This window comes from Catenovulum maritimum (genome assembly GCF_001050375.1).
In the GTDB taxonomy this organism is placed as follows: domain Bacteria; phylum Pseudomonadota; class Gammaproteobacteria; order Enterobacterales; family Alteromonadaceae; genus Catenovulum; species Catenovulum maritimum.
Genome location: NZ_KQ130482.1, coordinates 140,954 through 198,624 on the forward strand (window position 1 = coordinate 140,954; position 57,671 = coordinate 198,624).

Here is a 57,671-nt window from a genome sequence, read left to right on the forward strand (position 1 = left end):
TATGTTGTTTTTCATGCTTGTTTTTTCGACACTTTTGAGAGCAATAGATAATGTCATTCCACTTTCTTTCCCACTTTTTTCTCCAACTAAAGCTGAGTTGGCAAATAGGGCAAATTTTTGAGTCAAGGTGAAGTTTTTTGTGCGGCATTTTCTATTTAATCCAGCTCAATTGGTTCAGCATACTTGGGCCAAGCATTCATATCTTCAAAGTCACTATAGATATTTTGTTTACCTTGCCACTTATTGATAAAAGTATCGTCAGGATCGTATAAGTCTTTCTGCTTGTCTAAGTTAAAGTGTCTGCCACCTCTTGGATCGGCTCCAACACCAGCAATGTATTGCCAATTACCCCAGTTTGAAGCAGGATCGTAATCTATAAGTTGTTGTTCAAACCATGCAGCGCCATAGCGCCAATCTAATCTCATTTCGTTAACACAGCAACTTGCGACAATCTGTCGGCCTCTATTCGATAAATAACCTGTACTATTTAGCTGATGCATGCAAGCATTAACAATCGGGTAAGGCGTCAGCCCCTGACGCCATTTCAAAAATACGACGGGGTAAAATGAATTTAGTAGAGGCTTGTTGGTATTGGCTTTAAATAGATATAAAAATTTGCCTTGTTTGTGTGCATTCCATTGAAAATATTCTCGCCAAAGTAGTTCGAAAAACAGCCAGTAAGTCGATTCATTTTTTTCAAATTTTTGCTCATACAGCTTTAAGTCTTTGTAAATAGATCTTGCAGATACAGAGCCATTGGCTAGCCAAGGTGACCATTTTGATGAATTTCCCCAGCCTTCGAGCGCGTTTCTGGTTTCTTTGTATGTGAGTGGGGCTGGTGAAGAAAAGAACTGATTTAAGTGCTTGATCGCCGCTGATTCGCCACCTGAAAAAATAAATTTATTGTCGTTTGGTGATTTACTGGAAAGTGAATCGATTGTATCTACCTCATTCAATAATAAATTAGATGGCAGCGGTGGATAATAATCAACTCTTTGCTTGGCGTCTGGTATTGTTAGCTTTTCAGCTATTTTTCTAAAAGCAGTGAAGTGCTGAGGTAAATCAGTTAATTCAAATGGTAAATCTTCGGCGTCGAATAGAGTGTGAGAGTGCTTTTGTATGAATTTAATTTTGTTGTAATGCTTTTCAAGTTTTTGCCAGCATAGTGTCTCGAAATAGCCCGCGTTGACACTACTAAATATTTGATCTGGCTTAATTAACTCAATCCATTTACTTAAACCTTGGGTAACTGATAGTTGCTCGATGAATAATATTTGACCGGTTAATTTTATTTGCTGTTGTAAATCTTTGAGGCTTTGCGTTAAAAAGTTAGATCTAGCATGTCCAATTGATTTGGTTTGTAATTTGGTTGATCTCTTTGATGCAGGATCAAGGCAATAAAGCAGGACTAATTCATCACTTTGCTCTATCGCTGTCAAAAGTGCAGGATTGTCATTAAGCCGTAAATCGTTGGTAAAAAGAAAAATTGAGCGCATTTAGCTAACCATAATATTTACATTATTAATCATCTAAACGCTCATTAGCCCATGTTAGATCAATTACAACTCAATCAATATTAATAACTTAACTCGGGGTAGCAACTTGCCTTCTTGAAGGCCTTGTTCTAATAAAAAATACTTCTCAATAAATAAAAATAAATTATATCAATAACTTAATAGAGAAAAATGAGTGAGTAAAGATCCCACTAAAAACTAATTTTTATTTTCATATGCGTATCTGGTTTTTCTGCTAAACCACACATTTCATCATATGCAGTTTCTGCTTCAAGCCAAATATTGTTGCAGTCAATTTTCGTCAATATAGATTTCACTTGGGTTAGACTTTTGCATTTTAGTATGTGCCCTGAATTGCCTATAACATAGCCTGAATTTTCATTACCTGAGGAATCAATCCGCATAGCTTCTAATAAGTAAATTCCAGATTCAAAGCTGTGAACAGATATTGAATCAGCGCCATTTAAAGTGAGTGATTTTAGTGCATGCTGCATAGCCGCGTCCTCTTTTTTGGTGGAATAGTAAAGTTAGGCTTGAACTTATTTCAATTTACACTGATTTGATTCACAAGGTTTTTTTCCTGTAAGCCAATAGGATATCTGGTATCTATTTCTGGCAAACCATAAATAAACTTTATCAGCAAAAAAACGAATAATAGGCCACCTCAGGGGAGCAATTAAGTATCCTCGACCAACTATTTTCCACGCTTTGTGAGTCACATCTAAACCATATAAGAAGTACGTGTTGCCATCACCGTCATCACACTCAGCGTGTAGTATAAGGTTCGCCTCTTCAATATTTATGCTCGGATAGATTTGAGTAAAGTTTTCGGCATGAATGTCTGCAAATGCTAAAGTATTGTTCTTGTCCAGTTTAGCTAAATGCTGCATCTCATTGATACACAGGGGGCAATAACTATCGTAAAAAATGGTTAGCTTAGGAGTCATGTTAAACCTGATACGGACACTGAATCGTTTAATTAATTTTTATTTTACGTGGCTATTTTAAATATCGATCAATCTGTAGAGTGTTAGCCGCTATATAAACTACTGAACAAAAATATTCGAATGTTGTCTTGTTTGAACTAGTCTCCGCTTGTCTTTGAAAACGAGTCAAAGAAGGATGCGATAATAAAATTTACATAATGAAGCTTGAGGTATCTAATAACTCTGGTTCGGTTTCTACATTTTTTCAGTAAAATGCTAATTTAACCAAGTTTTATTGGTTCCATATGACAGCAGTCATAGAGTTCAAAAGGAGTATCACACTATGCAATTTGAAAAGGATTTAACATCACCCTATAAAGATCTTTTTATTTATGTCAGAGATTACCTGCTCAGTTTTGATGGCGTGACAGAAATTAAAAAAGATAAAATCACAACTTATTCTTTTAGTGGTTCGGCATTATGTCACCTAAGAACTATGCCACATGGTGTAGATATAGGGTTTCTTAAAGGTGCCTTTATTGAAGATTCACTTGGACAATTACACGGAAAAACTAAAAGAATGCGAGTATTGTCTATAGAGACAATTGAAGCAGATTCTATCGACTTTTATATTAAAGCTGCTCTTAAATTAAATGCCTAACACAGATGAGTTATTTTATTTGTTTGCAGGGATGAGACTGACTCGTCCCTGCATCAGTTTGTCTTTTATCTTGTCCTTATTTAATTAACGTGCATTTAGTGCGGCTGCTTTCGCTAACATTGCAGTTAAATCCGCTTGGTTATGCCATTGGTCCTTAACAAACACTCCTGTAACTTGCTGAGCATTTTCAATATTTTCTAAAGGATTATTTCTGACCATAAAAAAATCAGCTAATTTTCCTTGCTCAATGCTTCCACGCTCGTCATCTTCTCCTAAATATCGAGCAACGTTAATGGTACCTGTTTCTAGCGCTTGGAAAGGGCTTAAACCAGCCTTAACCATAATGCCTAATTCTTTGTGTACAGAAAACCCAGGTATAACTGTACCAAAAGCATCGACTCCTAAAATTAATTGCACGCCTTGTTGTTGAAATTGTGCCATTAAGGTTTGTATCAAATTATTATTATGTTTAATCGCTTCTAGTGTAAATGGCCAGTTCGGATCACGATAAGGGTTTTGTGAATCACTTAAATACTGCTCTTTAATCCATTTTGGCAAATACTTATTGTGCTCGCGTGTTGCAAGTGCTGAAAAACGTTCATCGTCTAACCAATCAGTAATGGCATCAAATATTGTTAAGGTGGTTACTATAGCTGTATCTGATTCGATAAACGCTTTTGCCATCTCTAAGCGGTATTCGGGTTTTTCAAAATCAGCTAATTTTTTAGCGTGATCCCTAAAAAATATTTTTGCGTCCACTTCTTCAGTGTGGGGTTCATGCATAGAGATATACAACAACTCCTCAACATGCTCTACAGAGTCCATCCTCAAAGTGTCTGCTAATGGCATTTTATGCTGGGTGTGGCCAGTGACCATGATGTTATTCTGCTTTGAGACAGTTAACACTAAGTCATAAATATCTTGTGGTAAATCTGCATGAATTTTTACCACATCAAAACCATTTTCAACGTAAAAACGCATCATTTTTTCTGCCGCGGCCATATCTGGCAAATTTTCTGGTTTTAATTGTGGGCCACTCACTAAATATCGTGGGCCTGTCATCTGCCTGTTTTTTAATTTATCTCGTAATGCAAGGTGGTCTTGATCACCATCTTTTAATGACATATTGCGGACGGTAGTTACTCCGTTCGCTATATATTGATTAAACATTGCTTGGGGATTCATACGTAAATGACTGTGCATATCTGCTAAACCTGGTAATACATATTGGTCTTTGCCATCAATAGTCGTAACTGCTTGGTAATCGAGTGTTTCATCATCAGATAAAATCGCAACAATGCGCTCATCTTTAACTAACACAGTACGGTTTCTGAGTACTTGTTCTTGATTCATAGGGACAAGGTTGACATGCGTAAAAGCAAAATCAACAGCCATAGGAGGTTGCACAGTATCTTGTGGTAAAACGGTTTGTTTAAAATCAGAGCAAGCAATACTCACTATAGATAAAAGAAAAGTGAGCGTGATTTTGATTAAATAATTCATTGTTATCTGCCTATATTAAATATGCTTTAACTCTACAAAAATATCGCGGCGTCATCGTCTAAAATTAAAAAACTGCACCAATAATATGATTTCGTACGGGTGCAGAATAATATAGTTAATTGTTATTTAAGGATTTAATATATTCTGACGGAGTGAGATTAGTTTGCTTTTTAAAAACGGCATTAAAGGTAGATTTAGAACTAAAGCCAGCATCAAACGCAATTGCTAAGATATTAGCCGCTTGTTTTTGTTCTTGTAGTTTCGCTTTTACAACGTTAATTCGTTTGCCATTGATATAATCAGAAAAATTAATGTCGCCACCTTTATTAATCGTCCAAGAAACTAATTGCTCACTTAAACCTAAACTTTGAGATAGATCTCGCAATGAATACTTCGCCTGCAAAAAGCTCTGGCTGTTTGTTAGGTAGTTTTCAATATCGGCAAAAATAACCTTTGCTTGTTGGTGCTCTTTATCTGCTTGCTCTAATTTCTCTTTTTTTAGCGAGATAGATTCCATATCTTCAAAGCTATTATAGAGTTCGGGCTGTCGTATTGCGTTAATGATTAAATAGCTTGTTAACGACAAAGCAATAAACGTACTAATAAAATACCAATGTACTAACACTTCAATATCAAGCACTAATTGTAAGTTCAAGCGTGTAAAATCGACAATTTCAATCACACTGACCACTGTTAAAGTATTGAATAACCAGCCTAAAGCATAACCATCGTAATCAACAGTTGTTTCCTTTAAATAAACACGATAGCGCCATAATAGGCGGAAACTCATCACTAAATAAATGGCCAAACTAATATAAGCAATAGCGAGCACCTGAGGCCACCAAGGGGTAAAAGCTATTGCGATAACGGCAGGCATTAAATGAATTAAATGAGCTTTTACTCTGAAATCGCGATAAATCATATTTTTAACTAAGAGATAATATAGCGGCCCTAACGCTACTTGCATGGCGGGTGTGACTAACCAGTATTGGCGGGTAATGTTTAATTCTTCAATAATATTAATAAATTCTAAACTATGCAAAGCTAAGAGCATAACTAAGCCTTTATATTGTGGCTTACCCATGACCATAAAAATGCCGAGTACTGCAATCGTGGTAAAAATAATGTGAAGAATATTAACGGGGTAAATGGAAATTAGCGTCATTATTATTGTTTTAGCCAATTGATTTTTATAATTAAATAAAATATATCACAAAGCAATAACAACATAAATGTAGCATCGATTTTTGCTATACCACTGAAGTGGTTTGCGCGGCTGTGCAGCTATTATTTGTATCTAGGGTAGATATGTCCGTACTCGTTTTGTATGTTCTCAAGCATATAGCACTTTATATGATCGAAATTGTTATAAGTGGTATTAACTATGACATGTTGGTCATTTTATTTAAGTAAGTAAGTACTTGCGAACTTAGGTTGTTGTTTTAATTTTTACCTTTATTGCAATGGCAACAATAACAGCGAACTCCAACTGTTTCAGGTCAGTTTTTAAGTAGATGGATCACATCTAGATTATACATATGATGAAAATCATAGTGATATCTTTATAAAATTAAACAATGTTATGTATTTTGTTTAGTTTATTCTATATTCTTAGTATTCCAATATAGTTTGTGTGATGATTTTTGATGAAAAATTTGGTCGGTAAGGTTTTTATTTTATTTAGTTCTATTTTTTTGATATTGGGTTGCGACGCCACTAAGGTGCAGCTTTCCGATGAACAGGTGACGGGAAACAATCAGGCTCAGCCAGCTAAACGTCCGAATATCTTGTTAGTTTTATTAGATGACCTAGGTTATGCAGATTTGGGTTATATGCCACATAGCGAACCTGATATTTATACTCCTTCTATTGATGCTTTGGCACAGCAAGGTACACGTTTTTCTCAAGCGTATGTATCTCACGCATATTGTGGACCCAGTCGAGCAGGCATTATGACTGGGCGCTATCAGCATGAGTTTGGTTCTCAATTTAATTTGGCTGATTACTCGGTGCATGGTGTTCCAACCAGCGAAACTTTTTTCAGTACGGTTTTAAAAAGTGCTGACTATTCGACAGGGTTGGTTGGTAAATGGCATTTGGGTGAGGAGCCTGAATATCGCCCAAATGTTCGAGGTTTTGACTATTTTTATGGCATGCTAGGGGGTGGGCATGTTTACCACACTAAAGATTTTGTACGCGTAAAAGATTATGACCCCGCCGCCAAATCGGTTTGGCTGTACAAAGCGCCGTTAATGGAAAATGACCGCTACGCGAGCGAAGCGGGATACGACAATAATCTATATATAACAGATATGTTGACTGATGTTGCGATTGGTTATATTGAGCGTGAAAGTGCTAAGCCTAATCCGTTTTTCTTATTTATGAGCTACAACGCGCCGCATACACCAGAGGAGGCGAAAGAGGAAGACATCGCTGCCTTAAAACAAATTTTAGGGGATAAAGCAGCACAAGATCAGAAACGACTAACCTACACTGCTATGGTATATGCGGTTGACCGCGGGATGAAGCGCATTGTTGAAAAGCTTAAACAAACTGGCGTATATGAAGATACGCTAATTGTGTTTTTAAGTGATAATGGTGGCCGAATTAATAACGCTAGTGCACGCAATACGCCACTTAAAATGGGCAAAACCTCAGTTTATGAAGGTGGAGTAAGAGTACCTATGTTTTGGCATTGGCCAAATGGTAACTTACCTAAAACGACCTATGATCACCCTGTTTCAGCATTAGATTTTTACCCAACGTTTACCGCGTTAGCGCAAGGGAAAATCCCGCAGAATAAACAATTAGATGGTAAAAATATCTTAAGTGCCGTACGAGCCAATGAAAATGCTCGTGTAAACGAGGCACTGTATTTTATGATGCATTTACCTACGACGGATGGTGGTTTAAATCAAACAGCTATCGTTTTAAATGATAATAAATGGTTTACAGATGGCAAGGGAGATTGGCAATTTTATGATTTAGCCAATGATATTTCAGAACAGCATGGTCAGCCTTTTGGGCCGGATAAACAAGCTATGTTGTCTGAGTTAGAGCAGTGGGCATGTGGCCATATTAGACCGCAATGGTTTGACTCATCAAGGTATGGGTTTGAAGCCGCTTGGGATAAAAATAATATGCCGAATTTCCCTAAAACCTTTTCTCAAATCTCTACTCAGGGCAAATGTAAATAACCTCAAATGTTGCACCCAATATCGAGTTGGGTGCTTCCACAGCTATAAACTTTTCCTAGTTCGTTCGAGAGAAACTAATTAAGAAATGATCGAGCAGGTACTATGAATAATTAGGTATGCTTGGCTATGAAAAGCGGATTGTCATTTATAGCGTTATGCTTATCCAATAGAACTATCTTTGCAAAAAGCTCCTGATACGGGCACCTAATTTAAAAATGCCCGCTAGACCTAGATTTCCGCTGCCAGTGAGCCTTTTAAACGATTAATCAAACATTCTTTGCCCTTAGCTAACGTATCAAGTTTCTTAAATACTTTTCCCAATTTTTTACCTTGCGATTGATATTTTTTTTAAAAGTTTTGCATGGAAGTTAACGCAACTCATCACTTTAAAGCCTCTTGAATCTATTGGACAGCCTTGTAAATTAGCGTTTGACTCTACTTGTTTTGATATCAGAGCTTGCTGCTGAGAAGAGTTCTTTTTTATCTGGGATCTGATTAGTAACAAGTCTTCTTCTAATTGTGCCAAATTGACATCCTTGCTAGGCGTTTCAATTAACGAGCAGTCTACAATGTGGTCTTTGACTTTTTTGCTGCTAGAGCAAGAGGCTAAAAAGATCACAATTAATATCAATGCAGTTTTAGTGTAACGCATAATTATCCTTATTAATTTTGTTATCCGGGTGGAGCGCTAAATAAATTTATTTTTGGACGACTATTTTATAATAGATAATTAATATTGTTAACAGTTGACTTCAATCTAAAGCCCCCCTTTAATTTAATGCAAATCCACGATTAACTAGCAAGATGGGTAAACAACTTTCTGGTTACGCATTTTTAGCCATTGCTTTTGCCTGACTAAGAATTTTCTCGAAAGTGGCTAAGTAAGGCTTAGCTTCTTTTATACGCTTGATCGCGCGGAAATCTCTTGATGCATCACTTAATTTATTGAGCTTTATATTAGCAATAAACCGCTCTTTTAAAACAGAAAGCTTAAACATTGGCTCGGTTATTTTAGAGTGAAATTTAATCGTATTGAGGTGCGATAATTGTTGCTCAATATTACCTGTTTTTTGCGCATAAGAAGCCGATAAATTATGATAAAAGTTTTGCTCGGTTAAATTATAAAGATGGTTAATATCAATGTCAGCTAACATTGCTTTTGCTTCATCTAACTCATTATTTTCTAGTCGCTTGTTTATTTTTAGAAAGCGTTTTTTTAGATTTAAATCGAGTATTTTTTTACCTTCGAATAAAAACGTTAATTCAACCGTCATTTTTTTAGACTTAACCGTGACACCATTTTTGAGCGCCGGCTTATATTTCCATTCACGAAGTGCCAATTCAGCTTCAGTTTTGAATTCTTCAACCCCAAAAAATTTCAACGGTTTTATGTCCACCACATTACCTTGTTCATTAACAAAAAAGCTCAAGCGAACCCAACCTTCTTGTTTTTTACGAAGCGCAGATGAAGGATATTTAGGCTCTATTCGTTCAATGGGTTTAGGGTGAATATAATCATCTTGCGATAAAGGTTTAGCCTGTGCATTAGTCATCAGCAAAGCAGAAAAAGTTAAATAAAGCGCCAAAGTTAAAAGTTGTGCTATGTGTGTAGCTACTCTTTTTGTGAAAAGCATTAAAGTGATTCCTTATCATTATTTTTATTCAAAAAAAAAAGCAGTGTGACAGGCATTGCTAATATATTTAAATTACAATGGCTTAACGGTTTGTGTGTATTTCGTGTTCGATGTTTATGTGTCAAGATTCTAATAAATCAGCTGATTAAACGTAAAAGAGCATCACTAGGATGCTCTTTTGTTTACAAGTGCTATAAATTGCTAGCGATATCGTCTACCCAATGCCACTAATGTTAAGAACAGCATAACAAGAGGTGATGTACTACCACCAGATGACTCATTACCCGCAGAGTCATTTGAATCTGGTGGTGTGGTTTCTGCTGGCTTAGCTTCAACAGTAAGTGTCGCTGTTGTTTGTGCTGTGGCGTCACCGCTGTCAGTTACGACTGCTTTTACCGTATAAGTACCGGCAGATAATGTGCTTAAACCTGAGCTTGCTTGTGTCCATTGATATGGCGCTGCAGTATCTTCTGACACCAATACGTTATTAATATACAAGGCAACGTGCTTAATATTACGTGTTGTCATAGATGTTGCTGCATCTACTGAGAATGCAAGTGAGCTATAGCCTTCCGTTACAGTTTGTGTACCTTTGGTAAAGCTTATGGTTGGGGCTATCAATGTTTCTTGCACTGTTAATTGGGCACTGGTTTGCGCTGTCATGTCACCACTGTCAGTTGCGACTGCTTTTATAGTATAAGTGCCGACAGATAATGCGCTTAAGGCCGAGCTTGCTTGCGTCCATTCATAAGGTGCTGCAGTGTCTTCAGATATCAATACGTCATTAATATATAGAGCAACGTGCTTAATATTGCGCGATGCCATTGATGTTGCTGCATTTACTGAAAATGTAAGTGAAGTATAACCCTCAGTTACGGTTTGTGTACCTTGGGTAAAGCTAACGCTTGGAGCTACCAGTTTTTCTTGCACAATTAACTGGGCGCTTGCTTCGGCTGTTACACCTTCACTGTCAGTTGCAATTGCTTTTAACGTGTGTGTACCTACTGGGAAGCCTAGCAACTCAGCTTTTAATGTTTCGTTATGACCCCAATCGTATGGCGCGACTGATTCTTGACGAATCAAGGTGTTGTTTACAAATAATTCAACTTTAGCGATGCTGCGATCATCTACTGGTGAGTCGGCCGCAACATTTAGTTTCAAGCTGGTGTAGCCTTCTTCAACTGTTACGTCACCTTCTGGGAAGCTAACTGATGGGGTTGGATCAATTACTGTTAGTTTAATTGAGGTTTCAGCTGTATCCCCTTGGCTATCAGTCACTTTCGCTTTTAATGTGTATTCACCCACATCTAAGCTAGATAATTGTGTACTGGCTTGTGTCCACTCGTATGGTGAACTTGCATCGTTAGAAACCAGCTGGTCATCCAAATACAAATCAACACCTGTAATTGTGCGAGTCACATCTGGTGTAGCCGCATTGACAGTTATGCTCAGACTGTTGTAATTTTTTAACAAGGTAAGCTCTGATTCAGTAAATGAAATCGTAGGCGTTGGCTCTACTACTATTAATGTCATTAGGGCTTCTGCAGTATCCCCAGCGCTATCGGTTGCAATTGCTTTTAGCGCATAGCTGCCAACGGCTAAACTTTGTAATTGAGTATCCGCTTCTGACCACTTAAATGTTGGCCCGTTTAAGGTTGAAACCAACTGGTTATCAATGTAAAGCGCAACATTGTTAACAGAGACGGAAGAATCAGTTGAGGATGCTGTCGTTGTAATGTTTAAACTTGAGTAGTCTTTAACCACAGTGAGCGCACTTTGCTCAAATACAACCGATGTAGTAGACAAACCCAAATCGATAACTTGTAGGTGCAATGGTCTTGCTGCACCCGAAGCGGCTTCCATTAAGTAATAATAAACTTTGCCACCTTTAGCATGTGAAACGCCGTGCTGGAAGTTAGTTGTGGTTGTGATGTCGGTATAAATTCGACTAAATTGCGTAGTACCACCTTTCGCAACTTCAATATAAGGCTTTTTATTTTCTAAACCTATGATGTAAACATCATCACCAATAGCATTAATTTCAGAAGCGCCAGTAATACCTGGTGCATGAATAAAGTCAGTTGCGCCAGCTGGTTTGTATAGATGACCATAAACTGTCTTGTTATTCTCATTATCTTTAACTCGATGGATTATATGAATGTCCCCCTTATCTGTTACAGTCCAGTCAAAGTTACCCACTATATGTACTTTGTTTGCTTGGGTTGTGTCTACTAAGTCACCAGGCTCATAAATTTTAATTTCGTCGGCATCAACTAACGGCCAAGTAATTTGTTTGCCTGTGTGGTCGCGCCAAATGTTGTTTGCTGGATCGTCTAAGTAAGCATAATAAATACCGTTTTGGTAAATGAATTTGTCGTTGTTATTGCTACTACGTCTTTGGAAACCGACACGCAACTTACCATTTACGTACTTCATTTCACCATAAAGACCCCAGTTATAATCTTGGCCATGACTTTTTTGGTTTCTGTGATTAAACGCTTCGAACAGGCTCCATTTCTGTGCATCTGCATCATAGCTATTATAATAATAAGCACCGTTATTATTTCCGCCCCAGCGCATAAAGTGCAGTAGTTCACCTTCTTGGGTTTCAAAAAATTTAGGATAAGTTAATGCAGAAAAATTACGTTTATCGGCTAAATCTCCACTCATGGTTAGGTGTTTGTAATCGTCCGGTCCTGTGCTAACTGAACTGGTGTCTTTGACAAATTGCTTTTCTAGGGTGAAATCATCATCAGCAACTTCGGCGGCGCCGGGCAAACTGTAGCTGTAGCGGAAAAAGTCGTCTTTGAATCTGTCGTCGTCAAATTTTGCATTTGGAATGCTGTTGTCGTCATAGGCGTGTAAATCATACACCATATGTATGGTGCCATTTTTCGGGCTAATGGCTAAGCCTATGGTGTTGTGCGATTCACCAATCCACCAATTGCCCTGAAAACCATTGTGTTGATGTGGGAATTCTATTGTTTTTACTATACCTGTATTAGTGTCTAAACGAGACAACATTACGTGGCGGTCATCTTTACCGCCTCGGTACCATGTCATAAATACATATTGTTTATATACTTTTATTGAATCACCGTGTGCTGAAATATTGCCACCAAATTTGAAATGGTATTTTGTATCATCTTTAAGCTCCTGGGTACTGAGCTTTGGGCTGGCAGTATCAATATCAGAACCATCAAAGTGCAAAGCATTGTCGGCTATTTTTGTCGAGGATTCTAACGTGACGCTTGCATTTGCAGTTGTCGCGGCTAATAAAATTAAGCCAGCGCTGCAGCTGGTTAAAATTTTATTGAGTCGTGAAAGAGCGGTGATTTGTATAAACATTTTTCAGTTACCTTAACTTTCTTAGTCGTGTATTAACTTAATTTCATCATTATTGTATCATTTGTTTACATTGTTAATCAAATGCGGTCATAAGTATTTAAATTTAGTCTAATTAATTCACTGGTATTAGGTTAATTTAAGCTTTATAAAAAGCTTGCTAGGTGACTGCTTAATATGAAATCAGCTGTAATTTTTCCAAACTAGAACAACTTAGTTGAACAATTAAAATTGATTGTTTTTGTTCTTTTATGGTAATTAATGAAATAAATGGACTAAAATTCAGGTGGAACTGTACTAGGTTGCTCCCATAGGTATTTATATGAAATGTTTAAAACAAAAATCAGTTAGTAAATTTTCCACTCTTAAAGCTGGATTGATGTCCGCACTAATGGTGACATCAAGTGTGTTGCTTAGTGCTTGCTCGTCTTCACAGTCTGAGTCGTCAACTTCAGCGCAATCAACTTCAACCCAAAGCTTTATGGCGCAACGTAGTGCCTTAATTGCCAAGTATTCAGCTGAAGATAAAGTTTTTGCAGCTTTACAAGCTCAGGTTAAGCCTGGTGACTCAGAAAGTGCAGAATATTGGCGCTGGCGTATCGATCAGTATTTATATGGTCAGTACCCTGAATATCAGCCTATTTACAATGCATACAAAAAAGGCAAAGGGTTTCACGACATTTATGAAATGCCGCCCGAGCAATTGGGGCCGAAAAAACCAATAGCGGAAAAATTACCCGATCTACCAGCTGGTTATTTTTCTGATAACTTAGAAGGCAACCCTCATGCAGGTTGGCATGATGTTGTCGGTGATAAGCTTTATATTACTTATCAAGGCGAGTTAACTGACCCATATATTGCAAGTTATGACTTAGTCACTCATGAGTGGCAAGGGCCTTATAAAGCGGCTGAAAGTACGTTATCAAAAGGCGATAGAAAAATTGATAGTCATGGTCGCCCAATCATTGAAATAGACAGTAAAGGCCATTTACATCTGATTTACGGTGGCCATGGGGGAGAGCGGGAAGATGGTTTAAATCCTATGTCGATCGACACGCCACATGCGGGTGGCAGAATGCTGCATGTGATGTCGGAAAAGCCGTATGACATTAGCAAGTTTGTTTATGTAGATGATATTACGCCGTTTGCTTCATATACAGCCAGTGAAAAAATGGCGAACGGTGATATTTACTTATTTACCCGTGCAGGTACGCATAAGTCTCCTTGGGTTTATTACAAAATGCCAGCAGGGCAGAGCCGATTTGAAAAACCCGTTATTTTCACTTGGCCAACCGCACAAAAAGATAATCCTATAAATGTAGATACCTTCTATATTAAACCTTTGCGTGTTTCGGATACTGAAATTGCCATTAGCTCTTTGTGGCATGAATGTAACTTCCTTGAATATCACGATAAAACCACTTATTCGCGAGTAAATGTTTATTACATGAAGTTAGATACAACCACAGGTAATATGTACAACGCTCAAGGTGAAAAGTTACCTTTGCCAATTACATTAGAGATAGCTGATCAAAAAACGCTTGCGTTTGACTCAACTCAAAGAGAAGAAACACCATTTGGAACCGATCCGTTAATTTTAGAAGATGGTCGTCCCGCCGTCGCATACCAAGCACGAACTAAAGATTATCGTGAGATGCGTATGGTGTCCTACAACAATGGTCAGTGGGTACATAGCCAACCTATGCCTGGCACAACTAAAAGAAGTTTACGCGATCTAAATAATAATCAAATTGAACAAATTATTAGCCTTGAAGCTTTGGGTAGTGCGCAAGCGCAAACTAATGCAGTTGTCGTCTATAGAAATAGTAAAGGAATGACTGTATTTGCCACAGCAAGCAGCCAAAATGGTCGCGATTGGCAAGTTGAAAAAGAACAATTTAGCTTAAGTAAATCACGCATTATGTTGGAGGCAGTTAAAAATTCAGCAGGCGATACGGTTGCCGTTATTTTAAGTATTAGACGCGGTGACGCTCAGCGCTTGTATTTATGGCAGGATGGCGCTCTTCGAGGTATATAGTTTTGAGTAATATATTTATCCTGAGTCCAGGTTACTTAGAGTTAATTCAATTAAAAGGTATGATTTGTGATGATTAATAACAAGCAACTTCTTATTAGCATTGTTTGCGTTTTATCTGCGTGCAGTGCAACAGATAAAAAATTAACCGCGCCCGCTACAAATGACAAAGTACAAAGCACGGTAACATACTCAAAAAAAATTGATTGGCCAGTAGATAATGTTGCCTTTTGTAATGCGGCTTTAGACGAAGCAACAATGCAATACGATGGTTTTAGAAAAACTTATACGGATCCAAGCAAAGTACCAAGATCATTTAGCAATGGAGTTACAAGGTTTGATCCTATGTTGGGATGGACAACTGGATTTGTTGCTGGAAGCTTTTGGAATTTGTATGAACATAATAAAAACCAAACATGGCTAGATACTGCGACAGAATGGACTAAGGCGCTCGAGAAAAATCAGTACAATCGTAAAACTCATGACATTGGTTTTATTATTTATGATAGTTTTGGTAATGGTTTGCGCTTGACTAACAACAAGGCGTATGAAGATGTTATCGTGAGCGCTGCCAAAACTTTAATGGAGCGATTTAACCCTCAAATAGGTGTTACTTATTCTTGGAGTTGGGGTACGTGGGAATTTCCAGTCATCATAGATAACATGATGAACTTAGAGTTGTTATATCGTGCATCTGAAATCACTGGTGACTCAGTTTATAGAGATGCTGCTATTAGTCATGCAACTATCACTATGGAACATCACTTCCGAGACGACTACAGCTCATTTCATTTAGTTAATTATGATCGAGAAACGGGGAAGCCAAACTGGAAACAAACTTTCCAAGGTATCGCTGACGATTCTTCTTGGTCACGTGGTCAAGGTTGGGGGTTATATGGTTATACTATGAGTTATCGTTTCACTAAGGAAGATAAATTCTTAGAGCATGCTCGTGGTATTGCAAACTACATTTTAACTCATCCCAATATGCCAGAAGACTTGGTACCTTACTTTGATTATGATGCGCCAAAATATCCTGAAGTGACTCTATACCGTGATTCGTCAGCTGCATCTTTGGTTGCCAGTGCCTTGTTAGAGCTGTCGACTTTTGTTGAAGAGGCTGAATCTAAGCGTTATTACGATGCTGCGATTAAAATGTTACGGTCATTATCTTCACCAGCTTACCTAGCAGATAAAGGACAAAATGGACATTTCTTGCTAAAACAAGCGACAGGTAATTATCCGGCAAATGATGAACTTAACTCACCATTGAATTACGGCGATTACTACTATCTACAAGCCTTAAATCGCTGTAAAGCGCTTTAAGGGTGTGGCTCTTTACGTAATTTTTGAGTAATAGGCTATTTTATTCATTAACAAAGCAGAATGAACACAGGTTAGGCAGCGCAGTTTTGGTTCGTACTTAGTCCAAACTGTGCCATCTAGCAGTGCAATCCAATCATATTAACGGAGAAATCGGCCATTGCCTTTGGTAATGTTTTCTCCTTTTATAGCTTCTTTGTGTGACAGGCATTGTTAAATTAATATTTTTCAAAAGCTATATATAACAATTGGTTAGGTTGGTCTTATTGTGAGCGAGAAGCTTTGTTGCGCGTTCTTAATATAGGATTAGATGTTTAAAGCCTAATAACGCTTTTCCGGTTTTAGGCTTATTCCTTAGGTATTTTTAAGTCGTGCCCAACACGTTTCCTCATTTGTTTTGCGATTAATCTCCGCGTCTGATTTTGATTCCCCTTGCAGTACATTCTGCTGGTGTTGAGCAATGATTTTTGCCGCTTGATAGCTGGGTCTACTCAACATTTTAGCAGGGGTTGTCGGTTGAATTAGCGTAATAAAGGCTGTTGAGATAGGGGCGCTATCTTTTACATAGGGTGCCTTTTCTTTAAGAGTAGAAATACCACACCAAACCGTGTTATTAATCTTTTTAATGGTAAAGCCTTTTGAACCATTTGCTTGAGCTAACTGCGCACTATGAAATAACAACATATTTTCAGCTCGTGTTTTACTACTCCCATTATCAAGTTTTACAGTTATTTTATAATAATGTTTGGCTTTTATAATTTCTTCTGTCACGCCAACTTTATAAAAGTTATTCATATAACCACGTTTATAAGGTAAAGAATCTACTACTTGGTAAGGTGCCGGCTGATAGGCGCAGCCAACAATAAATAAGCCAATAAAAAAGCATAAAAGTTTAAAAAGCTTCATTAGTCTGTCCCTGAATTAATTGCCATCACAAGCATTAAGATAACGTTCTTGGTTTTTTATTAAGCTTGTTTCGTCAATTATGGCTTCGACTTTGGGTTGGGCTATATCTTTGACATTTTTTGCGACATAGATTTTTTGCTTTTTAACGGTTTCTTTTCCATCATTTATGAGAAGCACAAAACCTGAGTACTTTGGCCCTGCTTCCTGAGTTGACCTTTGCCCTGAATAACGAGTCTTAGTGCCATAGCACCATCTGCCAGTTTTTCTTTTTTCAATTGAAAACTTCTCAAAGTTTTTGCTCATCGCTAGATTAGCTGCATGTAAATAAAACATATCTTTTGCGCGTTCAGCGGAACTTGTGCCTGTTAATTTCACAGCAACGTGATAAATACGATCATTAACTTTCTCTTCGGTGACGCCTAGGTGATAGGAGTTAAATGACTTTCCTTTTTTATAATTAGTTGATGAATTAACTTCGTAAGGCGTTTGTGTGGTTTGACAGCCTGTTAATAAGACCGAGGCAAGCAAAGAAAGTGAGGCTATAAATTTATGCTTCAATGTGTAGATCCTTTTACAAATAATAATTTATTGAGTTTATGTTTTTTGATTGTAAAGGGTTTTTTTTGGTTGTAAATGGTCTGTTTTGATTTTTAAAGACTGAGTTTGGTTTTTGTTGTTTTTGCATATAAAGAATGCTGTTTTGATGATTCTTCTCGGTTAGGCTGTTAAAATCATTCACCAAATTAGGCTTTTAATTTCTTTGAGACGTTTTGATGTTACAACAAAAAAATGTATTACTTTTTGACCTCGATGGCACCTTAGTGAATAGCGCACCTGATCTCGCTTTAGCAGTTAACCGAACGCTTAAAGATTTAGGTAAGAAAACATTTGATGGAGATACCATTCATCATTGGGTTGGTAATGGTGCTAAGGTATTAATATCTCGCGCTTTATCTGGTTCAGCCGATATAGATCCTAAATTAGATCAATCACTCATTAATGACGCCTTAGCCATTTTTTTAGCCCACTACGAACAATGTTTATGTGTGGAATCTGTTTTGTATCCAGGTGTTAAAGAGGGCCTAGTTAGCTTAAAATCAGCAGGTTTCCGCCTAGCCATTATTACCAATAAGCCTGCCGTTTTTATTCAACCTATTCTGGAAGGTTTAGAGGTTGATAATTTGTTTGAGTTATTAATTGGCGGCGATACGCTACCTCAGCGAAAGCCAGATCCTGCACAACTTAATTATGCCTTAGCAGAGCTGAATGTGACTGCCGAACAGTGCTGGATGATAGGTGATTCTAAGAATGATATTTTAGCTGCGAAAGCGGCCAACATAGCGAGTGTAGGCTTAACCTATGGTTATAATTATGGAGAAAGTATTGCTAATTATCACCCTGAGTTATGCTTTGATACATTTGCCCAGTTAACTGAATCTTTGTTGGCAAAATAATTTTTTTTAGTTTAAAAATTTTGCGCTAATGCCTTTGGGTATTCGCGCTGTTCTGCCAGAGCATTGGCGCATTTGGTTATTTCAGCTGCCGAGCACTTTAGGGTTACCGGAAAGTAATGTTCAGTTAAATAACAGCCTAATTCGGTATTATCTACTAGATTACTCTGAATTAAATTCGCAAGAATTGCATCCGACGCAGCTAAAGCCGAAGATGCCTTTACAATTTCAGCTCGAGCATAATTTTGACTATCAAAAGAAACATCGGCAGCACGCAAATCAGGATCTTCACCTGGAATTTGTTGTGCGCCAAATAACGGCTTCGCCGCTGTTGTTGCAGCACTAAAAGCGGGTATAAATTGAGCTAAATGCTCTATTGAACCTAGCGTTCTATGCTGAACGAGCTGTTCTGGCCATTGTTTATCTATCTTTTCGATAAATTTATCGGCTAGCTTAGGTTGGGCGCTCTGCTGACAGCTCGCGACCAAACCTTGGTCGAATAAGGTAATGTCTTGAGTCATTCCATGTAGTTGAAAATATCCATCTGGGTATGGCGTTAATTGCGCCATCCCTTGAGGTGTACCCCTTTCCCCATAAAACACGATTTCAGGCCACAAGCCTTGTGCTTCTGGCCAATGAGCGACGTAAGCAGCTTTAAACTCGACCATACGCTGACGTTTAACACTCAGCATGTCATCAATTTCACCACTTTTAAAACCACAGGCATTAATTACGTAATCAAAATTTTGATGCGCTTGGGTTTGGCTTTGAACATTTTTTGTAACTAGTTGCCAACCTGTCCCTTTTGCTTGCGGCACCATGGCGGTTACTTGCGTATTAGTTTGTAGGTGGCAATGGGGTAATTTTTCAATCGCTAAACTGGCGATAGCGGCAAACCTAAACGCGGATAATCCATGTTCTTGAACCAGTAACACAGGAAATTTAATACGTTTTAAATCAACATATTTCGCAAAAGTAATTAACCAATCACTGTCTTTAGACGCAATTTTAGGCGTTGGTAAATGACGTAAAGCCATTATTTCTTCACGGGAATAAAATTTAAAATAATGCTCAGGTTCACCTAATACTTTGTTGCTGATGTCTTGTGCGACTAAATCTGTATATAAATTACGTAATAAAGTTAAACGAGGTAATAAATCTGAAGGCTCGCCTTTATCTGTGGTAGGTAACGCAACTATGGTTGGCCTAATATTGACACTATTTGGGTATACTTTAACTGTATCTATTGATTGCTTTAATAAGGTTAAACATTGCTGATCAGAAATCTCTCGGTATAAGTTGCCTCCTGCATGTAGGTGACAAATCGGAGGGCCATTTACTAAGCTAGGACCTTTTTCAATTAGTGTGGTATCTAAACCAAGTTCGGCAAAACGCAATGCGATAGTCGAGCCCGCAACGCCACCACCTATAATGGCGATTTTTGCTTTTGAGCTCAAAATTGGCGATTTTACTAAGGTTTTGGTGATCATTGGATTAATCGTTACAGCTTTATGGGTATATTGTACTTGCACAAAAAGAAAAATTCTCAGATTTAAAGTACTCTAAACGGATTATTTCATCATTTAGATCGGTTTGATATAAAATTTAATCCATCGACCTTATTTTGAGCCTTTTTCCTTGAGTTTGTACAATTGTGTATAATAGTCGCTAAATATCGTCATTTGAATTTATCATTATCCATGTCTTCAGTACCGAGTTCGAGTAAAGCGAACACAAAAAACCTCTTAGTTAAGCTTTTTAAAAGAGTATCTTCAATTCGATTTATTGAAAGCAAACCCCCTGTGAGCCCTGAAGAAGATAAGTCGTCTTTTAATTTAACTCAGTTACTGACGATATTTTGTGCTTTAACAACTTTGTTGATAACGCTAATCCGTATGAATTTTTCTAGTTTGCCTAGTACTTTTAGTTGGCTAGGTATTGCTAATTCTCTGGTTTTTTTCTTGCTTTGGGGATGTTTTCGTATTGGGCTTTTTAAGCGTTATGCGGCTGGTATTTTGTTATGTACCATAAATTTAGTTTTAGTGCCTATGGTCATTATTTCTGGCGGACTTAGCAGTCAATTTGCACCTTTAGTCGCGCTTATGCCTTTTATGTTTACTCTGCTAGGCGGTTTTAGTTATGCTATTTGGGTTAATTTGGCTTGGAGTTTGGTCTGGATCATGATGCTAAAAATTGGCATGTATGATTTGGATTTAACTCAGTCTCCTTGGGAGCAGGGTAAGGCAATGTCTAAAGCGCTATGGCTTATCCTTTCTACTAATATTTCTACTTTTTTAGCGATTAAATTTGAGAATACAAACCGGAGACAAAAAAAAGAGCTGATTAAATTAGCGAATCAAGACAATTTAACTGGGGTTTACAATCGCCGAGGTATGACACAGTTATTGAATAACGAAATATATTATTGTCTTCGCAGTAAGACGTACTTATCTGTGATGTTTGTAGATGTTGATTTTTTCAAAAAATATAACGATTTAAACGGGCATGTTGAAGGCGATAAAGTTTTAATTGATGTTGCTAACTGTTTGGTTAATAACACTCGTGAAGGCCAAGACACGGTAGCCCGTTATGGTGGTGAAGAATTTATTATAATAATGCGCAGTACCAATGCGCTGGAAGCAAAAGTGGCTGCGGAGAAAATACGACAAAGTGTGCAAGGATTACAAATAAAATATTCAGACGTTCAAGATGAATTTATTACTGTTACTATTGGTTTATATTCAACTAAGTGTATTAATGAGCAAGTTGAAGATATTTTAAATACAGCAGACCAAGCTTTATACTTGGGTAAGCAACAAGGACGAAATAGGGTTATTAGCGCCTAATTGACGACCCTGTAACTTATTCTGTATAGCTGCCGGATTATTTGTTGTCGTTAGTATAGTGCTCGCAGTATGTAAGGTGATCGTTAACCATACCAACTGCTTGCATATAGGCATAGCAGATTGTACTACCGACAAATTTAAAACCACGTTTTTTTAAGTCTTTACTCATTGCGTCAGATTCGGCTGATGTGGCAGGCACGTCTTGCATACACTTCCACTTATTTATTATCTGAGTATGGCCTACAAACGACCATATATATTGATTGAAACTACCGTATTCTTGTTGAATTTGTAAAAATAATTTGGCATTGGTTACCGTGGCGTTTACTTTTAATTTATTTCGGACAATCGCTGGATTTTGCAATAATTCAGCTATTTTTTCTGGGGAGTATTGCGCGACTTTGTTTGGCTCAAAATTATCAAATGCTTGTCGATAACCTTCACGCTTGTTTAAGATTGTGGACCAGCTTAAGCCAGCTTGAGCGCCTTCTAAAATAAGCATCTCAAATAATTTTTGATCATCATGAACAGGTATCCCCCATTCCTCGTCATGGTATTTGGTTTCTAATTCAGAGGCTAAAGCCCAATCACAGCGCGTCATAATTGTCCTTGCGTTTATTGTTGTCTATGTTTTCAAATTCAGCACATTGCTATGCCGTGTTGTTTAGTTAATTTTCGATTTATTCAAACGGTTGAGTACTGAGACTTTTATAACATACATAAACTGCTTTAATTAAAAATTACTTTAAAGTTGTGTTTTGGTATTGGGTTGTTATTGGCTTCTAATGTTTCGGTTTTATTTAAGGGTATATTAAGTATTTTGTTGTTTTCTAATAAAACCAAATGTTCATTATTGTCTAATTTGACTATGTTTTGGGCTATGCCTGAATGTTGCTTTCCATCGTCTAACGTTACAGTGACATGAGACAAACGCATGCAGATGATTTCAAAATAATCATGCATTTCACAGCTTATTTGTGGTTTTGTTGTGGTCACTCTTTATTTCCTGATCTTTTTTTCATAAGCCAAATTTCATCAATGAGGCAAAACTTAACCCTAATGATTAACTGACGCTAAGATTAAATAAAATTTACCTTGCTAATTTAGTCTAGTTTTTAGATAGTCGCTTAAGTTATTTACAATTTCTAATTTACGGACTTTTTATGCCTGTTTCATTGTCACCTCAGCGAATTGCTGAAATTGAAAAATTTAATCTTGAGCAGAGATTGCAATATACAATAAAAGAGATAGTTAAAAATGATCAAGTTTGGATTTTAACTGATGCAGAAGGCTGCATGATGTTAACCATAGATGACGAGGATGGTATTCCTGTATGGCCTAATGAAATATTTGCCAAGGCTTGGGCCATGGGTGATTGGGAAGAGTGTGAAGCTAAACCAATTCAATTACAGAAATGGTTAAAAGATTGGACGCCGGGCATGCTTGAAGATGAGCTATCTGTGGTTGTATTTCCGAATCAAAACGAAGAAGGTGTTGTTTTGTTCGCCGATGAATTTGATTTTGAGTTGAAGCGTCAAATTAAGAAAAAACTGAATTAACTTAGTTAATTCAGTTTTATTTAATCGTTACATGAGTTTAAAAGTCTAAACTGATGTAACCGATAAACGAACGTTTTTCCGCTTCAGCTATATCGTTATTTACGTTATTGGGGTACAAAGGAATTCCAACCAAAGTGTCTGCAACTCTTAAATCTGCATATCTTGCGCGGCCTTCACCCCATTTATAATACCCACCTATAGTAAAAGGGTAATCATAAATATTGCCTTTGTAAGCTAAACTGACGCCTTTTAAATCTATATCTTCTACTCTCTGTAAGTCTATATTTGTGTCGATGATGCCATTAGACTTATCGGTGAAAAAGCCGATGTAGACTTGTTTTAATTTGGTTATCTTAAAATTGGTGCCAAATGCAAAATTGGTTAACTCTTTTAAGTCCCTCGTTACTATATCACCAGTTTTTTGTAGTGTTTTGAGTTCATTGTTTGCTTGCTTAAAGTGATGGACGTCTAAGCTAAATCGAACTGAATTTGATATTTTATACGCACCACCAAAACTGAGCTTGAGCGGAAACTTTTGTTTTTCTTTTGACGATTCGTATAAGCGAAGAATCGGTGTGACATGACTCGGTAATTGAGTTGGACTGGTAACTAAAATGGTCGTGGTTATGTCGTAATTTCTTTTCGCCGCAATATCTTTGCTAAGGTTTAAGCCAAAAGAAAGGTCATGTTTCTTCCAGAGTAAACCTAAGCTAGGTTGTAACACTATATGTTGATCTCTGTATCTTCGTCTTGCGTCAAACCCGCTATAGATAGTTGCGGTTGGCAGATAGGTTTGGTTGACAACGCCTGATCCTTGCAGCGTTCTAAAATCACGGTATTGTACTCCTAACCCAGTGCCTATAGACAAGGTATCTGATAATTTCAAAGCTGTGGCTAAGGTTAGTTGGTAAGAAATGTTATCAACAGTGATATAAGCATACTCATCTGTGTGTTCAGCTGGTGTTGTTTGTGTTGCAGGGACTTGATAAATTTCATTTTGGACTGTTTTTTCTTGTCCGTAATCGATAACACCAAATGATAAACCGTAAGCCCAATTTTTATCTGTATGACCAATGCCGAAAAAGCCCGGGACAATGGATAAAGAATCTCTTATTAAATTATTTCCATTACTGAAGACGTTTTTATGCTCGGTTCTTTCCCAAGAAACGGTATTGACTGATGCTGTTTTCGTTTCTTTAATGCGAGTTAATCCAGCAGGGTTATAATGCATAACAGATAAATCATTAGAAAGTGCGGTATATGCACCACCTAAGCTAATTGATTCCCCGCCAACCAGTAAATTGTTGTTGTGAAATTCATCCGCTGTAAGTTGTGTAGCATAAACTAACATTAGGGCTAGATACTTTTTCATGAACTTATCCTTATGTATGTATTAAAGATGCTTAATTAACCTTGCCTAGTTTTGAGTTTCTTCAGAGTGCTTTTTCCATTTTTTTAATGCTTTCTCGATATACTTTGCGCTAAGTGTTAACTGTACTGGCGTTGTTATTATAGGATAAAAAATCCCCGCTAGTAGCATAGGTATTAAAACCCACCATTCTGCTGCCCTTGCCGCGAGTATAAATACTGGCGTAATAATTAATAATTTGAGCAAATTTAAAATAAATTTATCTGGCGCAGTCATAAAAGTGAGTGCAATCGCTAAAATTTGTGATCTGTCTTTGAAACTATAGTTTTCTAATTCTGGAATTTGAGATGACTTAAAATAAAAACGCATAAGCTAGGAAAAGTATGAAATTTGTCTGTATTGTACCTTGAGGGGACTAAAATTTGTACTGCTAAGATCAAAAGGTTCACTTTGATTAAAAAATATTAGAGAGTGAAGTCATTTTTGATCCTGACTTAGACTTTATTTATATATAATCATATGTAAGCCCCTTTTGGGTAAGTTAATGTAAATAGGATTAATTCATGTCTATTTTTTATCAGGTTAGAAGAGAATATGACTTAACAGGGTTAAGTGAATCAGATTTAACCGCTTCACCTTATGAGTTATTTGAAACTTGGTTAAATCAAGTAATGCAGATAGAGGCGATTAAAGATCCTACTGCTATGGTGGTTGCTACGGTAGACTCGACAGGGATGCCTTTTCAAAGAACGGTTTTGATGAAGTCAGTTGATGAAACAGGTTTCGTTTTTTATACCAATAAATTAAGCCGTAAAGGTCAACAATTAGCTAAAAACCCCAAAATATCAGCTATTTTCCCTTGGCTAGCAGCTGAAAGACAAGTTTGTATTACGGGAGAAGTTGAATTGCTCAGTGCTAGCGAAAATGAGGCATATTTTTCGTCTAGGCCATTTGAAAGTAAAATAGCTGCACTTGCTTCTAAACAGAGTCAACCTATTGAAAATAGAGATATTTTAGAGAATAAATATCAAGCTTTATTGTCTGAATATCAAGGCAAAGAAGTTGCTTGCCCTGAAAATTGGGGTGGGTACAAAATCATACCCAGCTCTATCGAATTTTGGCAGGGTGGCGAGTATCGGCTTCATGATAGGTTTATTTATACTTTGCAGCAGGATGAAAATAGTTCAATTGAAAAATCTGAACTAGACTCTAACTGGCAAGTTGCTCGATTGCAGCCGTAAATATCCAAAGGAGTGTTGTAACATGGATAAACAGTGTCAGCAGATTATAAAAAAAATTTCGCAAGTCGTCATAGGCAAAGAAGAGCAGGTTAGGTTAGCCTTGGCCTGTCTTTTAGCAAAAGGCCACTTGTTAATTGAAGATTTACCAGGCATGGGAAAAACAACGCTATCCCATACCCTAGCTTCGGCAGTCGGCATGAGCTATAACCGAGTTCAATTCACTTCTGATTTATTGCCTGCTGATATTATCGGTGTTTCTATCTTTAAAGCAGATACTCATGAGTTTAAATTTCATCCAGGGCCGATATTTAGTCAGTTACTTTTAGCGGACGAAATCAATCGGGCCAGCCCTAAAACACAAAGTGCTTTATTAGAAGCGATGGCAGAAAATCAAGTGAGTGTCGACGGCACAACTTACCCGCTTGAATCTCCTTTTTTTGTCATTGCGACCCAAAACCCTCAGTTTCAATCAGGTACTTACCCGTTACCTGAAAGCCAACTTGATCGATTTCTAATGAGGATAAGCCTCGGCTTTCCGCCCCATCAAGCTGAGCTAAGTATGTTAAAAAGACAAACTCAAATTGACTTGTCGGACTATAATTGTATCAGCTATGAAGAGTTGGCTACTTTACAGGCTAAAGTCGAATCAATTTATGCTAGCGACGAAGTTTTAAACTACATTCTTGCCTTGGTTAATTTAAGCCGTGAAAGTCGGGACTTTCCTTTATCTTTGTCCCCTAGAGCAAGTTTGGCAATTTTAGCTGCAGCTAAAGCTTGGGCATATATTGATGGTGCTGAATATGTTACCCCTGATCATGTCCAGGCTATTTTCTTAGCCGTTACTGAACATAGATTATCACCTAGCTTTGTCGAATCAGGCTCAACAGATAGTTTGAGTGTGAAATTACTAAATAGTGTTGATCCAACCCAGATTTAATGGCTTCGTTTATCCAATATCTTAGTCAGTGGCGGCAAGCTAGACTCGAGTCTTTTATCAATAAACGCATCCCGGCTAGCGATTCCCATACTTTAGATCGAAAAAATATATTTATTTTACCGAACTGGAGTGGTCTTTGTTACTTGGCCGTTTGCGCTGCTATTTATTTATTAGCGACTAATTACGAGAGCAATTTAGGTTTGTTATTGTGCTACTGGTTGTTGGGTATTTTTTTAGTGATCCTTTACCTTAGTTACTTTAATTTGGCTGGAATTAAGTTAGTTTCGTCTCAGACATTTGATGTACATGTCGAACAAAATTTAACACTGCAAATTCAGCTTATTTCGGATAAAGATAGATATTCATTTTGTTGGCAGGATGGATATAAAACTGAGCTTAAAAAGGTGAATGCAAGTCACCAATTTGTGAATTTAGGTTGGCAAGCTAAACAACGAGGCTTGTTTAGATTTCCGAGAGTTCGTCTATACAGCACTGCGCCTTTTGGCTTATTTAATGTTTGGACATGGTTAGATTTCAATCGCAAAACTTATGTTTACCCTAAGCCCTTGACTTGCCCTGAATATCAGTTTGGTACAGGCCGAAGTGATAGTGAAATGGATGATTCATCTAATGATGAAAATATAGGTGACAGTGAATTTTATGGTCTAAAGCCTTATCAACTTGGTGAGCCTTTATCAAGAGTGGCATGGAAGCGGGCGAGTTATAATAATGAATGGCAAGTTAAACAATTTGAACAATCAATATCTGATGATGTTTGGTTTTCGCTAGCAAAAGTAGCTGGCTCAGAGATAGAAGAAAAGTTAAGCAAACTTACTTGGCTGTTAATTAATGCCCAGCAGCAAAATATGACATATGGGCTAGAGTTAGGCCATAAAGTATTACAGCCTCAAACGGGTGCTGCTCATTTAAAATCATGTTTACTTGCATTGGCGAAATATTAAAAATGTATAAGCAAATTCAATTAGCGACTCACAGTGAAATTAACCAAGCGCTTAGTTTTAATACTTATATTTTTTTGCTGTTAGCAAGTTCAGTTGTCATGACGTATCAGGCTATGGAGAATAATTTTGAAGCGGTCGCGTTTTTTGTTTTTTGTGCCTTAATTCGTTCTTTGTATTGGCTGCAATCTGATTTTAGATTAAATCAACTTTTCACCTATTTAATTTATGCCGTTAGTTGTTTTTTAATTAGTACCAAGTTTGTCAGCTCGGGAATTTTAAATGGGTTATTTTCGCTTCTGATTTGTTTACAAGCATTAACTATTATTAAGCTACGCCACTTTAGAGAGCTTAAAACACTTGTTTGGGTCCATCTTTTTTTAACCGCTGCTAGTTTATTGTTTTATTTACAAATCCAGCATGCTGTTTTGTTACTGATTTCGGCAATCCTGGCACTCGCTTGCCTATTGGCTCATTTTTTAGCGGGAGAACATTTTAAGCAAGTGTTAAACCAAATGCTAAAGTTAGTTTTAATCGCTTTACCTATAGGTATTGTGTTATTTCTCGTCATGCCCAAATTACCACCACTTTGGAAAATGCCTAAGGTTCAAAGTCAAACTAGAGGCTTACAAGATGAACTTTCATTGGGGGATCTAGCTGCGCTAAGTCAATCTAGCAATTTAGCGTTTCGAGCAAGTTTTAAAGATAAAGCACCTGAAATTAATCAGCTGTATTGGCGTTCTTTTACCTTGCAGCATTTTGACGGCACGACATGGCGTCGTAATCGTTATATGGAAAGCTGGCAAGCAGTGGCAGAGAAGAAGCGTCAGGGCTTAAAGTGGAATAATCTACAAGATACTGATTTTTTCGAATATCAGATAATTACAGAAGCAAGTTTTCAACACTGGTTGTTTGGCCTAGATTTGGCGACTAGCCATCAGATAGGCGTACTCTCTTTACCTGATTTTGGTTTATATGCAGCAGAACCTTTAACTAAGCGATTTCAATACTCAGCTAAATCCTATGTAATTAAGAATTTACCCGAGTACGATACAGTGAATATTGATAAGTTAAATTTACAGTTACCGAGCCATAAAAACCCTAAAACGGCTGAGTGGGTTTTGAATCTACAACAAAACTCAAACAGCGATGATGATTTCATCAATAAAGTGTTAACCCATTTTAACCAACAAGCTTTTTATTATTCACTTAAACCGCAACAGCTAACTTATCCTTTGATTGATGACTTTATGTTTAACACTCGAACTGGATTTTGCGAGCATTATGCCAGTGCCTTTACTTATATCATGCGATTAGCTGGTATACCTGCGAGAGTTGTTGTGGGTTACTTAGGTGGCGAGTATAACCCTGCGGGTGATTATTATAGTGTTTATCAATTTGATGCTCATGCTTGGAGCGAAATTTGGCAAGCAGGCAAAGGTTGGCAAAGAGTCGATCCTACCCTTTATGTTGCGCCGCAGCGGATTGGTGTCAATTTACAACATGCTGTCGGTAACGATGAGTTTTTAGCTGAGGGAGATTTTTCATTAATTAAATACGACCAATTTGTCGCAGTGAAAACTGCCAGAATGTTACTGGCTAACCTTGATTATCAATGGACTCGCTGGGTTTTAAATTATGATACAAAAACCCAGAAAAATTTTCTAAAGCAGCTGTTTGGCGATACAAATAATATGTGGCAAAGCATTATTCTAATTGCGCTATTTTTTATTTTATTTGCCATGATAAGTTTTTTTAGCTGGTGGCTCTTTCGCGCGAAAAACTCACGGAGTGAAATTATTAAACTACAAGATTTAGCGTTAAATAAATTAAACACTCACTATGGATTAGCAAAAGAGACACAGCAAACACCAACCCAACTATTAGCTATAATGAGCTCTGAAGATACAGAGCTAATATCTAGATGGCAGCGTATTAGTTTGTTGATTGAAGAAATTAGATTTTCTGAACTAACAGAGCCGGCAATAAAAATTAAGCTCAAGCAACTCAAGGTATTGATAAAAAACCTGTAACTAACATAATATTAATCAAAGTTTGTTGTAATAATGTTACTTTTTAGGTTAATGTTAGTACATTAGACGGCTTAATAGGCCTAACTGACTTTTAATCATAATTTAACTTGATATTTAGATTTAAAAGAGCAGAGAATAGCATTTATTCTTAATTATAATTTGAGACCCATAATACATGAGCATACCTGTACTGATTTGTGATGATTCTACTCTAGCCCGTAAGCAAGTTAAAAAAAGCTTACCAGCAGACTGGGACGTAACAACACAATTCGCTACCAATGGTCGGGAAGCTGTTGATATTTTAAGGCAAGAAAAGTTTGCCGTTCTATTTCTAGACCTCACTATGCCTGAGCTTGATGGTATCGGAGTTTTAGAAATCAATAAAGCTGAAAAACTAGTCGATTTTGTGATTGTTGTATCGGCTGATATCCAACCTGAAATGCAGCAAAAAGTGACCGAACTTGGGGCATTGGCTTTTATTCAAAAACCAGTGAATACAAACAAGTTAAGTGAAATTTTGCAACAATACGGATTACTATGAACGAGATAGCACTGTCTGAAGAACAAAGAGATTGTTTACAAGAATTAATCAATGTTGCAATGGGCCGAGCTAGTGACAAACTTGCTAGGTATTTAGATACCTTTGTACACTTACAAGTCCCACATATTGATTTAATTGCGTCTGAGAGTTTACCAAGTAGCTTTGCTGAAAGTTACGCAGATGATGGCGTTTCCCTCGTTAGCCAAGGATTTTATGGTGAGGATGGCATTTTAGGTGAAGCCTTACTCATTTACCGTTCAAACGATGCCCAGGGTATTGCTGAGATATTAGGTTATGAACCCGATGATGTCTCTGAAGTCGAGCAGTTAACCGATATCAGTTCAATATTAACCACAACCTTTTTAAATGGGTTAGCTGAGCAAATTGAAAATCAATTGGCTTACAGTGCGCCTCGAGTTGTATCTGCGCTTGAAACTGCGCTTGAGAGTCACCTACATCAGTTATCTTTTAACTGGGATCTTGCACTTAAAGTGGATATTAGTTATCAAGTGACGGATTATTCTTTTAACTGTGACATGATCTTGTTGATACCTGGCGAAGCAATCCAGAATATTCAAAAAGTTTTAGATAGAATCTTAAACGAGTTTTAACTTGAACGCTTTTAATATTGGCGCATCTCTTATTGAAAAAATTAACTCTGGCGTTTTAGTTGTCGATGAGAGTTTCAATATTACTTTTTTTAATAAATTTATGGAATCGCATTGCTTATTAAAGAGCAAAGACGTATTAACTAAAAATTTATTTGATGTTTTTAACGACTTGCCTGAAAAGTGGTTAAAAAGAAAAATTCAAAGCGTATTCATGCTAAATACCCCAGGGTTTAGCTCCTGGGAACAAAGACAATTTGTGTTTAAAATGCGCCATGCGAGACCCGTTACAACTAGTAGTGAGTATATGGCGCAAAATATCACTTTTTTACCCATATTAGCTGATGAATCTGGCTCTGAAGTCGAACAAGTTTGTATTTTGGTTGAAGATGTAACAGATGTTTGCTTTTACCAAGAAAAGCTAAAAGAGACACTTGAACAGCTTGAGGTAGTTAGTCGTACAGATGGATTAACCCAAGTTGCGAATCGCCGTTTCTGGGAAGAAAGATTTGAAGTGGAGCTTGAAACTGCAAATCGATATAAACATCCTCTTTCCCTAATATTATTTGATTTAGATAAGTTTAAGCAAATTAATGATACTTATGGCCACCAAGGTGGCGATCTGGTTTTGATCGAGATAACTAAATTTATCAAGAAAAAGCTTAGGCAAGTAGATTTAATGGGACGTTATGGTGGAGAAGAGTTTGGTATTATTTTACCAAATACTGATGCGGAAGGGGCGTTTGAGTTAGCTGATAGAATTAGAACCGAATTTGCTCAATTTCCAATTTCTTTTGGCAATCATAAAATTTTGGCAACTATCAGTCTTGGCGTTGTTGAATATGATCCGAGTTTTGATAGCTACGAAGATATGGTGACTAGAGCGGATATCGCTTTGTACCAATCTAAAGCTTCGGGACGAAATACGACAAGTTTGTACCGAGCTTAACTAAGCTCTAATGTTTCAATTTAATCCTGAGATGTCGAATAAACTAAAGATATTCGACCTAGTTAGGGACTAATTGGCAAAATTTAATTTACACTGGCAGCTAGATCAGGTAGAGTTTCGCCCCATGAAAAGAGGCACATTTATTATCATTACCAGCGTTACAACCATTACCTTAAAATAAGGGGTGGTCACTGGCTAATGTGCGCATGAAATCGAATTAAGCAAAAGCCCGTGACCTTAACAAGGTCACGGGCTTTTTTGTCTCAATAGATAGGAAAAATAGAATGCAGGTTCTTAAGTTTGGTGGATCATCTTTAGCCGACGCTCAGCGTTATCAAATGGTTAGAGATATTGTTTTAGATAAGCAAAAAAGTGAGTCGCAAGCTGTTGTTTTGTCTGCACCTAAAGGTGTGACAAATAACTTAGTTGCGTTAGTTAATGCTGCGATATCAGGTGCAGACACCTCTGCTTTGATTAGCCAATTAGAAACGACCCTATTTTCTATTATTCAAGACTTAGCTCAGCAGTACGCTAACTATGATGCAGCTGCAGTGACTAAAGTCGCTGAAGAAAAAGTTACTTTTTTAAAGCAGCGTCTTCAAGGTATTCAATTATTAGGTCAATGTCCTAACTCTGTTAATGCTGAAATAATTTGCCTAGGTGAATTTGTTAGTGTTGAGATTTTTGCTGAGCTTGTGCGTGCAAGCGGTACAAAATCAATCGTTATAAACCCGACTAAGCTATTAGTTGCAAATGGTGACTACTTAGAAGCTTTCGCTGATATTGAAGCGAGCCGAAAATTATTTGCACAAGCAAGTTTAGAGCAGGATGCTGTATGGGTAATGCCTGGTTTTTGTGCTCAAAATAGTGAAGGTGAGCTTGTTACTTTAGGCCGCAACGGTTCTGATTACAGTGCTGCCATTTTAGCTGCAACTATAGATGCTTCTGTCTGCGAAATTTGGACAGATGTGGATGGTGTTTATAATGCCGATCCAAACAAAGTATTTGAGGCTCAGTTAGTCGAACAGCTTTCTTATCAAGAAGCTATGGAGCTATCTTATTTCGGCGCGGCTGTACTACATCCAAAAACAATCGGCCCAATCGCACGTTATAATATTGCTTGTCGCATCCGTAATACACTTAATCCAAGTGCCCCGGGTACGTTAATCACTAACGAAAGTATTGATTTAGAGCATGTCGTTAAAGGTATTTCTACACTAAATGATGTAACTATGGTGAATGTTGCTGGACCGGGCATGAAAGGCATGGTTGGGATGGCAAGCCGCATTTTTGATGCAATTTCACGTGATAACATTTCGGTTTTATTAATTACCCAATCTTCATCAGAATATAGCATTAGTTTTTGTATTCATTCAGCGGACTCAGCACGTGCTAAGCAAGTATTGGAACAAGCTTTTGAATTAGAGTTAAGTAATAATTTATTAGAACCAATTGAATTAAGAGATGAGCTTTCGGTTATTTCAATTGTTGGCGATGGTATGCGCATGCATAAAGGCATTGCTGCTAAGTTCTTCGCTTCATTGAGTCAAACAAACGTAAATATAGTTGCGATTGCGCAAGGTTCATCAGAACGCTCAATTTCAGCTGTTATTGAAGGTAAAAAGAGTCAGGATGCTATTAAAGTGACACATCAGAATTTCTTCACAAATTTAAATGTAATTGACGCTTTCGTTGTTGGTTGCGGTACTGTAGGTAAAGCTCTTCTTAAACAATTAGAAAAGCAACAGCCTATCCTAAAATCTAGAAATATAAGCTTGAAAGTATACGGCTTAGCAAATAGTCGCCAAATGGCATTGTCTGCAGAGGGTTTAGATTTAGCGAATTGGGAATCTGAACTAGCGTCAGCCGATAGCAAATTTACCTTAGACAATATTCAGCAATTTGTGACGGATAATCATTTAATTAATCCAGTTATTATTGACTGTACCAGTAATGAAGCAATTGCTGACCAGTATGTAAACTTTTTATCAGCTGGTTTTCATGTGGTTACGCCTAATAAGAAAGCAAACACTAGCTCTATGGCTTTCTATAATGAATTACGTCAAGCAGCAGCTGAAACTAACAGAAGATTTTTATATGAGACTAACGTAGGTGCTGGTTTACCTGTTATTGACACATTGCAAAGCTTATTGAGTGCAGGTGATGAGTTAATCGGTTTCCAAGGTATCTTATCTGGTTCATTATCTTTCATCTTCGGTAAATTAGATGAAGGTATGAGCATAGCAGAAGCGACTGCGATTGCTCGTAGCAATGGTTTCACTGAACCCGATCCACGTGAAGATTTAAGTGGCTTAGATGTAGCACGTAAATTATTAATTATGGCGCGTGAAGCGGGCATGGAAATGGAACTGGAAGATATTGAGGTTCAGTCAGTTTTACCAGCTAGTTTTGATGATGCGGGCTCAAATGACGAATTCATGGAGAACTTGCCTAAAGCCAATGCTGAATATCAAAAATTAGTCGATGATGCTAAAGCTGAAGGTAAAGTATTACGTTATGTCGGCTCTATCGAAAATGGTAAATGTCGCTGTGGCATTCAGGCTGTTGGTCCAGAGCATCCATTATTCGCGATTAAAGATGGCGAAAATGCTTTAGCAATTGAAAGTTTATATTACCAGCCGATCCCACTTGTTATTCGAGGTTATGGCGCAGGTGCAGATGTAACTGCAGCAGGTGTATTTGCAGACTTAATGCGAACTATGCCTTGGAAACGTGAAGTTTAAGAGCCGTTGAGGATATTATGACAGTAACTGCTTACGCCCCAGCATCGACAGGCAATGTTAGCTTAGGATATGACATTCTTGGATTAGCACTTGCACCTGTTAGTGGTGAATTACTTGGCGATAGAGTCAGTGTAATTGAAGAAACTTCTGTATTTGAATTGACGAATACAGGTCGTTTTGCGCATAAATTACCTGAAGATCCTAAAGAAAATATTGTTTATGACTGCTTTGTTGGTTTTAAAGCTGAGCTTGCTGAGTTGGGTATTGATGTTCGACCAGTTAAAATGCAACTTGAAAAAAACTTACCAATTGGCAGTGGCTTAGGCTCATCTGCTAGTTCTATTGTGGCGGCACTTGCTGCCCTTAATGAGTTTTACGGTAAACCGTTAAATGACGATAAGTTACTTAGATTGATGGGTAAACTTGAAGGTCAAATTAGTGGTAGCATTCACTATGACAATGTTGCACCTTGTTACTTAGGCGGCTTACAACTCATGGTTGAAAGTGAGCAATGTATAAGCTCAAGTTTACCTGTATTTGATGAATGGTATTGGACGATTTGTTATTCAGGCGCCAGCGTATCAACAGCTGCTGCAAGAAAAATATTACCTCAAGAATTTTCAATTAAGACTACAATTGAATTTGGTCGTCAATTAGCTTTGTTTGTTGATGCATTACACAAAGGTGACCGAGTGTTAGCTGCAAGTGTAATGACGGATGTGATAGCTGAACCTTATCGCAAATCTTTATTAACGAATTTTGACAATGCGAGAGCGTATGCTGAATCTGAAGGTTCGCTTGCGTTTGGTATTTCGGGCTCAGGCCCAACGGTTTTTGCTGTTTCTGATTCTGCTGAAACGGCTGAAAAAATTAAACTATGGTTAGAGCAAAATTATATTCAAAATGAAAATGGTTTTGCCCATGTATGTAAAATTGATACCCATGGAACAAAAGTTTCAGAGGATGTATAAGTGAAATTATTTAATTTAAAAGACGACACAGAAGTTGTTTCATTTAGCCAAGCGGTTAAGCAAGGTTTAGGTAGAAACCAAGGTTTATTTTTTCCAAAAACTTTCCCTAAATTAGACAATGTCGATGAATTATTAACTATGCCTTTCCAAGCGCGTAGTGCAATTATAATGAACGCATTGATTGGCGACGAACTAGGCGAAGCAGCAACAACTGAATTAGTAAACAATGCATTTCAATTTGGTGCGCCACTGGCTCACATTACGGATAACGTTTACAGCTTAGAACTTTTTCATGGCCCAACATTGGCGTTTAAAGATTTTGGTGGCCGTTTCATGGCGCAATCTTTAGTTAAATTATCTGATAATAATCCGATTACTATATTGACTGCGACGTCTGGTGATACAGGTGCAGCGGTAGCGCATGCATTTCATGGTTTAGATAACATCAATGTCGTTATTCTTTACCCTAAAGGTATGGTTAGCCCGTTACAAGAAAAGCAGTTTTCTACATTAGGCGATAACATACACACGGTTGAAGTAGACGGCGATTTTGACGCTTGTCAGGCTATGGTTAAACAAGCGTTTGATGACAAAGCGGTAAGAGAAGAGTTACATTTAAACTCTGCTAACTCAATTAATATCGCACGATTATTAGCACAAGTTTGCTATTACTTTGAAGCGGTTTCTCAGTTACCAAAAGATAAGCAAGATAAAGCAGTTATTTCTGTTCCAAGTGGTAATTTTGGTAACCTAGCTGCAGCTATGATAGCTAAAGCGATGGGCTTGCCGATTAAGCGTTTTATTGCTGCGACTAATGCGAATGACACAGTACCAAGATATTTATTGAGTGGTTTGTGGGAGCCAAACAAAACGGTTGCGACTATCTCAAATGCTATGGACATCAGCTCACCAAATAACTGGCCGAGAATTGAAGCTATGTTTGAGCTTGGCTTAGCAGATAAGTCATTATTAAGCGCAGAAACAATAGATGAAGACTACACTCAAATCGGTGTTCGTCAGTTAAACGAGTTAGGCTATGTTAGTGAACCGCATGCTGCAGTTGCTTACAAAGCTTTAAAACGTTCAATTGCAGAAGATGAAGTGGGTATCTTTTTAGGTACTGCGCATCCAGCTAAGTTTAAAGAGACAGTTGAAAATATCTTAGGTACGCCAGTTGCTTTACCTAAAGAACTAGCTGATGTTGCAAATAAAGATGTATTGTCTGATGCTTTACCTGCAGACTTTGCTGCATTAAAAGAATATATGTTTAAAAAATTAGGCTAAGTTTTAGCTTAGTTAGTCAATTGATATAAAGCCTCGGTTTATCCGGGGCTTTTTCATTTAAGTGGTATTCAATCTGGATTGATAAAATACTAATCCATCCTAATTATTGCTCAATTTTACGGGTTAAAAAGCACGTAAACTGCGTTATGAATTTTGCGATTAGTTTACTAGTAGCGGCAATTCATGCCTTGTTAGCGCACTTTTTTTCTACGTAAAATATAGATCAAAAATTGAGGTGAACTGGTATAAATTAGGAAAAAGTATGAGTTGGCAATCATTTTTCGATTCGCAGAATGAGCAAGATTATTTTAAAGCTGCATTAGCCAAAGTCGCAGCAGATAGAGCGCAGGGTAAGCTGGTATTTCCAGCTGATAAACTGGTTTTTTCGGCGTTTGATTCAACACCTCTAGAGAAGGTTAAAGTCGTGATCTTGGGTCAAGACCCTTATCATGGTGAAGGTCAAGCGCATGGCTTGTGTTTCTCTGTGTTGCCAGAAGTTAAAATCCCGCCTTCTTTAAAAAATATCTACAAAGAATTAGCAATAGATATATCTGGTTTTAATATTCCAGAGCACGGTTATTTGCAAAGCTGGGCAGAGCAAGGGGTACTTTTACTCAATACAGTATTAACAGTGGAGCAGGGCAAAGCCCACTCACATGCCAAATATGGCTGGGAAAAATTTACCGACGCAGCGATTGAATATTTGAGTCAGACCCAAACTGGAGTCGTGTTCTTACTCTGGGGCGCACACGCTCAGAAAAAAGCAGCTTTAATCGATAGTAGTAAACATCATATTTTAACCTCTGTGCACCCATCACCTTTATCCGCTCACAGAGGGTTCTTAGGATGTAAACATTTTAGCCAAGCAAATCAATTGCTAGAAAAGCAGGGAAAAACAGAAATTAATTGGTGTTTAGATAGTTTAAATGGGCAGTTCAGCTTAATTTAGCAATTTAATCCAGATACTCAAGACGTGAGTATCTGGTTCCTGCTTTTGGTATTAGGAGATAGCGAAGGCCGACACAATAATTTGACTAGTCTTTTGATTTTTCGTTTTGAATTTCACTCTCTGTCTGGCTACCTGTAGCGATTTCTTGCTCATCTTTGATACTCGCTAGGTTGTCGTCAGACTTAGATTTTTTGGCTGTAGCTTGTTGCGTTAGGTTCTTTTGCTGTATTTTCTGCTCGTAGCCATAAATAACAAAACCCATTATTAGACCAGCTAAGTGAGCTTCGATTGCGACACTGGCTTCGATCATTTCAGCGGTAGACGCGCTAGCGCCATAAACTTGTTCCCAAATTACTTTGGCAATTAATGCAAAAATCAGCAAATAACCGGTTTTTTCTTGTTTTTGAATATCGGTCAACGCACCCCATGCAATTAAACAATGTAATACTCCAGAAAATCCCACGTAAATCTGGATATCAGTAAACCAATATAAATAAGCAGAGATAGCTACACAAGCTATAATGACTTGGTTTAAAAAAGGGCGAATGGAGTAGTAATGTCCATGTAAGGTCCATAATGCCAATAGCCCAGCAGAGTTCATTAAAAAGTGATTTAGGTTGCTATGTAAAAAGTGCGCGCTTAGTAAGCGCCAATATTCACCTTGCTGAATATTGGCTTGATTATACTCAAGCCAATTGGCATAGTCAGGCATGAAAAATTGAAAGTTAGCAAAACTGATAATAAGAAAAATAATAACGGGCAAGCTTTGCCATGGCAGATTTTTAAGTAAATTTTTTAACATGGTGTTGGTTTGATTCTTGAATTAAATGTTAAAGGTAACCCTTAGTGAGATTGGATTATAAATTTTTACGCGCTAGCTTGGCAGTTTTTTTTTGCTGTTATTTATCAAGCTGTGCTGAGAGCGGCGCTAAACACTCAAGCATAGATGTTCAAAGTGATGAAATACAAACTCAAGCTTTCAAGCAAAGAGAAGTAAGAGAACCAGAAGCTGCAACAGGTTGGCAAGATAAAAAAGTTGCTGAATCTGAGTTAGGTATGATCAGCGCCGCTAATCCATATGCAGTTAAAGCTGGGATGGATATTTTACGTCAAGGCGGAACGGCGATTGATGCAGCAATTGCAATTCAAACAGTATTAACTCTAGTTGAGCCTCAATCGTCCGGCATTGGCGGCGGCGGGTTTATTTTATATTGGGATAATAAAGGCCAAACATTACATAGTATAGATGCTAGAGAAACGGCTCCAAAAACTGCAACAGATAAATTGTTTTATGAAGACGGTAAACCGATATCTTGGTTTAAAGCTGTGGTTGGTGGCCGTTCAGTTGGTACACCTGGTATTTTAGCTGGGCTTGATCATGCGCATAAAACTTGGGGTAAATTAGCTTGGTCTAATTTATTTGATGAAGCAATCAGGTTAAGTGAGCAAGGCTTTGTTGTATCTGATCGACTAGCTAAATTAGTTGCTATGAAAATTAACCCAGGGATAAATCAATTACCTCCGGCAAAAGAATATTTTTTCCCGAGCGGACAAGCGATACAAGCAGGTCAATTAAAAACCAATTTACCACTCGCAAATAGTTTTAAACAAATTGCGAACCAAGGTGTGGACTATTTTTACCAAGGTGAACTTGCAAAACATATCGTTTCAGCAGTGCAAAATTCCAAAATTGCGCCCGGTTCACTTAGCTTATCTGATCTAGCTATATATCAGGCTAAATCTCGCAAGCCGGCGTGTTTAACAGGTTTTGGTAAGAATATTTGTGGATTTGGGCCCCCGAGTTCAGGTGGGATTAGTGTGTTACAAATTATAGGTATGCTTGATCGCACTGCATTCCAAAGCTTGGCAGTAGATAACCCTAAAGCATGGCATTTATTTACTCAAGCGTCTCGACTCGCTTTCGCGGATAGAAATTTATATATAGCAGATAGCGATTTTGTTGCTGTACCTGTCACTGGGTTATTAGATCCTGTGTACTTGACTCAGCGAAGCCAACTAATTAATCCAAGCAAAGATTTAGGCACAGCACAAGCAGGTAAATTGCCTAGTTTAACCGCCTATATTCAATCCGATAGTCTAGAGCGCCCGAGTACATCACATATTAGCATTGTCGATAAATGGGGTAATGCTGTGTCTATGACGACAAGTATTGAAATGGCATTTGGCTCAGGCGTTATGGTGGCGGGTTTTCTACTTAATAATCAGCTGACAGATTTTTCATTCAAAAGTGCAGATGGAAATCGCCTAGTTGCTAATCGTATTGAGCCTCAAAAACGCCCTAGAAGCAGTATGGCACCTATGATGATATTTGATGAGGATAATAAATTAGAGGGCGTTATAGGCTCTCCAGGTGGATCTAGAATTATCAATTATGTCAGTCAATCAATTTTGGCTAAACTTGCGTGGAATATGCCGATCCAAGAGGCGATTAACCTTGATAAAGTCACCAATATGAATGGTAAAACGAGTTTAGAGTCGAATTCTGAGTTAGCTAACTCTGCTTCTTATTTCGAATCATTGGGACATAAAGTCGATGTAAGAGGCTTAAATAGCGGTTTGCATGCAATTTGGCGTGAGAATGGCGTTTGGGTTGGGGCTGCCGACCCTAGAAGGGAAGGCATCGCGATTGGATATTAAAAATCTTAATTATTGAGATTTTTCAGTGGACAACTCGATTTCTATTAGCTCTTGCAGGCTAATGTTATATTTTTCATAGCCTTTATTTAGATTTTTTATATAGGGGTTGTCTAACGGAATGATAGTTCTTTTACTGAGTTTACTGGCTTTTACACTCTCTGCATAAAACTGATTCCAGAGTTTTTGTAGTTGCCCATTCTCAAAAGCCATTTTAAGACCTGCTTCAACTCGCTTGGCATTTTTGACATTGTGTTTGGCAGTGAAGAAAAACCGAGGCATCTTATAATGTAAGGCAATGTTTTGGTCGACAGACAGGTTAGGAAATTGGTATTTAAACGTTTGATATTCCGAGTGCCATTCGTTAATGCCTCGAAAAAATAACTCAGCACGGTTCTCATTTATCATTTCGAACATTTTCTCATAAACTGAAATAGTAAACACAGGCATGCCATTTTTAGTCAATATATCACTGTCTAACCAGCCAATCCCTTGTAGTGTGGTTAATTTGGAAATGTGTTCGATGCGAGTTAATGGTGTTAATAGAGATTGGTTTTGTTTGGATACAAAACTGACTCTGTAACCAACTATGCCTCTCTCTAGTGGAAATGGGATAGCTAAAAAGTCCTCTAGTAAGTTATCTCGGACAGAGAATTTAAAAAAGAAATTTTTATAGAAGCCTTGTTTTGCTAGTGTTTCGATTCGTTTTAAACTTAAATTCGAACCATGGCTTAACAGCGAGTTATTATTTGATGCTAATACGAATTCCTCCGTGTCTTTGGTCGCTGTTAGTTTAAGTGCAAGTTTTAATAGCTCTCTTTCGTAAACATTTCTTTGATCGAAATTTGTCAGTGGCGCCATATAAATAAACGTTTCTTCAGATTTAGCCGAGAAACAACCAAGTATAAGGAGACAAAAGACAAACCCTTTAAGCAAAATGTGATTCCTATTTCTGCAATAGCTTTAACTAATTATAAGTTTAACTTTAGTTAACAATAGATAAATTATCTAAAGTTATCTGCTTTTAATTTATTAACTAACCACTTTCCTTGCTGTTTGACCATGTATACAGTTCTTAAATCACGTTGGCGGTTACCTTGAAATAAGCCATCGAACATGATGGTTACTTCAGCTTTTTCGGCTGAGTTTGGAAAAATTGACTTACCACTAACAGATTTATCTTCTTTGATGACGACGCTATCATATCTTAGATTAAATAATACTTTTTGGACTCTCTCTGCGGTCTGATAGCTTTTTAATATTCTAGAATATTGTGGTGTGGTTCTCTTAACTGCTAAATTTAGATCGTGCAGGTTGTAAATCGTGTCAAAAAACTCTATCGCAGCTTCGCCTGGTTGTGGAGGAATTGGCTCTTTATCACCACTGCAGCCAAATAAAGAGAATGATAAAAGTAACGTGATGATGTAAGTATAGCGAGTAGGCATTATTTAAACTTCCTTTTAGCCAAAAACAGATTTGATTGTCGGTTTTTGCTGCTAAAAAGTAAAGTTGATTAGCCAAATATTTACATTTTACATATAGAAATTTAAAAATGATGATAGATGATGAGGTTTAGGTTATCGATTAAGGTATGGTAAAAGTTACAGAGGGAATTGCTCCCTCTGTACATTGATCACTTTATTACTGAACTAATTCAGCGTCAGTGAAAGTTTCTGAAAATAAAGGACTTGTTAAGTAACGTTCAGCAGAACTTGGTAAAATTACAACTATGTTTTTACCTTCGTTTTCTGGCTTTTCAGCTAAGCGAGCCGCTGCAACAACAGCCGCACCAGAAGAAATACCCGCTAAGATACCTTCTTCTTTCATTAGTCTGTGAGCCATTTCCATTGCTTCTTCGTTTGAAACTTGTTCAACTGAATCTACTAAATCAATATCTAGATTGCCAGGGATGAAACCGGCACCAATACCTTGGATTTTATGTGGTCCAGGTGTTAAATCTTGACCAGCTTTAGCTTGGGTAATTACTGGCGAGTCAGTTGGCTCAACTGCAACTGATTGGATCGCTTTACCCATAGTTTTCTTAATATAACGGCTGACACCTGTGATAGTACCACCAGTACCTACACCAGCTACGAAGATATCGATCTCGCCGTCAGTGTCTTCCCAAATTTCAGGACCAGTTGTTTTTTCATGAATTTCTGGGTTAGCTGGGTTTTCGAACTGTTGAAGTAAAATGAATTTTTCAGGGTTTGCATCGCGAATTTCTTCAGCTTTAGCAACCGCACCTTTCATTCCCTTAGGACCTTCAGTTAACACTAAGTTTGCACCCAATGCTTTTAATAATTTACGGCGTTCTAAGCTCATAGTAGCTGGCATAGTTAGAGTTAATTTGTAACCACGAGCAGCAGCAACAAACGCTAACGCAATACCTGTATTACCACTTGTTGGCTCTACAATTTCTTTGCCTTCAGTTAGGATACCTTTTTTCTCTGCATCCCAAATCATATTTGCACCGATACGGCATTTTACGCTAAAGCTCGGATTACGAGACTCAACCTTTGCATACACATTACCAGTAGATACTTTTTTTAATTTTACTAAAGGCGTGTTACCAATCGCTAGAGAATTATCTTCAAACACTTTCATAATTTAAATCCTTAACTTTATTGTTATAGAAAGACATTGTTTTAGCTTATACCTAAAGGAAATAAACAGAAGTGCGATTTTGTTATATAAAATAGCAGAAAGTAAGGTAGGGCAAGAGGGCAAAATCAAAACACAAGGCAATTAGTGAATAATTACCTTGTGTTTTAGGTATTTTTTATATTAAGCAGTACAGTCCACAACTGAATTATCAGTACCGCCTACAGGAGATGGTGAGTAGTTATCAGCATCCCAATCATTTTCCCAAATATCACCATTTATTAAATACTTAAATTGGTATGCTTGGCCAGATTCTAGATCTAGGTTTAATGAAAAATCACCATTTTTAAGCTTTTTCATTGGCGTGCTTGCTTCATCCCAGTCATTGAAATCACCCACAACGTGGACTTTTTCAGCTTTCTGAGCTTGTTCGGCAGTTAAACGGAATGTTACTTTACAGACAGGTTTTGATTTCAAGAATTGTTTTTTCAGGCTCATACTAGATCCCTTCAGTTTGATTAAAAGTAAAAAATGAAACTGTGCTAAGCGTGTTCATCTATTATCAATACAATTTATGTACCAATAATAGAAAAAATCCGTTAAGAATAATCATATGTATATTAACTAATTATTATACATATCGAAATTATTCAAAAATATTTACTATCAATTATAAAATAATAATGAACTATTTCTAATAATAGCTGTACTCAGTATATCAGCAAAAAAATTTGAGAAAATAAGGCATTGAGTTTATTTAGTAAATATTTTCGCTTAAGAATAGCTTTTGCTATTGATAACTATAGGTGATGCCATACTATTGTAGTTATCAGCCTTTTTAAAGTATTCAATTAGACATTAATGGAAGAATAATGCAATCAAAGTTAAAAAAAATCTTACTCCCTTTGATCATCCTTGTTACAGCTATTGCTGTTTTCGTTGCTATGGAGTCAATGAAAAAACCAGCTGAAAAAAAAGAAATGGAATTTAAACCAACTCTAGTGGCTGTTGATACATTAGAAGCGAAAGACTGGCAGTTCAAGATACAGGCTCAAGGTATGGTTAGACCGGTTAAAGAAACGGATTTAACGGTTGAAGTATCGGCTAAAGTACTAGCTATTTCAGATACTTTTTTTGAAGGCTCGTTTGTAAAACAAGGTGATGTATTAGTCAAGTTAGAGCAAAGTGATTACTTGACTGAACTTAAATTGTCTAAAGCAAATTTGGCTAAAGCCTTGGCCGCACTGAAAGAAGAAAAAGCAAGAGTTGAAGTAGCAAAACGGGAATGGAAAGGTCGAATTGATACAGCTTCAGATTTAGCATTGAGAATTCCTCAGCTAGAAACCGAGCAAGCAAATGTTGAATATGCACAGGCACAAGTAGAGCAAGCTCAGCGTAATTTAGACCGAACTTTTATTCGAGCACCTTATGATGGTGTTATTGTTGCGAGTACCACAGAGGTCGGACAATTTTTGTCGAAGGGGACACAAGTCGGTAAAATTTATGGCTCAGAGACTGCAGAGATAAGATTGCCAGTTAATTACACTGAGTTAAAATTCATCGATGTCGGGTCAAAATTAGTGCAATCTGCACCATCTCCGGTCGTTTTGTATACAAATTCGGCGAGTAAGAAGGCGGAAAATTGGCTCGCTTACTTATCTCATAGTGAAGCTGTCATTGATAACACCTCAAGAATGACATACCTAGTCGCTAAAATATCCGACCCATATAATTTAACAGGTATACATCAACAGGCTATTCAATTTGGTCAATTTGTAAATGCTGAAATTTCGGGTACAAAAGCAAATCAGGTATTTAAGATTAATCGCCAGTATTTAACTTCTAACCAAGAAATTATCTTATTTCAGAATAATGAAATTAAACTATTTAAACCTGAGATACTCAGGTTTGAAGGTAAGTTTATTTATATCGATTCAGGCTTAAGAAATGGTGATCAAATCATCACTTCTGCTATTAGTAATCCCGTTAATGGGATGAAAGTTAGGTTAAATTCTACCGCGCAAAAGTCGACTAAGACAAACGAACTAGTGGCAAACTAAGGACAGTTAATGAGTGTTGATTCTGCAAAAAAAGGTTTAATTGCCTGGTTCGCCCATAATCCAGTCGCGGCAAACTTATTACTCGTATTAATTATTTTAATGGGGATTTACTCTGTTTTTACCATTAGAAAACAATCGTTTCCAACTATAGCGGTTGATGTTATTAGTATCCAAGTACCTTATTTAGGTGCAGCGCCGGAAGAAGTTGAAGAAGGTGTCGTACTCAAAATTGAAGAAGCGGTAAAAAGATTAGAAGGGATTAAGAAGCTTGAGTCGAATGCGAATGAAGGCATGGGACAAGTTAAAATTGAAGTTGAAGATGGTTATGATGTTCAAGAGTTAATGAACGAAGTTAAAGTTCAGATTGATGCTATCCCAAGTTTTCCAGAAAACAGTGAAAAGCCAGTTATATACCGAGCTAAACCAGAACAAGCGGTACTCTGGGTTCAGGTCTATGGCGATATGTCTGAAGTGGCGATGAAAGAGTACGCTAAAGAAATTCGAGATGAGATAGTTCAGCTCCCCGATGTCACTACGGCAGAAGTTGTGGGTGCTCGAGACTATGAAATTGCAATTGAATTACCTGAAAGTCGTTTAAGAGAATACGGCTTAACTTTAGATTATGTGGCGGGCCAAATACAGAAAAACTCAATTGATCTGCCAGGTGGTTCGATTAAAACGGATAATGGCGACATATTATTACGAACCAATGGCCAAGCATATCGAGCTACTGAATTTGCAGACTTAGTTTTACTCACCAGAGAAGACGGTACTCGTTTACTATTAGGTGATATTGCTAAAATTACCGATGGCTTTGTTGAAAATGAAGGGTTTGCTCGGTTTAACAAGCAGCCAAGTATCGGTATTCAAGTTAAATCAGTTGGCCAGCAAAATGACCTCCATATATCAGCAACTGTGAAAAAGTACCTTGAAGAAAAACAGAAAAACTTACCTTCAGGTGTCAATGTTTCTGCTTGGGGTGATAGTTCTTATTACTTAAAAGGCCGAGTCGATTTAATGCTCAATAATATGTTGATGGGAGCATTACTGGTTTTTATTATTCTATCTTTGTTTTTGAAATTTAGGTTAGCTATCTGGGTTATCGTTGGCTTGTTTGCGAGTTTCCTAGGCGCGATTGCACTGATGCCAGTTGCTGGTGTGACCATCAATATGATTAGTCTCTTCGCTTTTATACTCGTGTTAGGGATAGTTGTTGATGATGCCATTATCATTGGTGAAAGTATTCATAGTACAACGCAAGCACATGGGAATAGTGTTGATACGGTTGTTAGAGGTGCAAAAAAAGTGGCTATGCCGGCCACATTTGGTGTGTTAACCACAATTGTGGCTTTTGCGCCTATGCTATTAGTGACTGGACCTTCCTCGCCTATTTGGTCTTCAATTGGCGCAGTTGTTATGCTGTGTTTAGCATTTTCTTTGATTGAATCAAAATGGATTTTACCTTCACATTTAGTTGGGATAAAAACGACTGCTAAAACAGAGGCTATGTGGTTACCTAGGTTTCGTCAGAAAATCTCTAAAATACTCGATGGTTTTATCCAAAATAAGTACAAGCCTTTCTTAACACTGTGTTTGGAAAATCGCTACAGCACAATTGCTTCTTTCCTTGCCATTTTAATTTTAGTCGCAGGCTTAATTAATTCAGGGGTTGTGCGATTTGTATTTTTCCCTAATTTACCAAGTGATTATGTTCAAGTAACTTTGGCTATGGAGGATGGCAGCTCTGCTGATTTAACCAATGAAACGATCGCGAAATTAGAAGCTGCTTTGTATCAAGTTGATTCTGATAGTCGAGTCGAAAATGGTACACCAGTATTGGGTAATTCAATGGCCTTTAGCACTTCTCAAACTAGCGGCATGATTTGGGCTCAATTAAATTTAGATGAAGAAAGAGATTTAAATGGCTTTGAAGTCGCTAATCGATGGCGAGATGCTTTTGGGGAATCTACCGGTGTTCGCTCGGTTAATTTTACAGGCTCTATTTCTGGTGGAGCAGGCAGTGATTTAGAATTTTTATTTAGAAGTGACAATATTCAGCAAATCGACCAAGCTGCGGAAGAGTTAAAAGCAGCATTACGCCAATTTGAAGGTATATATGATGTTGATGATTCATTTAGTGGTGGTAAAGATGAAATTAAAATTAAAATTAAGCCAGAAGCTGAAACGTTAGGACTGACTCTAGTTGATGTCGCCCGTCAAGTCCGAGTCGCGTTTTATGGTGCAGAAGCACAACGGATACAGCGTGACGAAGAAGAAATAAAAGTCATGGTGAGATATCCAAAAGATCAACGTAAATCCATTAGCAATTTAGACAATATGTTTATTCGTACTAGCGCAGGTCGCGAAGTTCCATTCTCGACAGTTGCCAGCTATGAGATTGGCCAAGGTTATGCAACGATCAAGCGTATTGATTATCAAAGATCCGTTAGCGTAACTGCAAGGGCTGATAAAGCCGTTGCTGAACCAGGTAAATTAGCGCAAGAAGTGATAAAAGATGTAATTCCTAAAATTTTAGAGAAGTATCCAGAGGTCGACTTTCAATTAGCTGGTGCATCTAAAGATGAGCAAGATGCGTTGAAAAGTTTAGCAATTGGTTTCGGGTTTGCGATTATCGTTATATATGGGCTCATGGCGATCCCACTTAAATCTTACACTCAACCTTTTATTATTATGTCTGTAATCCCTTTTGGTATTGTCGGAGCTGTGATTGGGCATGTTGTATTTGGTTTAGCTATGAGCATATTATCTATGTTTGGGATTATCGCGCTTGCTGGGGTGGTGGTAAATGATTCACTTATATTGGTTGAATTTGTTAACCGCGCAAGACATAGAGGTTTAGCAATCAGGCAAGCTGTTCTTGAAGCCGGAACACAAAGGTTTAGAGCGATTTTATTAACCTCTTTAACCACCTTTTTTGGCTTGATTCCGATTGTGCTCGAAACTAGCTTACAAGCACAAATTGTGATTCCTATGGCGGTCTCTTTGGCGTTCGGCATACTTTTTTCAACAGTTATTACCCTGCTCTTAGTGCCTGCTTTGTATTTAATCTTGGATGATATAAAGGGGCTAAAGCGGGTATTTGGTGGCTCAAGAATAGAAGAAAAAATAGAAACCAAGCAGTCGTTAGACTCTATTTAAAGCCAACTTGTGGGTGATTTAATACCAGTTCACCTAAATTTTTGCTCTATGTTTTACGTAGAAAAAAAGTGCGCTAACAAGGCATGAATTGCCGATACTAGTAAACTAATAGCAAAATTCATAACGCAGTTTACGTGCTTTTTAAGCAGTAAAATTGAGTAATAATTAGGATAGATTGGTATAACTCATCAGGTGCAGCTAAGCGTTTGTTTAGTTAGAATTAGGCTGTAGAGCTAGACTAAAAGAGTAAGCTCAATTGAAAAATAGATTTTAGTCCCCTTAGTTCAGCTGGATAGAACAAGGACCTCCTAAGTCTTAGACACAGGTTCGAATCCTGTAGGGGACGCCATTAACTGCGAATTCATATTCGTAGTTTTATTATTTAACGATAGGAATAATTCACATGGCTATTACGCTTTATGGCTCTTTACCTTCTCCTTATGTCCGCAGGATCCGAATCTTGCTTGATGGGGTAGACTATAAGTTTGAGCAAATTAACGTTTACGAAGATTCAGCGCGAGCCGAATATGCTAAGTTAACGCCAATTAAGAAATTACCCTTATTAACCGATGGTGAGCAAAGCATTTTTGACTCACATATTATTGCGCAATATGTTTTCGCTAAAAAACAGCAGGCTCAACCAAGTATAGATGTATTAAATTTAGTGAGTGCGGTGGATGCTGTGACAGACTCACTAATTATTTTATTTATGGCTAAGCGCTCGGAAATTGAGACGAGTGAAGATAAATTGATATTCAAATTGCAATTAACTCGTATCCCTGATTGTTTAACTTGGTTGAATGAGCAAGCAAAACAAGGAAAATTTGAATCGCTTAACTACGCAACTATTGCGTTAATTTCATTGATTGATTGGGCCGAGTTTAGGCAACTGTATGATTTTTCTGACTATCCAGACTTGATAAAAGTAAGAGATACATTCGCTGAAACTGAAATTATTAAACAGACTTATCCTCAGTAAGCCTAACAATACTATTAGCCCACAAACTATGTGGGCTAATCAAGTTGCTTTAAATAAAAATTTCACCTTTCATATAAAGTACCGCTTTCCCTGAAATTAATACTCTGTCTTCGACTAGTTCAACTATAAGTTCACCACCTCTTTGAGAGACTTGTTTAGCGTTAAAACTGTTTTGATTTAATTCTTTTGCCCAAAAAGGCGCCAGTTGAGTATAGGCGGAGCCTGTCACAGGATCTTCATCTATCCCATAATTGGGGGCAAAAAAGCGATTAACGAAATCATATTCTGAAGATTTGGCTGTTATTATTACACCTCTTAAATCTAATGTTGATAATTGAGATAAGTCTGGATCAGCGTTTAGAACATCAGATTCATTTTCAAACACGACGAGATAGTCTTGGTTATAGTGGCAGCTTATTGGCTTGAGATTAAATGCATCTATAATGCTTTTTGGTGTTGGGCACTTAACAGGCATCTGGGCTGGAAAATCCAGCTGTAATAATCCCTCGACTTGTTTTACTTTTAGTAATCCGGATTTAGAATTGAATAGTAAAGTATCTGTTATATTGGTTTTTAATTGATTAAAGATTACATAAGCTGCTGCTAATGTGGCATGACCACATAAATCAATTTCACAACTTGGGGTAAACCAACGAATATGGTATTCATCCTTTTGTCGCACAAAAAAGGCTGTTTCAGATAAATTATTCTCTGCTGCGATTGATTGCATCACGGAATCGTTAAGCCACTCTGTTAGTGGACACACAGCGGCTGAGTTACCTTTAAACACTGAGTCGGTAAAGGCATCTACTTGATATAAGTCTATTTTCATTGAGAATTCGCTTCATATTGAGATTTAATTCATGAGAAAACCTAACTGTTATTGGCTATGGCTGCAATCTTTTTGAATCCATTTCGTCATAAAAGAAATAAAGTTTCAATGTTATTCTCTAAAACTTAAGTATTCAATTAAGTTATTGATTTTAAATTTTATTTATTCTTTTTGTAACGATTTCCTTTGTTGGATAAATCGGGTTTTTTAGTGCTTCTGTAACACAACTGTCATAAAAGTATCATATACTGCACCCAGTTTAAATTTGCACTTAAATCTAATGAATCATTCTCTTACACAAACAAGTAGTCAAAACTTTTCTCGAAAAGTAAAAGACCAAGTCGCGAAGTACGGTGTAACCGCCGGCGGTATCATGGTGTTGATCGCCCTGTTACTTATCTTCTTTTATCTACTATATGTAGTTCAACCTATATTTGATGACGTGAGCGTGACACACGATCAAGAAATCAGATTAAAAGATACACATAGCTCCCTTGCACTCGGTACAGATGATCATGTTGAAATTGGTTATCGTGTTGTATCAAACGCCAATGTCGAGTTTTATGGATTAGAAGGAAAGCATAAAGGCGAGTTAATCGAACAGCACCAAGTTGTTTCTGAACCGATTACTGCTTTCAGCGCTTCAATGGCCTACCTACAAGAGTTTGCTTTTGCAACTGGTAGCCAAGTGACAGTTTTTAAGCCGGGTTTTAAAGTGAGTTTTGCCACGAACAAAAGAGTCGTGTTGCCAAACTTAACTTATCCATTGGGCGAAGAAGGTATTGATTTAGAAGTAGACAGCAATATTACAAAATTTGCTTTTTCTGTTTTACCTGAAAATGAAGGTGCAGGCTTCTTGTATCAGCTTGAAAGCGGTGATTTAGAATACGCTTTTATGTCAGCTGAAGTTAACTTTATGACAGATGAGATTGAGTGGTCTATCGAGAAAGTAAGCCTGCCTTTTGTAAACGGTAAAGTTAAAAATATCAAAGTAACAGCCGATTTAAGTCGAGCATTTGTGGTTCAAGACAACACTTTAATTACATTAAATATACGAGATATTGAAGATGTAACCTTGTTATCTAAAACTAAAGTATCAGAGCCAAAAGCAAATGTAGTTGATGTTACTTTGTTAGCTGGTGCTAACTCAATATTATTTGCAAATGATAATGGTGTTGTGAGTCAGTGGTTTGAAGTGAATGATGAGGAAGGACGTCACTTTAAGCGCATTAGAGCATTTGAAAGCAATGAAATTGGGTTGAATGGCGTTTATCCTGAATTTTATCGTCGTAGTTTCTTCACAACTGCAAACGATGGTTCGCTCGGTGTATATCACACAACAAGTGGTGCTAAGTTATTCCACGAGTCGATAGCAGATAGCAAAATTGACTTGTTTTCTATTTCGCCTAGAGCAAATGCATTTTTAACTCAAAATACGCACTCAATCAATTTATACAAAATAAGCAATGAACATCCAGAAGTAACTTGGTCTGGGTTGTGGAATGAAATTTGGTACGAAGGTTATTCTGAACCAGATTATGTTTGGCAATCTACCTCGGCATCAGATGATTTTGAAGGCAAATTTAGTTTAGTGCCAATTACTTTCGGTACAATTAAAGCGGCTTTTTACGCTATGTTATTTTCAGTGCCAATCGCACTTGCAGCAGCGGTATATACTGCTTACTTCATGCCTTCTAAAATTCGCAAAGTAGTTAAGCCTACAGTTGAAATCATGGAAGCATTACCAACCGTTATTCTTGGTTTCCTTGCTGGATTATGGTTAGCACCTCTGATTGAATTGCATTTAGCCTCTATTGTTTTATTGGTGACTATATTACCTGTTGCTGTTATTTTGTTTGCATTCATGTGGCATAACCTGCCTAAGAAAATTTTAAATAGCCTGCCACAAGGTATGGACTCATTATTACTTATTCCTGTCATTTTGTTATTCGGCTGGTTGTGTTTTGGCATGAGTCCTTGGTTAAACGATGTGCTATTTGATGGTGATGTTCGCTTATTTATTACAGATGAATTAGGTATTTCATTCGACCAAAGAAACTCTTTAGTGGTTGGTATTGCAATGGGATTTGCCGTGATTCCAACTATATTTTCAATTGCTGAAGATGCTGTATTTTCTGTTCCAAAACACTTATCTCAAGGTTCGTTAGCTCTAGGTGCGAGTCAATGGCAAACCCTAGTTAGAGTTGTGTTATTGACGGCGAGTCCGGGTATCTTCTCAGCTGTGATGATGGGCCTAGGCCGCGCTGTTGGCGAAACTATGATTGTGTTAATGGCAACAGGTAATACGCCTATTATGGATTGGTCTGTTTTCCAAGGTATGCGTACACTTTCGGCTAACATTGCAGTTGAAATGCCAGAATCAGAAGTAGGTAGTACTCACTATCGCATCTTATTCTTAGCTGCTTTTGTACTTTTTGTATTCACTTTTGTCTTTAACACGATTGCTGAGTTTGTTCGTCAGCGATTACGTGAAAAATACAGCTCGCTGTAAGCGCAGGAATTAAATAATGAAGAATTGGTTTAAATCAGGTTCCCCTTGGATCTGGATGACAGCAGGTGCTGTTAGTATTAGTTTAATTTCAGTTATTGGCTTATTAGCTATGATTGCTTGGCGTGGTCTTAGCTTCTTTTGGCCTGCTGAAGTCTATGAGTTTGATATCAAGCAAAATGGACAATCTACCGTAGTTATTGGTGAAATTTACGACAAAGAACAGGTAGCGGCCGAGCGTTTAAGAAATGCAGGTATTGATCTGGCTGGCTATGATGCTGAATTTGTTGATAGATACTTAGTGAAAACCGGTAACCGTGAATTTGTAGAACTTGATTTCCGTTGGATTCTAGATACAGATATTCAGCAAAAAACAACTAAGTCAGGTATAGCTGTAATAGAAAGAACTAAAAATGGTAACTTTTATGGTTATGTTCATTCTGTTTATCAAGATGGCGTTAAGGTCGATAACTCTAAATTAGAAGAGCTAATCGAAAGAAGTAGTGATATAGCTGAAGAAGCATTAGACCTACAAAATAGCGAAATCGCAGCAATTAACTATGATCTGGAAAGAGATAGATTAAAACAACGTGCACTAGAGTTGAAAGGTGAATTAACTCAAGAAATTAAAGATGAGTTCAAAGCCAAAAAATTACGTCTAGAAGAAGACTATCAAGTTTTAGAAAAATCGCTTTTCGCTTTAAGACAAAAAGCGGATAGAGACGAAGTTGTCATAAAAGATATGCGCGGTGAACTTGTGCGTATTCGAATTGCTCAAGTACTAGATATCCACTTTCCGAATGATATGAGTCTATTGGATAAAGTTGGCCGTTTCTTTGTTCAAATGGGTAAGTTTGTTAGTGATGACCCAAGAGAAGCAAATACAGAAGGGGGCGTGTTCCCAGCTATCTTTGGTACTGTCTTTATGGTGTTATTGATGGCCGTTATTGTGACCCCATTTGGTGTTGTTGCTGCTATTTATTTGCATGAATACGCTGCTAAAAATGCAGTGACTAAAATCATACGTATTGCGGTTATTAACTTAGCGGGTGTACCTTCTATTGTATATGGTGTATTTGGTTTAGGTTTCTTTGTTTATATGCTTGGTGGCAGTTTAGATGCTTTATTTTATCCAGAAGCTTTACCTAATCCAACATTCGGTACGCCAGGTGTTATTTGGTCAGCGCTAACACTTGCCATTTTAACCTTACCTGTTGTTATTGTTTCGACAGAAGAAGGTATGTCGCGTATCCCGAGTTCATTACGTCAGGGTAGTTTAGCTTTGGGGGCAACTAAAGCTGAAACCTTATGGCGAATTATTATCCCTATGGCGAGCCCTGCAATTATGACAGGCTTAATTTTAGCTGTTGCTCGTGCAGCAGGTGAGGTGGCTCCATTAATGTTAGTTGGTGTGGTAAAAATGGCACCAACTTTACCTTTAGATGGTAACTTCCCATTTATTCACCTAGATAGAAAGTTTATGCACCTTGGTTTCCATATTTATGATGTGGGTTTCCAAAGTCCAAATGTTGAAGCGGCAAGACCGCTAGTATATGCAACCGCATTTTTACTAGTGACAGTCATTGTTTCATTAAATATTACAGCGATCGGCATCCGTAATCATTTACGTGAAAAATATAAGTCGCTTGAACACTAATTATTTTTAAAGGTTTTAGATATGATTTCAATTGCTCCTGAAGTTGCAAAAATTACCAACGCAATTGCACCTAGTGAATTAACCCAAGAGCAAACCGCACTTGAGATGAATAAATTAAATTTATTCTATGGTGATAAACAGGCTCTATACAACATAGACATGAAGATACCTAAAGGTAAGGTAACTGCTTTTATCGGTCCTTCTGGTTGTGGTAAATCGACTTTGTTGCGCTGTATTAATCGAATGAATGATTTAGTCGATATTTGTCGTGTTGAAGGACAAATTAAGTTAGATGGTAAAAACATTTATGATAAAGATGTAGATGTTGCTACGTTACGCCAAAATGTTGGTATGGTGTTCCAGCGTCCAAATCCATTTCCTAAATCTATTTATGAAAATGTTGTATACGGATTAAGAATACAAGGCATTAACGACAAGCGTCGCTTAGATGAAATCGTTGAAACTTCATTAAGAAAAGCAGCACTATGGGAAGAAGTTAAAGATAGATTAAACGATAGTGCGTTTGGGCTTTCTGGTGGTCAGCAACAAAGATTGGTTATTGCTCGTGCGATTGCGATTGAGCCTAAAGTTTTACTTTTGGATGAACCAACTTCTGCTCTTGATCCAATTTCAACGTTAACCATTGAAGAATTGATTAATGATTTAAAAGATACTTACACTGTTGTTATCGTAACTCACAATATGCAGCAAGCCGCGCGTGTTTCTAATTATGCAGCGTTTATGTTTATGGGTGAGTTAATTGAATATTCTGATACGAATCAGTTGTTCACTACACCAGCGAAAAAGAAAACAGAAGACTATATTACAGGCCGTTACGGTTAAGTTATTATTGCTTCAACTTTTAAATTATTAAACTAAGCTTACTCAATGGACTGAGTAAAATCAGTTAGCTTAAGGGGAATAGAATGGATTTTAAAATAGATAAACATATCTCAGGTCAATTTAACCAAGAACTTGAGCAGATTATGAGCCATGTGTTAGACATGGGTGGCATTGTTGAACAACAAATTAGTCAATCTTTGGCTGCAATTAGTAGCTTGGATGCAAAGCTGGCCGGTCAAGTCGTCGAAAACGATAGAAAAATTAATGCTTACGAAACAACAATTGATGAAGAATGTGCTCGTATCATTGCTAAACGTCAACCGGCAGCAATTGATTTAAGAATTGTTTTAGCAATTGCTAAGACGATTGCAGATCTAGAGCGTATCGGCGACGAAGCTTGTCGTATGGTAAAACCTGCACTTGAAAGTTATAACCGTGAAGAGCGTCAATTCTTAGTTGATCTTGACCATATGGGTCAGCAGGTTTTGACTATGTTCAATAAAGTATTGGACGCATTAGCGAGAATGGATAGCGAAGCAGCATACGAAGTTTATAAAATGGATAAAAAAATAGATAAAACGTATGAAGCTATCACACGCCAATTAATGACTTATATGATGGAAGATCCACGCGCCATTCCAAAAATTATGGATGTTATTTGGGCTACTCGTTCGTTAGAACGAATCGGCGACAGGTGTCAGAACATAAGTGAGCATGTTATTTACTTAATTAAAGGTAAAGATGTGCGCCACACAAGCCGAGAACACATAGAAAAAATGCTAGGTGTCTAAATCAATTTAAATTAGAATAGTGTTAGTTAAACACTATTCTAATGCCTATCCTACCAATTCACCCGATTAATATTTCACTTCTGTTTCAGTTAAATTTCAATAAGATTTCAAATTAATTACACTTTGAAATAAAACTGTCATAAATGATTAATATAATGTTCGCCATAACGTCATCTAATGATTGCCTTAAACAAGTTTTAATTTGAATTATATCAATAGCTGACTACCTTATTAATATATGCTTATTGAGCTTAGGATAAACTATGAAATTACTTTCACTTTCTGCAATTACAATTGCGACTTCTTTATTTTCGGTAAACGCTGTTGCTGCTGATAAGGCTTTAACTGTATATGGTAAAGCTAACCTTAGCTTCCAAATTGAAGACTCTGTAGAATCTTCAACAGACTTAAAAAGCAACTCTTCTAGACTTGGTTTTAAAGGTGAAGTTGAATTAGAAGGTGGTTTAACTGCTATATACACGGCTGAGTTCGGTGTTGATTTTTCTGATGAATCTAAAGAACAAAATATTACTTCTAGAAATCAATGGGTTGGTTTAAAAGGTGATTTTGGTCAAGTGCGTTTAGGTAGAATGGATACTGCGCTTAAATTAGCACAGGGTAAAATTGATCAATTTAATGGTTACTCTGGCGATATTAAACACGTATTTAGCAAGCGTGGTGAAAATAGAATGAGTGATACTGTTACTTATATCTCACCTAATTTTTCTGGTTTCACTGCAGGTTTAACTTATATAACACAAGAAGAAACAGATTCTGCGGAAGCAGATAAAGCAGGTGTTTCTGCTGCTGTTATGTACGGTGATGCTAAATTAAAGAAATCTGATTTTTATGCAGCGGTAGCAATTGACCAAAATGTAAAAGGTTACGATGTTATCCGTTTAGCGACTCAAGTTAAATTAGGTGCTTTAAAATTAGGCGCAATCTTGCAATCTCAGGAGCAAGCTGATGTAGCGGGTTCAAGTGCTGACGAAGGTGTTGTATTAAGTGCTGCATATAGCGCTGGCCAACTAACTTATAAAGCTCAAGTCCAAACAATTAATCAAGCAGCAGACCAAGATGCAGTTTCTGTTGGAGTTGATTATAAACTAGGTAAAAACACTAAAGCCTTTACCTGGTTAACTCGCGAATCGAGCGATGCTGCAAATGCTGTAGATACTAAGACACTTGCATTTGGTATCGAACACAAATTTTAAAAATTAACTTGATAAACAAGCCCTTGCATATAGCAGGGGCTTTTTTTTGTCTAAAAAACTTAACTCGCGATAACAACTTGATTTGTTGAGCGCCTTTTTCCTCACAACTAACTTGAATTATTCGCTCGCAATTATAGCTCTCTATTACGTACGAAAATTCAGCTTGTTCTAAGAAAAAAATACCTCTCAAGAAATAAAAAATGGACAATATCAATAACTTCAGAGCATTAGCTAATTTCTTATCCAGAGTTAAGGACAAAGATTAAAAATTTATTGCAGTAATCTTTCTCTGTCATATTAGTGAAATAAATGTGTAATAAGATCTACTGTAATAAATAACGACAAGAAAGCAATTGAGGCTTATATGAAATTTAATACTATTGTTCGTGTTATCGGTTTTGCCGCTGCAACTATGCTATCAACTCAAGCAGCAGCGATTGATAAAGCGCTTCCTGAATATCAAAAAACAAGCGGTATCTCTGGTAAATTATCATCAGTTGGTTCTGACACATTAGCTAATATGATGACGTTTTGGGCTGAAGAATATAAAAGAGCTTACCCAAATGTAACCATTCAAGTTCAAGCGGCTGGTTCTTCTACTGCGCCACCGGCGTTAACTGAAGGTACTGCTCAGTTTGGTCCTATGAGTCGTGGGATGAAATCGAAAGAAATTGAAGCTTTTGAAGAAAGATTTGGCTACAAGCCAACTGAAGTTCGTGTTGCTATTGACGCACTTGCTGTATTCGTAAATAAAGATAACCCAATTAAAGGTTTGAATATAAAGCAAGTTGACGCTATTTTCTCATCAACTCTAAAATGTGGCGCTGATGCTTCAGTTGAACGTTGGGGTGACTTAGGTTTAACAGGCGAATGGGATCGTAAA

The 57,671-nt window shown here is 37.4% G+C and carries 50 protein-coding genes and 1 tRNA gene (1 of these 51 cut by a window edge); 29 read left to right on the forward strand and 22 right to left on the reverse strand.

The features are described 5' to 3' along the window. The 4 genes from XM47_RS18785 to XM47_RS00430 all read right to left on the reverse strand — a co-directional run. Nucleotides 1-148: DUF2256 domain-containing protein (locus XM47_RS18785; RefSeq protein ID WP_149865431.1), on the reverse strand; the 148-nt coding region annotated here is incomplete at its 3' end. A gap of 7 nt (nucleotides 149-155) precedes the next feature. Further along, nucleotides 156-1,496 carry a DASH family cryptochrome gene (locus XM47_RS00420; protein ID WP_077066423.1) on the reverse strand — a complete coding sequence of 447 codons (1,341 nt, stop codon included), beginning with the start codon at nucleotides 1,494-1,496 and terminating at the stop codon, nucleotides 156-158. A gap of 209 nt (nucleotides 1,497-1,705) precedes the next feature. Further along, nucleotides 1,706-2,008, reverse strand: a complete 303-nt coding sequence (locus XM47_RS00425) for a DUF6482 family protein (RefSeq protein ID WP_048688081.1) — start codon at nucleotides 2,006-2,008, stop codon at nucleotides 1,706-1,708. A 45-nt stretch (nucleotides 2,009-2,053) separates the two neighbouring features. Next, nucleotides 2,054-2,461, reverse strand: coding sequence for a thiol-disulfide oxidoreductase DCC family protein (locus XM47_RS00430; RefSeq protein WP_048688084.1), 408 nt, complete (start codon nucleotides 2,459-2,461; stop codon nucleotides 2,054-2,056). 322 nt (nucleotides 2,462-2,783) lie between these two features. Between XM47_RS00430 and XM47_RS00435 the strand changes: the two genes are divergently transcribed. Further along, complete coding sequence (locus XM47_RS00435) at nucleotides 2,784-3,101, forward strand: DUF1801 domain-containing protein (RefSeq protein ID WP_048688086.1); 318 nt, start codon at nucleotides 2,784-2,786, stop codon at nucleotides 3,099-3,101. A gap of 84 nt (nucleotides 3,102-3,185) precedes the next feature. Here the strand turns inward: XM47_RS00435 and XM47_RS00440 are convergent, their stop codons facing one another. Both XM47_RS00440 and XM47_RS00445 read right to left on the reverse strand, forming a co-directional pair. Continuing rightward, nucleotides 3,186-4,604 (reverse strand): amidohydrolase family protein, encoded by a 1,419-nt coding sequence (locus XM47_RS00440; RefSeq protein WP_048688089.1) that lies wholly within the window; start codon nucleotides 4,602-4,604, stop codon nucleotides 3,186-3,188. A 115-nt stretch (nucleotides 4,605-4,719) separates the two neighbouring features. Then, nucleotides 4,720-5,769, reverse strand: a complete 1,050-nt coding sequence (locus XM47_RS00445; protein WP_078061786.1) for a helix-turn-helix domain-containing protein — start codon at nucleotides 5,767-5,769, stop codon at nucleotides 4,720-4,722. 481 nt (nucleotides 5,770-6,250) lie between these two features. Here XM47_RS00445 and XM47_RS00450 point away from each other — a divergent pair, with 481 nt between their 5' ends. After that, nucleotides 6,251-7,801: a sulfatase-like hydrolase/transferase gene (locus XM47_RS00450; RefSeq protein ID WP_048688094.1), complete on the forward strand. Its 1,551-nt coding sequence runs from the start codon at nucleotides 6,251-6,253 to the stop codon at nucleotides 7,799-7,801. A 325-nt stretch (nucleotides 7,802-8,126) separates the two neighbouring features. On the opposite strand, the gene XM47_RS00455 is transcribed toward XM47_RS00450, so the two are convergent. From XM47_RS00455 to XM47_RS18660, 3 genes are all read right to left on the reverse strand, one after another. Continuing rightward, nucleotides 8,127-8,453 (reverse strand): hypothetical protein, encoded by a 327-nt coding sequence (locus tag XM47_RS00455; RefSeq protein WP_048688097.1) that lies wholly within the window; start codon nucleotides 8,451-8,453, stop codon nucleotides 8,127-8,129. Nucleotides 8,454-8,625: 172 nt separating this feature from the next. Further along, on the reverse strand, nucleotides 8,626-9,435 hold the full coding sequence (locus tag XM47_RS00460) for an energy transducer TonB (RefSeq protein WP_048688099.1): 810 nt from the start codon (nucleotides 9,433-9,435) through the stop codon (nucleotides 8,626-8,628). Between the two features lie 201 nt (nucleotides 9,436-9,636). Next, a complete protein-coding gene (locus tag XM47_RS18660; RefSeq protein WP_245623391.1) occupies nucleotides 9,637-12,783 on the reverse strand; it encodes an Ig-like domain-containing protein in 3,147 nt (1,048 codons plus the stop codon). Between the two features lie 319 nt (nucleotides 12,784-13,102). On the opposite strand from XM47_RS18660, the gene XM47_RS00470 reads away from it, so the two are divergent. Further along, a complete protein-coding gene (locus XM47_RS00470) occupies nucleotides 13,103-14,818 on the forward strand; it encodes a BNR-4 repeat-containing protein (RefSeq protein WP_048688101.1) in 1,716 nt (571 codons plus the stop codon). A gap of 69 nt (nucleotides 14,819-14,887) precedes the next feature. Next, complete coding sequence (locus tag XM47_RS00475; RefSeq protein ID WP_048688104.1) at nucleotides 14,888-16,141, forward strand: glycoside hydrolase family 88 protein; 1,254 nt, start codon at nucleotides 14,888-14,890, stop codon at nucleotides 16,139-16,141. 351 nt (nucleotides 16,142-16,492) lie between these two features. Here XM47_RS00475 and XM47_RS00480 read toward each other — a convergent pair whose 3' ends face one another. Continuing rightward, nucleotides 16,493-17,044, reverse strand: a complete 552-nt coding sequence (locus XM47_RS00480; RefSeq protein WP_048688107.1) for a hypothetical protein — start codon at nucleotides 17,042-17,044, stop codon at nucleotides 16,493-16,495. Between the two features lie 15 nt (nucleotides 17,045-17,059). Next, nucleotides 17,060-17,602 carry a hypothetical protein gene (locus XM47_RS00485; protein ID WP_048688110.1) on the reverse strand — a complete coding sequence of 181 codons (543 nt, stop codon included), beginning with the start codon at nucleotides 17,600-17,602 and terminating at the stop codon, nucleotides 17,060-17,062. Nucleotides 17,603-17,814: 212 nt separating this feature from the next. Between XM47_RS00485 and XM47_RS00490 the strand changes: the two genes are divergently transcribed. Continuing rightward, nucleotides 17,815-18,498 carry a phosphoglycolate phosphatase gene (locus tag XM47_RS00490; RefSeq protein WP_078061787.1) on the forward strand — a complete coding sequence of 228 codons (684 nt, stop codon included), beginning with the start codon at nucleotides 17,815-17,817 and terminating at the stop codon, nucleotides 18,496-18,498. An 11-nt stretch (nucleotides 18,499-18,509) separates the two neighbouring features. On the opposite strand, the gene XM47_RS00495 is transcribed toward XM47_RS00490, so the two are convergent. Then, nucleotides 18,510-19,985, reverse strand: coding sequence for an FAD-dependent oxidoreductase (locus XM47_RS00495; protein WP_048688115.1), 1,476 nt, complete (start codon nucleotides 19,983-19,985; stop codon nucleotides 18,510-18,512). Between the two features lie 312 nt (nucleotides 19,986-20,297). Here XM47_RS00495 and XM47_RS00500 point away from each other — a divergent pair, with 312 nt between their 5' ends. Next, nucleotides 20,298-21,341 (forward strand): GGDEF domain-containing protein, encoded by a 1,044-nt coding sequence (locus tag XM47_RS00500; RefSeq protein WP_172656482.1) that lies wholly within the window; start codon nucleotides 20,298-20,300, stop codon nucleotides 21,339-21,341. A gap of 37 nt (nucleotides 21,342-21,378) precedes the next feature. On the opposite strand, the gene XM47_RS00505 is transcribed toward XM47_RS00500, so the two are convergent. Both XM47_RS00505 and XM47_RS00510 read right to left on the reverse strand, forming a co-directional pair. Then, nucleotides 21,379-21,942: a DNA-3-methyladenine glycosylase I gene (locus XM47_RS00505; protein WP_048688119.1), complete on the reverse strand. Its 564-nt coding sequence runs from the start codon at nucleotides 21,940-21,942 to the stop codon at nucleotides 21,379-21,381. Nucleotides 21,943-22,070: 128 nt separating this feature from the next. Then, nucleotides 22,071-22,337, reverse strand: coding sequence for a Rho-binding antiterminator (locus tag XM47_RS00510; protein ID WP_048688121.1), 267 nt, complete (start codon nucleotides 22,335-22,337; stop codon nucleotides 22,071-22,073). Nucleotides 22,338-22,504: 167 nt separating this feature from the next. Here XM47_RS00510 and XM47_RS00515 point away from each other — a divergent pair, with 167 nt between their 5' ends. Further along, entirely contained in the window at nucleotides 22,505-22,900 is a 396-nt protein-coding gene (locus XM47_RS00515; protein ID WP_048688122.1) for a DUF2750 domain-containing protein, read from the forward strand. 37 nt (nucleotides 22,901-22,937) lie between these two features. On the opposite strand, the gene XM47_RS00520 is transcribed toward XM47_RS00515, so the two are convergent. Then, nucleotides 22,938-24,272: an OmpP1/FadL family transporter gene (locus tag XM47_RS00520; protein ID WP_048688125.1), complete on the reverse strand. Its 1,335-nt coding sequence runs from the start codon at nucleotides 24,270-24,272 to the stop codon at nucleotides 22,938-22,940. 45 nt (nucleotides 24,273-24,317) lie between these two features. Next, complete coding sequence (locus tag XM47_RS00525; protein ID WP_048688128.1) at nucleotides 24,318-24,638, reverse strand: DUF6170 family protein; 321 nt, start codon at nucleotides 24,636-24,638, stop codon at nucleotides 24,318-24,320. Nucleotides 24,639-24,832: 194 nt separating this feature from the next. On the opposite strand from XM47_RS00525, the gene pdxH reads away from it, so the two are divergent. The 11 genes from pdxH to ung all read left to right on the forward strand — a co-directional run bounded on the left by pdxH (nucleotide 24,833) and on the right by ung (nucleotide 37,485). After that, nucleotides 24,833-25,510, forward strand: coding sequence for a pyridoxamine 5'-phosphate oxidase (gene pdxH / locus XM47_RS00530; RefSeq protein WP_048688129.1), 678 nt, complete (start codon nucleotides 24,833-24,835; stop codon nucleotides 25,508-25,510). A gap of 22 nt (nucleotides 25,511-25,532) precedes the next feature. After that, a complete protein-coding gene (locus XM47_RS00535) occupies nucleotides 25,533-26,447 on the forward strand; it encodes an AAA family ATPase (RefSeq protein ID WP_048688132.1) in 915 nt (304 codons plus the stop codon). Between the two features lie 236 nt (nucleotides 26,448-26,683). Next, the gene (locus XM47_RS00540; protein WP_172656483.1) at nucleotides 26,684-27,409 is read left to right on the forward strand and encodes a DUF58 domain-containing protein; all 726 of its coding nucleotides are present in this window, start codon (nucleotides 26,684-26,686) and stop codon (nucleotides 27,407-27,409) included. Nucleotides 27,410-27,411: 2 nt separating this feature from the next. Further along, nucleotides 27,412-29,439 carry a transglutaminase TgpA family protein gene (locus XM47_RS00545; protein ID WP_048688139.1) on the forward strand — a complete coding sequence of 676 codons (2,028 nt, stop codon included), beginning with the start codon at nucleotides 27,412-27,414 and terminating at the stop codon, nucleotides 29,437-29,439. Nucleotides 29,440-29,614: 175 nt separating this feature from the next. Further along, nucleotides 29,615-29,980: a response regulator gene (locus XM47_RS00550; protein ID WP_048688141.1), complete on the forward strand. Its 366-nt coding sequence runs from the start codon at nucleotides 29,615-29,617 to the stop codon at nucleotides 29,978-29,980. Then, nucleotides 29,977-30,591 (forward strand): chemotaxis protein, encoded by a 615-nt coding sequence (locus XM47_RS00555; protein ID WP_048688144.1) that lies wholly within the window; start codon nucleotides 29,977-29,979, stop codon nucleotides 30,589-30,591. Before XM47_RS00550 ends, XM47_RS00555 begins: the two co-directional genes overlap by 4 nt. 1 nt (nucleotide 30,592) lies before the next feature. Continuing rightward, nucleotides 30,593-31,537 (forward strand): GGDEF domain-containing protein, encoded by a 945-nt coding sequence (locus XM47_RS00560; protein ID WP_048688147.1) that lies wholly within the window; start codon nucleotides 30,593-30,595, stop codon nucleotides 31,535-31,537. A gap of 284 nt (nucleotides 31,538-31,821) precedes the next feature. Continuing rightward, the gene (gene thrA / locus XM47_RS00565; RefSeq protein WP_048688150.1) at nucleotides 31,822-34,281 is read left to right on the forward strand and encodes a bifunctional aspartate kinase/homoserine dehydrogenase I; all 2,460 of its coding nucleotides are present in this window, start codon (nucleotides 31,822-31,824) and stop codon (nucleotides 34,279-34,281) included. A 17-nt stretch (nucleotides 34,282-34,298) separates the two neighbouring features. Next, nucleotides 34,299-35,252, forward strand: a complete 954-nt coding sequence (gene thrB / locus XM47_RS00570; protein WP_048688152.1) for a homoserine kinase — start codon at nucleotides 34,299-34,301, stop codon at nucleotides 35,250-35,252. Further along, a complete protein-coding gene (gene thrC, locus XM47_RS00575; RefSeq protein ID WP_048688159.1) occupies nucleotides 35,253-36,536 on the forward strand; it encodes a threonine synthase in 1,284 nt (427 codons plus the stop codon). 262 nt (nucleotides 36,537-36,798) lie between these two features. Next, nucleotides 36,799-37,485, forward strand: coding sequence for a uracil-DNA glycosylase (gene ung, locus XM47_RS00580; protein ID WP_048688161.1), 687 nt, complete (start codon nucleotides 36,799-36,801; stop codon nucleotides 37,483-37,485). A gap of 85 nt (nucleotides 37,486-37,570) precedes the next feature. Here the strand turns inward: ung and rrtA are convergent, their stop codons facing one another. Next, on the reverse strand, nucleotides 37,571-38,287 hold the full coding sequence (gene rrtA, locus XM47_RS00585; protein WP_048688165.1) for a rhombosortase: 717 nt from the start codon (nucleotides 38,285-38,287) through the stop codon (nucleotides 37,571-37,573). A gap of 77 nt (nucleotides 38,288-38,364) precedes the next feature. Here rrtA and ggt point away from each other — a divergent pair, with 77 nt between their 5' ends. Continuing rightward, nucleotides 38,365-40,143: a gamma-glutamyltransferase gene (gene ggt, locus XM47_RS00590; protein WP_245623392.1), complete on the forward strand. Its 1,779-nt coding sequence runs from the start codon at nucleotides 38,365-38,367 to the stop codon at nucleotides 40,141-40,143. A gap of 9 nt (nucleotides 40,144-40,152) precedes the next feature. On the opposite strand, the gene XM47_RS00595 is transcribed toward ggt, so the two are convergent. From XM47_RS00595 to XM47_RS00610, 4 genes are all read right to left on the reverse strand, one after another. Next, complete coding sequence (locus XM47_RS00595) at nucleotides 40,153-41,001, reverse strand: hypothetical protein (RefSeq protein WP_048688171.1); 849 nt, start codon at nucleotides 40,999-41,001, stop codon at nucleotides 40,153-40,155. A gap of 143 nt (nucleotides 41,002-41,144) precedes the next feature. Beyond that, entirely contained in the window at nucleotides 41,145-41,585 is a 441-nt protein-coding gene (locus XM47_RS00600; protein WP_048688174.1) for a hypothetical protein, read from the reverse strand. 196 nt (nucleotides 41,586-41,781) lie between these two features. Further along, nucleotides 41,782-42,747, reverse strand: a complete 966-nt coding sequence (cysK, locus tag XM47_RS00605; protein ID WP_048688177.1) for a cysteine synthase A — start codon at nucleotides 42,745-42,747, stop codon at nucleotides 41,782-41,784. A gap of 180 nt (nucleotides 42,748-42,927) precedes the next feature. Then, nucleotides 42,928-43,242, reverse strand: a complete 315-nt coding sequence (locus XM47_RS00610; protein WP_048688179.1) for an isoamylase early set domain-containing protein — start codon at nucleotides 43,240-43,242, stop codon at nucleotides 42,928-42,930. A 374-nt stretch (nucleotides 43,243-43,616) separates the two neighbouring features. On the opposite strand from XM47_RS00610, the gene XM47_RS00615 reads away from it, so the two are divergent. The 4 genes from XM47_RS00615 to XM47_RS00630 all read left to right on the forward strand — a co-directional run bounded on the left by XM47_RS00615 (nucleotide 43,617) and on the right by XM47_RS00630 (nucleotide 48,942). Then, on the forward strand, nucleotides 43,617-44,804 hold the full coding sequence (locus tag XM47_RS00615) for an efflux RND transporter periplasmic adaptor subunit (RefSeq protein ID WP_048688181.1): 1,188 nt from the start codon (nucleotides 43,617-43,619) through the stop codon (nucleotides 44,802-44,804). A gap of 9 nt (nucleotides 44,805-44,813) precedes the next feature. Then, nucleotides 44,814-47,963, forward strand: coding sequence for an efflux RND transporter permease subunit (locus tag XM47_RS00620; RefSeq protein WP_048688184.1), 3,150 nt, complete (start codon nucleotides 44,814-44,816; stop codon nucleotides 47,961-47,963). Nucleotides 47,964-48,236: 273 nt separating this feature from the next. Continuing rightward, nucleotides 48,237-48,312 (forward strand) — tRNA-Arg (locus XM47_RS00625). Between the two features lie 54 nt (nucleotides 48,313-48,366). After that, nucleotides 48,367-48,942 carry a glutathione S-transferase family protein gene (locus XM47_RS00630; protein ID WP_048688187.1) on the forward strand — a complete coding sequence of 192 codons (576 nt, stop codon included), beginning with the start codon at nucleotides 48,367-48,369 and terminating at the stop codon, nucleotides 48,940-48,942. Between the two features lie 49 nt (nucleotides 48,943-48,991). On the opposite strand, the gene XM47_RS00635 is transcribed toward XM47_RS00630, so the two are convergent. Further along, nucleotides 48,992-49,774: a PhzF family phenazine biosynthesis protein gene (locus tag XM47_RS00635; protein WP_048688191.1), complete on the reverse strand. Its 783-nt coding sequence runs from the start codon at nucleotides 49,772-49,774 to the stop codon at nucleotides 48,992-48,994. 280 nt (nucleotides 49,775-50,054) lie between these two features. Between XM47_RS00635 and XM47_RS00640 the strand changes: the two genes are divergently transcribed. The 6 genes from XM47_RS00640 to XM47_RS00665 all read left to right on the forward strand — a co-directional run. Next, nucleotides 50,055-52,286, forward strand: coding sequence for an ABC transporter permease subunit (locus XM47_RS00640; protein ID WP_048688194.1), 2,232 nt, complete (start codon nucleotides 50,055-50,057; stop codon nucleotides 52,284-52,286). 13 nt (nucleotides 52,287-52,299) lie between these two features. After that, nucleotides 52,300-53,940, forward strand: a complete 1,641-nt coding sequence (gene pstA / locus XM47_RS00645; protein ID WP_048688195.1) for a phosphate ABC transporter permease PstA — start codon at nucleotides 52,300-52,302, stop codon at nucleotides 53,938-53,940. Nucleotides 53,941-53,961: 21 nt separating this feature from the next. Further along, nucleotides 53,962-54,783 (forward strand): phosphate ABC transporter ATP-binding protein PstB, encoded by an 822-nt coding sequence (gene pstB / locus XM47_RS00650; protein WP_048688198.1) that lies wholly within the window; start codon nucleotides 53,962-53,964, stop codon nucleotides 54,781-54,783. Between the two features lie 83 nt (nucleotides 54,784-54,866). Then, on the forward strand, nucleotides 54,867-55,574 hold the full coding sequence (gene phoU, locus XM47_RS00655) for a phosphate signaling complex protein PhoU (protein WP_048688200.1): 708 nt from the start codon (nucleotides 54,867-54,869) through the stop codon (nucleotides 55,572-55,574). A gap of 263 nt (nucleotides 55,575-55,837) precedes the next feature. Further along, nucleotides 55,838-56,788: a porin gene (locus XM47_RS00660; protein WP_048688203.1), complete on the forward strand. Its 951-nt coding sequence runs from the start codon at nucleotides 55,838-55,840 to the stop codon at nucleotides 56,786-56,788. A gap of 364 nt (nucleotides 56,789-57,152) precedes the next feature. Continuing rightward, nucleotides 57,153-57,671, forward strand: the 5' portion of a protein-coding gene (locus tag XM47_RS00665; protein WP_048688206.1) for a PstS family phosphate ABC transporter substrate-binding protein. It continues 450 nt past the right edge of the window; only the first 519 of its 969 coding nucleotides appear in the window; its start codon is at nucleotides 57,153-57,155; its stop codon lies beyond the right edge, outside the window.

What these genes read in the sequence shown, in the direction of transcription:
- XM47_RS00420 (WP_077066423.1), bottom strand. Translation starts at nt 1,496, where the DNA reads ATGCGCTCAATTTTTCTTTTTACCAACGATTTACGGCTTAATGACAAT.
- XM47_RS00425 (WP_048688081.1), bottom strand. Translation starts at nt 2,008, where the DNA reads ATGCAGCATGCACTAAAATCACTCACTTTAAATGGCGCTGATTCAATA.
- XM47_RS00430 (WP_048688084.1), bottom strand. Translation starts at nt 2,461, where the DNA reads ATGACTCCTAAGCTAACCATTTTTTACGATAGTTATTGCCCCCTGTGT.
- XM47_RS00435 (WP_048688086.1), top strand. Translation starts at nt 2,784, where the DNA reads ATGCAATTTGAAAAGGATTTAACATCACCCTATAAAGATCTTTTTATT.
- XM47_RS00440 (WP_048688089.1), bottom strand. Translation starts at nt 4,604, where the DNA reads ATGAATTATTTAATCAAAATCACGCTCACTTTTCTTTTATCTATAGTG.
- XM47_RS00445 (WP_078061786.1), bottom strand. Translation starts at nt 5,769, where the DNA reads ATGACGCTAATTTCCATTTACCCCGTTAATATTCTTCACATTATTTTT.
- XM47_RS00450 (WP_048688094.1), top strand. Translation starts at nt 6,251, where the DNA reads ATGAAAAATTTGGTCGGTAAGGTTTTTATTTTATTTAGTTCTATTTTT.
- XM47_RS00455 (WP_048688097.1), bottom strand. Translation starts at nt 8,453, where the DNA reads ATGCGTTACACTAAAACTGCATTGATATTAATTGTGATCTTTTTAGCC.
- XM47_RS00460 (WP_048688099.1), bottom strand. Translation starts at nt 9,435, where the DNA reads ATGCTTTTCACAAAAAGAGTAGCTACACACATAGCACAACTTTTAACT.
- XM47_RS18660 (WP_245623391.1), bottom strand. Translation starts at nt 12,783, where the DNA reads ATGTTTATACAAATCACCGCTCTTTCACGACTCAATAAAATTTTAACC.
- XM47_RS00470 (WP_048688101.1), top strand. Translation starts at nt 13,103, where the DNA reads ATGAAATGTTTAAAACAAAAATCAGTTAGTAAATTTTCCACTCTTAAA.
- XM47_RS00475 (WP_048688104.1), top strand. Translation starts at nt 14,888, where the DNA reads ATGATTAATAACAAGCAACTTCTTATTAGCATTGTTTGCGTTTTATCT.
- XM47_RS00480 (WP_048688107.1), bottom strand. Translation starts at nt 17,044, where the DNA reads ATGAAGCTTTTTAAACTTTTATGCTTTTTTATTGGCTTATTTATTGTT.
- XM47_RS00495 (WP_048688115.1), bottom strand. Translation starts at nt 19,985, where the DNA reads ATGATCACCAAAACCTTAGTAAAATCGCCAATTTTGAGCTCAAAAGCA.
- XM47_RS00505 (WP_048688119.1), bottom strand. Translation starts at nt 21,942, where the DNA reads ATGACGCGCTGTGATTGGGCTTTAGCCTCTGAATTAGAAACCAAATAC.
- XM47_RS00515 (WP_048688122.1), top strand. Translation starts at nt 22,505, where the DNA reads ATGCCTGTTTCATTGTCACCTCAGCGAATTGCTGAAATTGAAAAATTT.
- XM47_RS00520 (WP_048688125.1), bottom strand. Translation starts at nt 24,272, where the DNA reads ATGAAAAAGTATCTAGCCCTAATGTTAGTTTATGCTACACAACTTACA.
- XM47_RS00525 (WP_048688128.1), bottom strand. Translation starts at nt 24,638, where the DNA reads ATGCGTTTTTATTTTAAGTCATCTCAAATTCCAGAATTAGAAAACTAT.
- pdxH (WP_048688129.1), top strand. Translation starts at nt 24,833, where the DNA reads ATGTCTATTTTTTATCAGGTTAGAAGAGAATATGACTTAACAGGGTTA.
- XM47_RS00535 (WP_048688132.1), top strand. Translation starts at nt 25,533, where the DNA reads ATGGATAAACAGTGTCAGCAGATTATAAAAAAAATTTCGCAAGTCGTC.
- XM47_RS00545 (WP_048688139.1), top strand. Translation starts at nt 27,412, where the DNA reads ATGTATAAGCAAATTCAATTAGCGACTCACAGTGAAATTAACCAAGCG.
- XM47_RS00550 (WP_048688141.1), top strand. Translation starts at nt 29,615, where the DNA reads ATGAGCATACCTGTACTGATTTGTGATGATTCTACTCTAGCCCGTAAG.
- XM47_RS00555 (WP_048688144.1), top strand. Translation starts at nt 29,977, where the DNA reads ATGAACGAGATAGCACTGTCTGAAGAACAAAGAGATTGTTTACAAGAA.
- thrA (WP_048688150.1), top strand. Translation starts at nt 31,822, where the DNA reads ATGCAGGTTCTTAAGTTTGGTGGATCATCTTTAGCCGACGCTCAGCGT.
- thrB (WP_048688152.1), top strand. Translation starts at nt 34,299, where the DNA reads ATGACAGTAACTGCTTACGCCCCAGCATCGACAGGCAATGTTAGCTTA.
- ung (WP_048688161.1), top strand. Translation starts at nt 36,799, where the DNA reads ATGAGTTGGCAATCATTTTTCGATTCGCAGAATGAGCAAGATTATTTT.
- rrtA (WP_048688165.1), bottom strand. Translation starts at nt 38,287, where the DNA reads ATGTTAAAAAATTTACTTAAAAATCTGCCATGGCAAAGCTTGCCCGTT.
- XM47_RS00595 (WP_048688171.1), bottom strand. Translation starts at nt 41,001, where the DNA reads ATGGCGCCACTGACAAATTTCGATCAAAGAAATGTTTACGAAAGAGAG.
- XM47_RS00600 (WP_048688174.1), bottom strand. Translation starts at nt 41,585, where the DNA reads ATGCCTACTCGCTATACTTACATCATCACGTTACTTTTATCATTCTCT.
- cysK (WP_048688177.1), bottom strand. Translation starts at nt 42,747, where the DNA reads ATGAAAGTGTTTGAAGATAATTCTCTAGCGATTGGTAACACGCCTTTA.
- XM47_RS00610 (WP_048688179.1), bottom strand. Translation starts at nt 43,242, where the DNA reads ATGAGCCTGAAAAAACAATTCTTGAAATCAAAACCTGTCTGTAAAGTA.
- XM47_RS00615 (WP_048688181.1), top strand. Translation starts at nt 43,617, where the DNA reads ATGCAATCAAAGTTAAAAAAAATCTTACTCCCTTTGATCATCCTTGTT.
- XM47_RS00620 (WP_048688184.1), top strand. Translation starts at nt 44,814, where the DNA reads ATGAGTGTTGATTCTGCAAAAAAAGGTTTAATTGCCTGGTTCGCCCAT.
- XM47_RS00630 (WP_048688187.1), top strand. Translation starts at nt 48,367, where the DNA reads ATGGCTATTACGCTTTATGGCTCTTTACCTTCTCCTTATGTCCGCAGG.
- XM47_RS00635 (WP_048688191.1), bottom strand. Translation starts at nt 49,774, where the DNA reads ATGAAAATAGACTTATATCAAGTAGATGCCTTTACCGACTCAGTGTTT.
- XM47_RS00640 (WP_048688194.1), top strand. Translation starts at nt 50,055, where the DNA reads ATGAATCATTCTCTTACACAAACAAGTAGTCAAAACTTTTCTCGAAAA.
- pstB (WP_048688198.1), top strand. Translation starts at nt 53,962, where the DNA reads ATGATTTCAATTGCTCCTGAAGTTGCAAAAATTACCAACGCAATTGCA.
- phoU (WP_048688200.1), top strand. Translation starts at nt 54,867, where the DNA reads ATGGATTTTAAAATAGATAAACATATCTCAGGTCAATTTAACCAAGAA.
- XM47_RS00660 (WP_048688203.1), top strand. Translation starts at nt 55,838, where the DNA reads ATGAAATTACTTTCACTTTCTGCAATTACAATTGCGACTTCTTTATTT.